The 57671-nt window shown below is 65.8% G+C and carries 49 protein-coding genes (1 of these 49 running past the window's edge); 19 read left to right on the forward strand and 30 right to left on the reverse strand.

Annotated elements, in window-relative coordinates; all coding sequences use genetic code 11:
* A partial coding sequence (locus WG923_RS25865) for an enoyl-CoA hydratase-related protein (RefSeq protein ID WP_340353902.1) occupies positions 1–921 on the reverse strand: 921 nt, incomplete at its 3' end.
* Positions 922–1016: 95 nt separating this feature from the next.
* On the reverse strand, positions 1017–2000 hold the full coding sequence (locus WG923_RS25870; RefSeq protein WP_340353903.1) for a helix-turn-helix transcriptional regulator: 984 nt from the start codon (positions 1998–2000) through the stop codon (positions 1017–1019).
* A gap of 128 nt (positions 2001–2128) precedes the next feature.
* Here WG923_RS25870 and WG923_RS25875 point away from each other — a divergent pair, with 128 nt between their 5' ends.
* The 8 genes from WG923_RS25875 to WG923_RS25910 all read left to right on the forward strand — a co-directional run bounded on the left by WG923_RS25875 (position 2129) and on the right by WG923_RS25910 (position 10387).
* On the forward strand, positions 2129–2593 hold the full coding sequence (locus tag WG923_RS25875; RefSeq protein WP_340353904.1) for a 4-hydroxylaminobenzoate lyase: 465 nt from the start codon (positions 2129–2131) through the stop codon (positions 2591–2593).
* Positions 2594–2606: 13 nt separating this feature from the next.
* On the forward strand, positions 2607–4154 hold the full coding sequence (locus WG923_RS25880) for a 3,4-dehydroadipyl-CoA semialdehyde dehydrogenase (protein WP_340353905.1): 1548 nt from the start codon (positions 2607–2609) through the stop codon (positions 4152–4154).
* Positions 4155–4163: 9 nt separating this feature from the next.
* The gene (locus WG923_RS25885) at positions 4164–5753 is read left to right on the forward strand and encodes a benzoate-CoA ligase family protein (RefSeq protein ID WP_340353906.1); all 1590 of its coding nucleotides are present in this window, start codon (positions 4164–4166) and stop codon (positions 5751–5753) included.
* A 31-nt stretch (positions 5754–5784) separates the two neighbouring features.
* Entirely contained in the window at positions 5785–6948 is a 1164-nt protein-coding gene (locus WG923_RS25890; protein ID WP_340353907.1) for an ABC transporter substrate-binding protein, read from the forward strand.
* Positions 6949–7009: 61 nt separating this feature from the next.
* The gene (locus WG923_RS25895) at positions 7010–7891 is read left to right on the forward strand and encodes a branched-chain amino acid ABC transporter permease (RefSeq protein ID WP_340353908.1); all 882 of its coding nucleotides are present in this window, start codon (positions 7010–7012) and stop codon (positions 7889–7891) included.
* An 11-nt stretch (positions 7892–7902) separates the two neighbouring features.
* Positions 7903–8919 (forward strand): branched-chain amino acid ABC transporter permease, encoded by a 1017-nt coding sequence (locus tag WG923_RS25900; RefSeq protein ID WP_340353909.1) that lies wholly within the window; start codon positions 7903–7905, stop codon positions 8917–8919.
* On the forward strand, positions 8916–9671 hold the full coding sequence (locus WG923_RS25905; protein WP_340353910.1) for an ABC transporter ATP-binding protein: 756 nt from the start codon (positions 8916–8918) through the stop codon (positions 9669–9671). Before WG923_RS25900 ends, WG923_RS25905 begins: the two co-directional genes overlap by 4 nt.
* Entirely contained in the window at positions 9668–10387 is a 720-nt protein-coding gene (locus WG923_RS25910) for an ABC transporter ATP-binding protein (RefSeq protein ID WP_340353911.1), read from the forward strand. Before WG923_RS25905 ends, WG923_RS25910 begins: the two co-directional genes overlap by 4 nt.
* Positions 10388–11172: 785 nt before the next feature.
* Here the strand turns inward: WG923_RS25910 and WG923_RS25915 are convergent.
* The 9 genes from WG923_RS25915 to WG923_RS25955 all read right to left on the reverse strand — a co-directional run bounded on the left by WG923_RS25915 (position 11173) and on the right by WG923_RS25955 (position 20934).
* A complete protein-coding gene (locus tag WG923_RS25915; protein ID WP_340353912.1) occupies positions 11173–12153 on the reverse strand; it encodes a Bug family tripartite tricarboxylate transporter substrate binding protein in 981 nt (326 codons plus the stop codon).
* Between the two features lie 790 nt (positions 12154–12943).
* Positions 12944–14017: a porin gene (locus WG923_RS25920; protein ID WP_340353913.1), complete on the reverse strand. Its 1074-nt coding sequence runs from the start codon at positions 14015–14017 to the stop codon at positions 12944–12946.
* A 281-nt stretch (positions 14018–14298) separates the two neighbouring features.
* Positions 14299–15012, reverse strand: a complete 714-nt coding sequence (locus tag WG923_RS25925) for an ABC transporter ATP-binding protein (RefSeq protein ID WP_340353914.1) — start codon at positions 15010–15012, stop codon at positions 14299–14301.
* Positions 14996–15763 (reverse strand): ABC transporter ATP-binding protein, encoded by a 768-nt coding sequence (locus WG923_RS25930; RefSeq protein WP_340353915.1) that lies wholly within the window; start codon positions 15761–15763, stop codon positions 14996–14998. Before WG923_RS25930 ends, WG923_RS25925 begins: the two co-directional genes overlap by 17 nt.
* A complete protein-coding gene (locus tag WG923_RS25935) occupies positions 15760–16734 on the reverse strand; it encodes a branched-chain amino acid ABC transporter permease (RefSeq protein WP_340353916.1) in 975 nt (324 codons plus the stop codon). The genes WG923_RS25930 and WG923_RS25935 overlap by 4 nt, the downstream gene beginning before the upstream one ends.
* A 7-nt stretch (positions 16735–16741) precedes the next feature.
* The gene (locus WG923_RS25940) at positions 16742–17635 is read right to left on the reverse strand and encodes a branched-chain amino acid ABC transporter permease (protein ID WP_340353917.1); all 894 of its coding nucleotides are present in this window, start codon (positions 17633–17635) and stop codon (positions 16742–16744) included.
* Positions 17632–18684 carry an aromatic ring-hydroxylating dioxygenase subunit alpha gene (locus WG923_RS25945; RefSeq protein WP_340353918.1) on the reverse strand — a complete coding sequence of 351 codons (1053 nt, stop codon included), beginning with the start codon at positions 18682–18684 and terminating at the stop codon, positions 17632–17634. Before WG923_RS25945 ends, WG923_RS25940 begins: the two co-directional genes overlap by 4 nt.
* On the reverse strand, positions 18681–19871 hold the full coding sequence (locus WG923_RS25950) for an ABC transporter substrate-binding protein (RefSeq protein ID WP_340353919.1): 1191 nt from the start codon (positions 19869–19871) through the stop codon (positions 18681–18683). Before WG923_RS25950 ends, WG923_RS25945 begins: the two co-directional genes overlap by 4 nt.
* Before the next feature lie 34 nt (positions 19872–19905).
* Positions 19906–20934 carry an aromatic ring-hydroxylating dioxygenase subunit alpha gene (locus WG923_RS25955; RefSeq protein WP_340353920.1) on the reverse strand — a complete coding sequence of 343 codons (1029 nt, stop codon included), beginning with the start codon at positions 20932–20934 and terminating at the stop codon, positions 19906–19908.
* Between the two features lie 476 nt (positions 20935–21410).
* Here WG923_RS25955 and WG923_RS25960 point away from each other — a divergent pair, with 476 nt between their 5' ends.
* From WG923_RS25960 to WG923_RS25970, 3 genes are all read left to right on the forward strand, one after another.
* Complete coding sequence (locus WG923_RS25960) at positions 21411–22322, forward strand: LysR family transcriptional regulator (RefSeq protein ID WP_340353921.1); 912 nt, start codon at positions 21411–21413, stop codon at positions 22320–22322.
* 189 nt (positions 22323–22511) lie between these two features.
* Positions 22512–23504, forward strand: a complete 993-nt coding sequence (locus WG923_RS25965; protein WP_340353922.1) for a Bug family tripartite tricarboxylate transporter substrate binding protein — start codon at positions 22512–22514, stop codon at positions 23502–23504.
* 567 nt (positions 23505–24071) lie between these two features.
* Positions 24072–26372, forward strand: coding sequence for a molybdopterin-dependent oxidoreductase (locus WG923_RS25970; RefSeq protein WP_340353923.1), 2301 nt, complete (start codon positions 24072–24074; stop codon positions 26370–26372).
* 15 nt (positions 26373–26387) lie between these two features.
* On the opposite strand, the gene WG923_RS25975 is transcribed toward WG923_RS25970, so the two are convergent.
* Genes WG923_RS25975 through WG923_RS25995 form a run of 5 tightly spaced genes read right to left on the reverse strand, consistent with a single transcriptional unit; the run spans position 26388 to position 31173 of the window.
* On the reverse strand, positions 26388–27356 hold the full coding sequence (locus tag WG923_RS25975) for a TauD/TfdA dioxygenase family protein (protein ID WP_340353924.1): 969 nt from the start codon (positions 27354–27356) through the stop codon (positions 26388–26390).
* Complete coding sequence (locus tag WG923_RS25980) at positions 27353–29335, reverse strand: acetoacetate--CoA ligase (protein ID WP_340353925.1); 1983 nt, start codon at positions 29333–29335, stop codon at positions 27353–27355. Before WG923_RS25980 ends, WG923_RS25975 begins: the two co-directional genes overlap by 4 nt.
* A complete protein-coding gene (locus WG923_RS25985; protein WP_340353926.1) occupies positions 29332–30087 on the reverse strand; it encodes a CoA-transferase in 756 nt (251 codons plus the stop codon). The genes WG923_RS25980 and WG923_RS25985 overlap by 4 nt, the downstream gene beginning before the upstream one ends.
* The gene (locus WG923_RS25990) at positions 30084–30914 is read right to left on the reverse strand and encodes a CoA transferase subunit A (protein ID WP_340353927.1); all 831 of its coding nucleotides are present in this window, start codon (positions 30912–30914) and stop codon (positions 30084–30086) included. The genes WG923_RS25985 and WG923_RS25990 overlap by 4 nt, the downstream gene beginning before the upstream one ends.
* Positions 30907–31173, reverse strand: coding sequence for a hypothetical protein (locus WG923_RS25995; RefSeq protein WP_340353928.1), 267 nt, complete (start codon positions 31171–31173; stop codon positions 30907–30909). Before WG923_RS25995 ends, WG923_RS25990 begins: the two co-directional genes overlap by 8 nt.
* A gap of 293 nt (positions 31174–31466) precedes the next feature.
* On the opposite strand from WG923_RS25995, the gene WG923_RS26000 reads away from it, so the two are divergent.
* Positions 31467–32549 (forward strand): ABC transporter substrate-binding protein, encoded by a 1083-nt coding sequence (locus WG923_RS26000; protein WP_340353929.1) that lies wholly within the window; start codon positions 31467–31469, stop codon positions 32547–32549.
* A gap of 937 nt (positions 32550–33486) precedes the next feature.
* Entirely contained in the window at positions 33487–34407 is a 921-nt protein-coding gene (locus WG923_RS26005; RefSeq protein WP_340353930.1) for a LysR family transcriptional regulator, read from the forward strand.
* Here WG923_RS26005 and WG923_RS26010 read toward each other — a convergent pair whose 3' ends face one another.
* From WG923_RS26010 to WG923_RS26020, 3 genes are read right to left on the reverse strand one after another with little or no spacing between them, the layout of a single operon-like run.
* Positions 34408–36360 carry an acetoacetate--CoA ligase gene (locus tag WG923_RS26010; RefSeq protein WP_340353931.1) on the reverse strand — a complete coding sequence of 651 codons (1953 nt, stop codon included), beginning with the start codon at positions 36358–36360 and terminating at the stop codon, positions 34408–34410. It lies immediately after the preceding gene.
* The gene (locus WG923_RS26015; RefSeq protein WP_340353932.1) at positions 36357–37088 is read right to left on the reverse strand and encodes a CoA-transferase; all 732 of its coding nucleotides are present in this window, start codon (positions 37086–37088) and stop codon (positions 36357–36359) included. The genes WG923_RS26010 and WG923_RS26015 overlap by 4 nt, the downstream gene beginning before the upstream one ends.
* The gene (locus tag WG923_RS26020) at positions 37085–37915 is read right to left on the reverse strand and encodes a CoA transferase subunit A (protein WP_340353933.1); all 831 of its coding nucleotides are present in this window, start codon (positions 37913–37915) and stop codon (positions 37085–37087) included. The genes WG923_RS26015 and WG923_RS26020 overlap by 4 nt, the downstream gene beginning before the upstream one ends.
* A 193-nt stretch (positions 37916–38108) precedes the next feature.
* Here WG923_RS26020 and WG923_RS26025 point away from each other — a divergent pair, with 193 nt between their 5' ends.
* The gene (locus tag WG923_RS26025) at positions 38109–39086 is read left to right on the forward strand and encodes a Bug family tripartite tricarboxylate transporter substrate binding protein (RefSeq protein ID WP_340353934.1); all 978 of its coding nucleotides are present in this window, start codon (positions 38109–38111) and stop codon (positions 39084–39086) included.
* Positions 39087–40783: 1697 nt separating this feature from the next.
* Here WG923_RS26025 and dmpG read toward each other — a convergent pair.
* Genes dmpG through WG923_RS26075 form a run of 10 tightly spaced genes read right to left on the reverse strand, consistent with a single transcriptional unit; the run spans position 40784 to position 50100 of the window.
* Positions 40784–41857 carry a 4-hydroxy-2-oxovalerate aldolase gene (dmpG, locus tag WG923_RS26030; RefSeq protein ID WP_340353935.1) on the reverse strand — a complete coding sequence of 358 codons (1074 nt, stop codon included), beginning with the start codon at positions 41855–41857 and terminating at the stop codon, positions 40784–40786.
* Positions 41854–42810, reverse strand: a complete 957-nt coding sequence (locus tag WG923_RS26035) for an acetaldehyde dehydrogenase (acetylating) (protein WP_340353967.1) — start codon at positions 42808–42810, stop codon at positions 41854–41856. Before WG923_RS26035 ends, dmpG begins: the two co-directional genes overlap by 4 nt.
* A 2-nt stretch (positions 42811–42812) precedes the next feature.
* Positions 42813–43580, reverse strand: a complete 768-nt coding sequence (locus tag WG923_RS26040) for a 2-keto-4-pentenoate hydratase (RefSeq protein ID WP_340353936.1) — start codon at positions 43578–43580, stop codon at positions 42813–42815.
* Positions 43577–44383: a 2-keto-4-pentenoate hydratase gene (gene mhpD, locus WG923_RS26045; RefSeq protein ID WP_340353937.1), complete on the reverse strand. Its 807-nt coding sequence runs from the start codon at positions 44381–44383 to the stop codon at positions 43577–43579. The genes WG923_RS26040 and mhpD overlap by 4 nt, the downstream gene beginning before the upstream one ends.
* Before the next feature lie 37 nt (positions 44384–44420).
* Positions 44421–45377: a PDR/VanB family oxidoreductase gene (locus tag WG923_RS26050; protein ID WP_340353938.1), complete on the reverse strand. Its 957-nt coding sequence runs from the start codon at positions 45375–45377 to the stop codon at positions 44421–44423.
* Between the two features lie 11 nt (positions 45378–45388).
* Positions 45389–46261, reverse strand: coding sequence for an alpha/beta fold hydrolase (locus WG923_RS26055; RefSeq protein ID WP_340353939.1), 873 nt, complete (start codon positions 46259–46261; stop codon positions 45389–45391).
* A gap of 10 nt (positions 46262–46271) precedes the next feature.
* Positions 46272–47225 carry a DODA-type extradiol aromatic ring-opening family dioxygenase gene (gene mhpB, locus WG923_RS26060; RefSeq protein WP_340353940.1) on the reverse strand — a complete coding sequence of 318 codons (954 nt, stop codon included), beginning with the start codon at positions 47223–47225 and terminating at the stop codon, positions 46272–46274.
* Between the two features lie 8 nt (positions 47226–47233).
* Positions 47234–48238 carry a Bug family tripartite tricarboxylate transporter substrate binding protein gene (locus WG923_RS26065; protein ID WP_340353941.1) on the reverse strand — a complete coding sequence of 335 codons (1005 nt, stop codon included), beginning with the start codon at positions 48236–48238 and terminating at the stop codon, positions 47234–47236.
* A 9-nt stretch (positions 48239–48247) separates the two neighbouring features.
* Positions 48248–48754, reverse strand: coding sequence for an aromatic-ring-hydroxylating dioxygenase subunit beta (locus WG923_RS26070; RefSeq protein ID WP_340353942.1), 507 nt, complete (start codon positions 48752–48754; stop codon positions 48248–48250).
* Entirely contained in the window at positions 48751–50100 is a 1350-nt protein-coding gene (locus tag WG923_RS26075) for an aromatic ring-hydroxylating oxygenase subunit alpha (RefSeq protein ID WP_340353943.1), read from the reverse strand. The genes WG923_RS26070 and WG923_RS26075 overlap by 4 nt, the downstream gene beginning before the upstream one ends.
* 117 nt (positions 50101–50217) lie before the next feature.
* Here WG923_RS26075 and WG923_RS26080 point away from each other — a divergent pair, with 117 nt between their 5' ends.
* From WG923_RS26080 to WG923_RS26095, 4 genes are all read left to right on the forward strand, one after another.
* Positions 50218–51141 (forward strand): LysR substrate-binding domain-containing protein, encoded by a 924-nt coding sequence (locus tag WG923_RS26080; protein ID WP_340353944.1) that lies wholly within the window; start codon positions 50218–50220, stop codon positions 51139–51141.
* 685 nt (positions 51142–51826) lie between these two features.
* Positions 51827–52327: a LysR substrate-binding domain-containing protein gene (locus WG923_RS26085; protein ID WP_340353945.1), complete on the forward strand. Its 501-nt coding sequence runs from the start codon at positions 51827–51829 to the stop codon at positions 52325–52327.
* 506 nt (positions 52328–52833) lie between these two features.
* The gene (locus tag WG923_RS26090; RefSeq protein ID WP_340353946.1) at positions 52834–53043 is read left to right on the forward strand and encodes a hypothetical protein; all 210 of its coding nucleotides are present in this window, start codon (positions 52834–52836) and stop codon (positions 53041–53043) included.
* A gap of 198 nt (positions 53044–53241) precedes the next feature.
* On the forward strand, positions 53242–53718 hold the full coding sequence (locus WG923_RS26095; RefSeq protein WP_340353947.1) for a response regulator: 477 nt from the start codon (positions 53242–53244) through the stop codon (positions 53716–53718).
* 394 nt (positions 53719–54112) lie between these two features.
* On the opposite strand, the gene WG923_RS26100 is transcribed toward WG923_RS26095, so the two are convergent.
* The gene (locus WG923_RS26100; RefSeq protein ID WP_340353948.1) at positions 54113–55015 is read right to left on the reverse strand and encodes a LysR family transcriptional regulator; all 903 of its coding nucleotides are present in this window, start codon (positions 55013–55015) and stop codon (positions 54113–54115) included.
* Positions 55016–55069: 54 nt separating this feature from the next.
* Between WG923_RS26100 and WG923_RS26105 the strand changes: the two genes are divergently transcribed.
* Positions 55070–57671 carry the 5' portion of a molybdopterin oxidoreductase family protein gene (locus WG923_RS26105; RefSeq protein ID WP_340353949.1) on the forward strand. Its footprint extends 233 nt past the window's final position, so 2602 of the gene's 2835 nt are visible here — the first part of the coding sequence; it begins with the start codon at positions 55070–55072; its stop codon lies beyond the right edge, outside the window.

The raw sequence follows: 57671 nt of genomic DNA on the forward strand, positions 1-57671 counted from the left end.
TTGCAGCGGGTACCAGCCGGCGCCCTTCGCCTCGATCGCGGCGATGTCGCCTTCGACCGGCGTGGCGGGCGCCTTGACGGTGAAGGTCGCGACGCGGCGGGCGCGGTCGATCTCCACCGTCACGTGCGAATAGCGCAGCGCGTCGGCTTCGATGGTGCGCTGCAGGGGCGTGAGCGTCACGCCCTTCGCACCGGCCGGGCGGTCGCTCGCGGCGGCGAGTTCCAGCGCGCGCTCCTGCACACGGGCGGCGAACTGCTGCGGCTTGACGGCTTCGTCCACCAGCCGCCAGTCCACGGCCTTCTGGCCGCGCACGCCTTCGGCGGTGGTGCAGAAGATGTCGGCCAGGTCGTGGCGCACGTGGCGCTTGTCGGTCACGCGCGTGAGGCCGCCGGTGCCGGGCAGCACGCCCAGCAGCGGCACTTCCGGCAGGCTCACCGCGCTGTTGCGGTCGTCGACCAGGATGATTTCGTCGCAGGCCAGCGCCAGCTCGTAGCCGCCGCCGGCGCAGGCGCCGTTGACGGCGGCCAGGAATTTCAGGCCGCTGTACTTCGAGGAGTCTTCCAGGCCGTTGCGCGTCTCGTTGGTGAACTTGCAGAAGTTCACCTTCCAGGCATGGCTGGACACGCCCAGCATGAAGATGTTGGCGCCGGAGCAGAACACCTTGTCCTTCGCGCTGGTCACGATGACGGTGCGGACTTCCGGGTGCTCGAAGCGGATGCGGTTGATCGCGTCGTTCAGCTCGATGTCGACGCCCAGATCGTAGCTATTGAGCTTGAGCTTGTAGCCGGGGCGCAGGCCGCCGTTCTCGTCGAAGTCCGCGACCAGCCGGGCGATAGGTCCGTCGAAGCTGAGTTTCCAGTGGCGGTACTGCGACGGGTGCGTCTGGTAATCGACGGGCGCTTGGGGGGCGGACTGGGTCAAGGAGCTCTCCGGTTGATGCACTAAGATGCTTCTGATGTGTGTCAATAAAGAGCATCATAGTGCAGATCATCGCAAGGGCACAAGCAGTTTGATGCCTAGGGTTTTCCCTCGAACTGAAGCGCCTTGCGCACCATGGCACGCAGCGCCACGAAGGTCTCGTCCAGCGGCCGGGCGCTGGTGTCCAGGTGCATTGCGGCCTTGGCGTAAAACGGCGCGCGTTGCGCCAGGATGCCCTTCAGGTCGCCCATCGCCTCCTTGTTGCCCGCCATCGGCCGCAGGTCTCCTTGCGCGGCCACCCGGTTCATGTGGTCCTGGGGATGCGCCTGCAGCCACACGGTGGTGCAGTGGGACAGCAGCAGGTTGAAGGTGGCCGGCTCCGCCACCAGGCCGCCCGGCACGGCGATCACCGCCTCGGGATAGATCTGGATCGTTTCCTCCAGGGCGCGGCGCTCGTAGCGGCGATAGGCGTTCTGGCCGTACAGCGACTGGATCTCGCTGATCGAGCAGCCGGCGAACTTCTCGATTTCGCGGCTCAACTCCAGGAAGGGGAAGCCCAGGTCCTCGGCGAGCATCCCGCCCAGGGTGCTCTTGCCGGCGCCACGCAGGCCGATCAGGGCGACGCGCGGCGGGCGCGCCTGCGCGTCGACAGCGCCCGAGCCCACCAGGGGCGCGATCACCTCGCGCACCTGGCGCAGCTTGGCCTCGTCCTGGTTCTCCAGCAGCTCGCGGATCAGGAGCCATTCCGGCGAGCGGATCTCGTCTGCCAGCAGTTCGGCCAGGGTGCATTTGAGGGCCTGCGCGACCTGCAGCAGGATCAGCACGGAGGCGTTGCCGACGCCCAGTTCGAGGTTGGCCAGGTGGCGCTCGGACACGTGCGCGGCCGCCGCCAGCTCCCTGCGCGTCATGCCCCGACCATTGCGAAGGGACCGGACCCTCTCGCCCAGCCGCACGAGAAAGGGGTGCTTGGCGACCCCGTCGTTGGCGAGCGGCGCCAGCGCGGCCGCCGGCCCGGCTGCTTCACCCTCCTGGTCCACCGGGCTCAGGGTTAACCCCGACGCATGCAATATTGTGCTTGACATGAAATTCGTCGCCCTCTTAGAGTTCGCACGCACGATAGTGCATCCGACGCCGCGATGCAAGCTTGCCGCAGGTCAAGGACGCGCCTCCACCACCAGGAATTTTTCCCATGCAACCCCCGCAGATTCCAATGACCCCAGAGAGCTTCCATAGCGAGCTTGCGCTGCTCACGGCCGAACTCGCCGGCCGCCCGCTCGACGCCAGCCTGCAGCAATGGCTGAACACGCGGCACGGCACCGCGTCGCGCGCCTACCAGGCGCTGGCTCACGCCTGCCGCACCGGCGTCGCCGCCGGCTGGCTGTGCCAGCGGGAGGCGGGCGGCATCCGCTACGGCCGGATCTTCAAGCCCTCGGCGGACCTGCACGGGTTCTCCGTGGACGTCGTCGACATGGAAGACATCGCCGGCCCGCACCACGTGCACCCCGAAGGCGAGATCGACCTCGTCGTGCCGGTCGACGGCGACGCGCGCTTCGACGGCCATCCCGCCGGCTGGGTGGTGTGTCCACCCGGCAGCGGCCATCGCCCGACCGTCACCGGCGGCCGCGCGCTGGTGCTGTACCTCCTGCCGCAAGGCGCCATCCGCTTCACCTCCTGACCCCGCCCCTCCCATGAGCGAACTCCTCCTGAACCATCTGGCCGGCCGCGCGCAGGCCGGCACCGGCAGTGGCACCGCCCTGCTGGATCCCGTGCTCGGCACCGAACTGGCCCGCGTCGACGCGACCGGCCTCGACCTGGCCGCGGGCTTTGCCTTCGCGCGCGAGAAGGCCGGCCCAGCCCTGCGCGCCTTGACGTACGCACAGCGCGGCGCGCTGCTCGCGGCCATCGTCCAGGTGCTGCAGGCCAACCGCGATCGCTACTACGAGATCTCCACTGCCAACAGCGGAACGGTGAAGAACGACACGGCGGTCGACGTCGACGGCGGCATCTACACCCTGGCGACCTACGCGAAGCTGGGAGAAAGCCTGGGCGAGCGGCGCCACCTCCTCGATGGCGAAGCGGTGCGCCTGGGCAAGGACGGTGCCTTCCAGTCGCAGCACCTGCTGGTGCCCACGCGCGGCGTCGCGCTGTTCATCAACGCGTTCAACTTCCCGAGCTGGGGCCTGTGGGAAAAGGCGGGTCCCGCCCTGCTCTCCGGCGTTCCGGTGATCGTGAAGCCGGCGACGGCGACGGCGTGGCTCACGCAACGCATGGTGCAGGACGTGGTCGAAGCCGGCATCCTGCCCGCGGGCGCGCTCTCCGTCGTCTGCGGCTCCTCCGCGGGCCTGCTGGACCAGCTGCAGCCCTTCGACGTGGTCTCCTTCACCGGCTCGGCCGACACCGCCGCCATCATCCGCTCGCATCCGGCGATCGCGCGCGGCTCGGTGCGCGTGAACATCGAGGCCGACAGCATCAACAGCGCGCTGCTCCTGCCCGGCGAGACGCCCGGCAGCGAAGCCTTCGAGCTGCTCGCCAAGGAGGCTGCGCGCGAGATGACGCAGAAGGCGGGCCAGAAGTGCACCGCGATCCGTCGCATCTTCGTGCCCGAGGCGCTGTACGGCGCGGCAGCCGAAGCGATTGCCGCGCGCCTGGCCAAGACCACCGTGGGCAATCCGCGCAACGAGGGCGTGCGCATGGGCTCGCTGGTGAGTCGGGCGCAGCTCTTCGCCGTGCGCGAAGGCCTGGCCACTCTGAAGCAGCACGCCCAGGTTCTGCACGAAGGCGCTGCGCACGCGCTGGTGGACGCGGATGCGGCCGTGGCCTGCTGCCTCGGCCCGACGCTGCTCGGTGCGCGCGACCCCGACCACACCCCCGCGGTGCACGACACCGAGGTCTTCGGCCCGGTCGCGACGCTGATGCCGTACCGCGACGCGGCGCATGCCCTCGCCCTGGTGCGGCGCGGGCAAGGCTCGCTCGTGTGCTCGATCTACGGAAGCGACGCCGCCGCGCTCGGCGCCGCGGCCCTGGAGCTCGCCGACAGCCACGGCCGCGTGCACGTCGTCTCGCCCGAGGTCGCCGCAACCCACACCGGCCACGGCAACGTGATGCCGCAGTCGCTGCACGGCGGCCCGGGGCGCGCCGGCGGCGGCGAGGAACTGGGCGGCGCGCGGGCCCTGAACTTCTACCACCGGCGCGCGGCCGTGCAGGCCGCCACCGCCGTCCTGTCCACCCTTGCCTGAGAGCCTGCCATGCCCCCGACCACCGTCCCGCCCCCGCCGGAAGTCTTCAACTTCGCGCAGCACCTGCTGGCGGCCAACGCCGCGCGCCCCGAAAAGCCCGCCTTCATCGACGATCTGGGCACGCTGACCTACGGCGCGCTCGACGAGCGCGTGCGGCGGCTCGCCGCGGGCCTGCGCGGCCTGGGCATCCGCCGCGAGGAGCGCGTGCTGCTGCTGATGCAGGACTGCATCGACTGGCCGGTCGCATTCCTGGGCGCGATCTACGCCGGCATCGTGCCGGTGGCGGTGAACACGCTGCTGACCGCCGACGACTACGCCTACATGCTGGAGCACTCGCGCGCGCAGGCGGTGCTGGTGTCGGGCGCGCTGCTGCCGGCGCTGAACGCCGCGATGGTGCGCAGCGACCACGAGGTGGCGAAGGTGATCGTGTCGCGGCCCGTCGCGCCGCTGCATCCGGCGGAGGTGGACTTCGAAGCCTTCCTGGCCCAGGCCACCGCCCTGGCGCGCCCCGCGCGCACCGGTCGTGACGACCCGGCGTTCTGGCTCTATTCGTCCGGTTCCACCGGCCGCCCGAAAGGCACCGTGCATTCGCACTCCAATCCTTACTGGACTTGCGAGCTGTATGGCAAGGGCATCCTGAAGTTGCGCAGCGACGATGTCTGCTTCTCCGCCGCCAAGCTGTTCTTTGCCTACGGCCTCGGAAACGCGCTGAGCTTTCCGCTCTCGGTGGGTGCGACGACGCTGCTGATGGCCGAGCGCGCCACCCCTGACGCCACCTTCCACCGCCTCGCCGGCGGCGTGGGCGGCGTGAAGCCCACGGTCTACTACGGGGCGCCCACCGGCTTCGCCGGCATGCTGGCATCGCCGAAGCTGCCGGCGCGTGAGCAGTTCGCCCTGCGCCTCGTGTCCTCGGCCGGCGAAGCGCTGCCGGCGGAACTCGGCGAGCGCTTCAAGGCGCACTTCGGGGTCGACATCGTCGACGGCATCGGTTCCACCGAGATGCTGCACGTCTACATCTCCAACCGGCCGGACCGCGTGCGCTACGGCACCACGGGCTGGCCCGTCGCCGGCTACGAGATCGAACTGCGCGGCGACGACGGCAAGCCGGTGCCGGACGGCGAACCCGGCGACCTGTACATCCAGGGGCCCAGCGCCGCGATGATGTACTGGGGCAACCGCGAGAAGACCCGCGAAACCTTCCACGGCGGCTGGACCAAGAGCGGCGACAAGTACGTGCGCAACGAGGACGGCAGCTACACCTACGGCGGCCGCAGCGACGACATGCTCAAGGTCAGCGGCATCTACGTCAGTCCCTTCGAGGTCGAAGCCACCCTGGTGCAGCACCCCGCGGTGCTGGAGGCCGCCGTCATCGGCAAGGAGGACGACGAGGGCCTCATCAAGACCAAGGCCTTCGTGGTGCTGAAGCCGGGTGCCAGCACCAGCGAGTCCGAGCTCAAGGCCTTCGTGAAGGAACGCCTCGCCCCCTACAAGTACCCGCGCTTCATCGAGTTCGTGCCCGACCTGCCCAAGACGGCCACGGGCAAGATCCAGCGCTTCCGGCTGCGCGAGCGCGAGCGCGCCGCGGCGGCCTCGGCCTGAGGCCGCTTCATCACCACCAGAGGAGACTTTCTTGAATTCCACCCGCATCACCCTCGCCTGCGCACTGGCGCTCGGGGCTTCGTTCGCGCACGCGCAGGCCACCGGCAAGCTGAAGATCGGCCTGATGCTGCCGGCCACCGGCACCTACGCCTCGCTCGGCACCGCGATCGAGAACGGCTTCCGGCTCTACGTGGCCGAACAGGGCGGCAAGCTCGCAGGCCGTGACGTCGAGTTCTTCAAGGTCGACGACGAGAGTGACCCGTCGAAGGCGGTCGACAACGCGAACAAGCTGGTCAAGCGCGACAACGTCGACGTGCTGGTGGGCACCGTGCACAGCGGCGTGGCCATGGCGATGGCCAAGGTGGCGAAGGAGAACAAGACCCTGCTGATCGTCCCCAATGCGGGCGCCGATGCGGTGACCGGCCCCATGTGCGGTCCGACCATCTTCCGCTCCAGCTTCAGCAACTGGCAGCCCGGGTACGCCATGGGCGAAGTCATGGCGAAGAAGGGTCTCAAGAAGGTCGTGACCATCACGTGGAAGTACGCGGCCGGCGACGAGAGCGTGGGCGGCTTCAAGGAAGCTTTCGAGAAGGGCGGCGGCAAGGTCGTCAAGGAGCTGGCCCTGCCCTTCCCGAACGTCGAATTCCAGGCGCTGCTCACGGAAATCGCGGCGGCCAGGCCCGACGCGGTGTACACCTTCTTCGCCGGCGGCGGCGCCGTCAAGTTCGTCAGGGACTACGCGGCCGCGGGCCTGAAGGACAAGATCCCCCTGTACGGCGCGGGCTTCGTCACCGACGGCACTCTGGAAGCGCAGGGCGACGCCGCCAGCGGCATGTTCACGACGCTGCACTACGCCGACAGCCTCGGCACCCCGCGCGACAACGCCTTCCGCCTCTCCTACGCCAAAGCCTACAAGCTGCAGCCGGATGTCTACGCCGTCCAGGGCTACGACGCGGCGCAGATCCTGGCGGTGGGCCTGAACGCGGTGAAGGGCGACGTGTCGAAGAAGGCGGAGTTCGCCGCAGCCGTGCGCAAGGCGCGCATCGACAGTCCGCGCGGCCCCTTCACCCTCTCCGCCAGCCACAACCCGGTGCAGGACATCTACCTGCGCCAGGTCGGCGGCAAGGACAACAAGTACGTGAGCGTGGCCTCCAAGGCGCTCGCGGATCCCGGCCGCGGCTGCCGGATGCAGTAACACCCTTCATCGTTGGCCCTTCGTCCCGCATGGCCTGCCGTGCGGGCGCCCTCCTTCGCCCATGGACCTCTCCACTTTCCTCATCCAGTGCCTGAACTCGGTGCAGTACGGGCTGCTGCTGTTCCTGGTCGCCAGCGGATTGACCCTGATCTTCGGGATCATGGGGGTCATCAACCTGGCCCACGGCAGCTTCTACATGGTGGGCGCCTACATGGCGTTCGCGCTGTCGCCGATCGTGGCGGCCACCTTCGGCGGCGGCTTCTTCGCCACCCTGGCAGTGGGCGTCGTGCTGGCGATCGTGCTGGGCTACGTCCTCGAATGGGCGTTCTACAGCTACCTGTACGAGCGCGAGCACCTGCAGCAGGTGCTCATGACGTACGGGCTGATCCTCGTGTTCGAGGAGGTCCGCAGCCTGCTGGTGGGCGATGACGTGCATGGCGTCAAGCCGCCGGAGGTGCTCGCCGGCCTGCTGCCCCTCGGGGAACTCATGACCTATCCGGTCTATCGCCTGTTCGTCTCCGGCGTGTGCATCGCGCTGGCGCTCGGCATGTACCTCGTGTTCACGCGCACGCGCCTGGGCATGATGATCCGTGCCGGCAGCAGCAACCGCGAGATGGTGCAAAGCCTCGGCATCGACATCCAGTTCCTGTACCGCATCGTGTTCGCGGCCGGCGTGGCGATCGCGGCGCTGGCCGGCATGGTGGCCGCCCCCGTGAGCAGCGTGTATCCCGGCATGGGCGGGCAGGTCCTGATCATCTGCTTCGTGGTCGTGGTGATCGGCGGCATCGGTTCCATCCGCGGTGCCCTGTTCGCCGCGCTCCTGATCGGATTCGTCGATACCTTCGGCAAGGTCCTCCTGCCTGCGGCCGCCGGCGTGCTGGTGTACGTGCTGATGGCGCTGATCCTGATCTGGAAGCCGCAGGGCCTGTTCAAGGCCGGCTAGGAACAACCGAAATGAACTTCTCCCTTTCCTCCAAGGCCGTGTTCGTGCTTGCCGCCTTCGCGTGCCTCGCCGCCTACCCGCTGGTGGCAGGCACCTTCGGCATCGAGCTCGTGAGCAAGATCATGATCTACGCGATCTTCGCCCTCAGCCTGGAACTGCTGGTCGGCGGCACCGGGCTGGTGTGCTTCGGGCAGGCCGCGTTCTTCGGGGTCGGCGCCTATGCAGCCGTGTTGCTGTCGCCCGCGAACGGGCCGGGCCAGTTGCTCTGGATCCTCCCGGCTGCGGCGCTCCTCGCCGCCCTCTATGCGCTCGCCGTCGGGGCCCTGAGCCTGCGCACGCAGGGCGCGTACTTCATCATGGTCACGCTGGCGTTCGCGCAGATGGCGTACTACGTGGTGCACGACACGCCCCTGGGCGGGGGCACCGACGGCATCTACCTGAATTTCAAGCCGGCGATCGGCACCCTGCTCGAAATCGACCAGCCCGTCGCCTTCTACCAGTTCACGCTCGCATTGCTGGTGGCGGTGTTCGGCTTCCTGGCCCTGCTCTCGCGCTCCCGCTTCGGCCGTGCGCTGGCCGGCATCCGCGTGAACGAGCAGCGCATGCGCGCCACGGGGTATTCGACCTATCCGTACAAGCTCGCGGCCTTCACGATCTCGGGAGCGATCGCCGGGATCGCCGGATTCCTGTTCGCCGTGAAGGACGGTCTGGTGAATCCGGAGCTCATGAGCTGGCACATGTCGGGCGCGGTGCTTGTGATGATCATCCTGGGCGGCATCGGCCACCTGCGCGGCGCGCTGCTCGGGGCGTTCGCGTACACGCTGCTGCAGGAGCTGTTCCGCAGCGAGGCGATCTTCGGTGCCTTCGCCAAGCACTGGCTGCTCGGAATGGGCCTCGCGATCATCGCCTGCGTTGCCCTGCTGCCTCGCGGGCTGGTGGGCCTGCCCGCGCAGTGGCGGGCCCGGCTGGCGGGGCGCCCGTCGCGCATGCAGCTGCGCGCTCCGCTGGTGCAGGAGGTCCGCGCATGAACTCGCCTGTCCTCCTGCGTGGCCGCGACATCACCCGTCGCTGGGGCGGACTGGTCGCCGTGAACAAGGTCTCCCTGGAGCTGGAATGCGGCCAGGTGCATGCCGTCATCGGCACCAACGGCGCCGGCAAATCGACCCTGATCAACATCCTCTCCGGCGAAGTTCCTGCCTCGGATGGCGCAGTGGAACTCCTCGGCGAGGACGTGACGCGCTGGACGCAACCGCGGCGCGCGCGCGCCGGGCTGGGGCGCAGCTACCAGCGCAACACCATCTATCCGAGCTTCACCGTCCTGGAGAACTGCCGCCTGGCAGCGCAGGCGCGCGCGCCCCGCCCGTGGCGGGTGTGGGAGAGCGCCGGCAGCTGCCGGCTCAGTGTTCCGGCGGCCAGCGAAGTCGCTGCCCGCGTCGGCCTGGCGGACGCCATGGATCGCCCGGCCGGTCTGTTGAGCCACGGCCAGAAGCGCCAGCTCGAAATCGCGATGTGCCTGGCAAGCGCGCCGAAGGTGCTGCTGCTCGACGAGCCGCTGGCGGGAATGGGCGCGGAGGAGACTGAACGGATGCTGGGGCTGCTGGCCGACCTTCGCCAGGACCACGCCATCCTGCTGGTGGAACACGACATGGATGCCGTATTCCGCATCGCCGATCGCATCACGGTGATGGTCAATGGCTCGGTGATTGCCTCCGACACGCCGGATGCGATCCGCTCCAACCCGCACGTGCAGGCCGCTTACCTCGGGGGACATGGAGCATGAAGGACCGGGACCTGATCCTGCAGGCACGCGACCTGCACGCCTGGTACGGCAGCAGCCACGTGCTGCATGGCGTCAGCCTGGAAATCGCGCGCGGGGAGACCGTGGGCCTGCTGGGGCGCAACGGCATGGGCAAGAGCACCTTGATCCGTGCCCTGCTCGGACATGTCGCCCAGCGGGACGGACTCATCCTGATCGGCGGCCACGACGTGAGCCGCGGAAAACCGCACGAGTTGGCACGACGCGGCGTCGCCTACGTCCCCGAAGGTCGGGGCGTCTTCCCCAATCTGTCGGTCAAGGAAAACCTGCTGATGGCCGCGAGGCCGGCTGCTGCGGGCGATCGGCGCGCATGGACCTTCGCTCGCGTGATGGAAACCTTCCCGCGCCTGGGCGAGCGCCTCGGCAACCTCGGGTCGCAGCTTTCCGGCGGCGAGCAGCAGATGCTTTCGATCGGCCGCGCGCTGATGACGCAACCCGAGCTGGTCATCCTGGACGAAGCCACGGAAGGATTGGCACCCATGATCGTGGCCGAGATCTGGCGCGTGATCGCCGCGATGCGCGCCGACGACATCGCCACGCTCATCGTCGATCGCGACTACCGCAAGGTACTGGAGCACAGCGACCGCGGGATCGTTCTGCAGAAAGGCCAGGTCGTGCTCGCCGGGGAGGCGTCGAGCCTGGCGAGCGACCCGCAACTCGGACGGTTCCTGGGCCTATGATCGCGACGTGACTCAGGTTTGCGAATGCGGCTTGTGCCCGGTACTTGGAGCCAAGTAGCAGTTTGAGGTGGCGGATCTTCTTGGTGCGCTTGTACATCACCGATACCCTATCAACCGGCGCACCTTCACCGCCCGAATATTGTGACGCCTGAGAGGCCGGGGAGAAGAGCTCGCGGCCATACCCGATGTCCATAGCCGCGGAGCCTTCCCGGCGCCGCTTTGCTCCTGGAACCTTGCCCAGCCGTCGTGAACTGCGCCTCTTAGCTTGCGCAGCACCCTAACGCCAAGGTCGACACCATCGCGAGCGCAGTTCAAGCGAATCCTCCCGGCTACCCCGTTTGGCAGACGTCGTGCCCTCCCGCAGAACGCAGGGCGCTACTTCATCCCCGCTATTAGGAATGCGAAAGCGGCGCGCCTGAAACGGTGACTGCCAGTTCTTCGCCCAAATCCATCGCGAGGAAGACGCTCGAAAGCTCCTACAGTGAAGCAATCAGCCGTCTGAGAGGCTTGAGCAAAGCACCACAACTCACGTGGCCCAGATCTTACAAAGGCAAGAGCGCCTCGCAGGGCTGCTCTTGGCCGAATGCTCTTCGATTTCAGGAATCTCGCGTCGAACACGATGGAGGCATCGGATCGTCGAGCGCTTGCAGGAAAATGCCAGTGGAAAGCTGCTCGGCAGCAGACCGAGGACCATGGTGCAGTCGCACGCACGCGACGAGGGCCAGCGCGATGGCTCGCCGCGTTCATGCGCTCGGCCGCCGCGCGCCCACCCGCGAGCGTGCCGCTCAGTTCAACTTGACGTTGATGCCACTGTCAATGACGGTGGCTTTCGAACGGGCAACATCCTCCCTGACGATCCTCGCGAGGTCGGCCGGCGTGCTCGGTGCAGGAACCTGGAAGTCTTTGACATACACCGGGCTGTACTCCTTGTCGTGCACCATCTTCCGCAGGATTTCGTTCACCGTCGCATTTAGCTTCGCGATGACCGGCGCGGGGGTTCCGCGAGGCGCAAAGAGGCCGGTCCAGGCGCCTGACTCGAACTCTGAAATCCCTTCTTCGGCAAGTGTGGGCACGTCAGGCAAGACCGAGGCGCGTTCCTTCGCGGTAATAGCCAGCGGCCGCATCTTTCCGGCTTGGATGTAGGGTAGCGCGAGTTGCCCCACCAATAGCACCACCTGCACTTGCCCGCTTAACAGAAAAGATACCGCCTGACCGGCACCACCGAACGGGATATGCGTCAGCTTGATGCTCGCGGCCTTGAAGATTTGCTCCGTCGCGAGGTGGCTGGAGCCGCCCGGAGAAGTGCTTCCGTAGTTCAGCTGACCGGGGCGTGCTTTGGCGTACGCCACGAAGTCCTTGAAGGTCTTGATTGGCAAGGCCGGGTCGACAACAAGAACCCAGTGCGTGTTCATGATCTGGCCGATGGGGCTGAAATCAGCCACCGGGTCGTAGGGCAGCGAAGCTTGGGTCGCTGCCAGGACGGCAAAGCTGTCGATCGTCATCAACAATGTGTACCCGTCGGGCTTTGCCTTAGCGACGAAATCCGTCCCAATCGCGGTCCCGGCGCCCGGGCGATTCTCCACGATGACCGGCTGTCCGAGCTTTTCAGCCATGCGCTGACCGAGTTGGCGCGCAAGTGCGTCGGTACCGCCCCCCGCCACGAACGGCACTACGATCTTGATCGGATGATCGGGATATTGGGCACGCGCGGACGTGCCAGCTGTGAAAACACCTAGCACTAGGCAAAGCAGCAGTGTCTTGAGCATCGCGAGTCGTGATGGATGGAAGCTGAAGGAAGCGACCGGTACGGCCACCCGCGCCGGTCCTTGATAGATTAAAAATCATACACAACTGTTCACCAGATTGGGACCAGTGGTTTTCTCTACATATAGCGCCACGCTCCTCCGCATCCGCGGCGCGCGCATGCGGATTTCCCACGGCCGGCGCCACTCGTGGGACATGCGCGGGAACGCCTGTTCGGCTGGTCCGGCCTGAAGGGCGGTGGTGCTGCGGTCAATGCCGCCGGCGACGGCCGTCCCGACGTCCTGCGCTGGTGCGCGCACCTGGATGGCGCAGCAGCGGCCTTGCCGCGCGGACGCGGCCCCCGCGGCGCGGCACTAGGCAGCGGAGCATCGCACACGCGCCCGCCCGCCGCGAATTGCGCGGCGGAGTGCCCCAACACAGGAGGCCGCGCAGGGGCACGGACCCCCAATGCGCAGGCGGCAGGCCTCGACCTGGCGTCGCTCGGCCTCGCTGCGATCAGCGACACGTACACTCCCCCGGTCACGTCGCTGGCTAACACTGCGCCTCCGCGGTGAATAGCGCGGCGGCCCGGTGGCCTGCGAATCCACAGTGACCGACGCGCGCCCTGTGAGCGGCGTGCTCGTGACCAGCGGTGAGCCTGCGCGCTTGCGCATCAAGCCGCCCCGGGGGCAGCTCACGGTGCTGACGAACCCAGGCTGCGTAAAGCGGATCACCCGGTGCACGGCGAAGCATGTGGCTTGCACGGAAAAGGCCGCAGCGCGGCCCGTGAGGTTCCCTGCACAGTCTTTGTCCTTAGAAGGAACGGCGGATGCCGAGGTCGAAGCCCGTGGAACTCTCGCCCAAGCCGCCGGCCACGGCACCGTTGATGGTCATCTTGGAGCTGCCACGGTTCTTCAGGTGCGCCACTGTGGTGTACAGCGCGGTCTGCTTGGACAGGTTGTACACGTAGCCGAGGGAAAACTTACGCGCCGCTGGTGAACCTGCGGCGCTCGTCGCATAACGTGAGAAGGCGGCCCTAAGCTCGCCCGCGCCGATGGCGTAAATCGCGCCTGCGACGAAGCCGTTGCCGCTCACCGTCGCATTCCGATCCCTCACCAGCACGCCGAGCAGGCGAGCCGGCCCGATCTGCCACTTCAATGCGAGATTGTTCTGTCGCACGTCCCCGGCCGCGTACCTCGTCCTGCTGGCTGCGAGCGCGACGTCGAGCGGCCCGGCGGCGTACCCGACGCGGACGCCGGCTCCGTCCCCGTCGCGCTCGGTGTTGGCCCCGTCCCGCGGATTTTCCCCGAGGTACGCCTGCGCCTGCCCGTAGATGCCGCCCAGGTTCGCCGGAAGAAAGTATCCGACGGAATTGGACGCCCGCACCTGTGTGACGCCGTTGATGGCGGCGACGTAGGGCTGCGCGGCACCGGCACCCAGCGCGCCGAACGGATCGAACAGAAGCAGGTTCCAGATCTGCGGCGTGTAGTCTCGACCAAGCCTCAACTCGCCCCAGTTCCCGCTCAAGCTCACCGTGGAGCGGCGATTGAAGGTCAAACCGGCCGCGCCGGCCAGGGGCGCCGGCGCCGCCCCGCTGGCCTGGTTATTGGTGTTCGTCGCCAGCCCAGCGCCGTTGTCGTTCGCCATGCCGGCCTCGAGCCAAAAGCCCGCACTCAGCCCGCCGCCGAGATCCTCCTGTCCACGCAGGCCGAGACGAGACGCGTTGTAGCCGGAGCTGGCCAGCTGCCACCGATGCGAACTGCCGGCGCCACTGGCGGTGCCGTAGGTGAGCGTCGCGTCGACGATGCCAAACAAAGTGACGCTGGATTGCGCCCGCGCTGCCCAGCAGGCGCACACCGCGGCGGCAAAGATCAAGACTTTTTTCAACGATTGTTCCCCATGGTGGGCGGTTTGATGTTGTTGGAACCGCCCTGGTTAACCTCCCTTGCAGTGCGGCGTAATACATTAAATATCATGCCGTACTGTTAACCTCATTTTGTTTTCCGTCAGTGGCGGCCGTCAAGCGAATGCGGGAAAGTCCCCGCTTGCGGCTCGGTGTTCGCACAGAAATGAAAGTAGAGAAGAGGAGGGAAAGTCAAGGGGACGAGCGCACGCGCGGGTCGCCTCATGTGCGACCCGCGTGCGGAGTTGTCCCTTCGGGCTTGCGACTAGACGCCGAGCAGGCGCCGCTGCAAATCGACGTCGGCCGCCAGTTCGGCGGAAGTGCCTTGCCAGGCGTCGCGACCCTTTTCGATCACGTAGTGGCGATCGGCCACTCCTGCAGCGGAGGCAAGGTGCTTGTCCACCAGTAGCAGGGACTGGCCGAGCGATTTCAAGCGACCCAGAACACGCCAGATCTCGCCACGTACGAGTGGAGCGAGTCCCTCGGTTGCCTCATCGAGGATGAGAAGCGCCGGATTCGTCATCAACGCCCGTCCGATCGCGAGCATTTGCTGCTCGCCTCCGGAGAGAGCCTGGCCGTCGTGGCGCAGCCGCTGGCGCAAGACCGGAAACAGTTCAAGGACCGCGTCCAGGTCCCAGACTGGCGCCGCATTCGTCTTGCGGCGGATGGCGGCGACTTGCAGATTCTCCCGTACGGTGAGCCCGCGGAAGATCTGCCGCCCCTCCGGGACATAGCCGATCCCCGTTTGCACGACTTCGTTGGGCGCCATCCGGTCGATGGCGCGGCCGCCGAAGCGGATGGCACCCGCGCTGGGCCTCAGGATGCCGAGCACCGAGCGCAAGGTCGTGGTCTTGCCCATTCCGTTGCGGCCGGCGAGCGCGACCGCCTCGCCAGGATAGACAGCCAACGAAATGCCGAACAGCACCCTGGCGGCGCCGTAGGAGGCGTGGATCGCGTCTACTTCAAGCATCGGCTGCATCTTCGACCCCCAGGTAAGCGTGCCGCACATCCTGATTCAGACGCACTGTCTCGGGATCGCCCGACGCGATCAGGCGTCCGTGGACCAGGACAGAGAGTCGATCCGAAACCCGGAACACCACGTCCATGTCATGTTCCACGAGCAACACCGAAACCGTGCCTCTCAGGCTGAGGATCAGCCGCGTGAGCCGCTGCGTGTCTTCGTGGCCCATGCCAGCCATTGGCTCGTCCAGCAGGAGCACCTTCGGCCGCGTGGCCAGGGCCATCGCGATCTCGAGGGCGCGCTGCTCGCCGCCGGAGAGAGTCTCGGCCGGCAACGAGCCGCGTGCTGCAAGCCCCACCCGCTCCAGGCAGGCCCAGGATGCCGCGACGGCCTGCCTGTCGCTTCGGGCCGGTGTCCAGAAGCTGAACGCATGCCCGAACCGCGCAGCCTGGCACGCCATGAGAACGTTTTCGTGGGCAGTAAATTGCCTGAAGACGCTGGTGATCTGGAAGGTCCGTGCCAAGCCTTCCCGCGCACGGCGTGCAGCGGACCAGCGGGTGACGTTTTCGCCGTGCAACTCGATGCTTCCAGCGTCGGAGGCCAGGAGTCCGCAGAGCTGGGCGAGCAGGGTCGACTTGCCGGCACCGTTGGGACCGATCACCGAATGGATTTCGCCATCGGCCAGCTCCAGCGACACGTTGTCGGTCACTTTCAGGCCGCCGAAGTGCTTCGACAGCGCCGACACACGCAGGACGGGAGCTGCGTTCACTTGCGCTCTCCGCGCAGGAGGCCAACGAGGCCGCGGCGACCGTACAGCGCAATGACAACCAGCAGCGGACCGAGATAGAACATCCAGTGTGGGGTGAAGGCCGACAGCACTTCCTGCAGCAGCAGGAAGACGCCGGCACCGACCACGCCGCCTGCGAGGGTGCCGACGCCCCCGATAACAACCATCATGATCACGTCGCCCGAGAGCTTCCAGGCGAAGAAGTTCGGGCTGACGTACGCGTTGAGATTCACCATCAGGAAGCCCGCCAGGCCGGCAAAGGCTCCGGCGATGCCGAACGCCAGCACCCGGTAGGGGTAACTCGGAATGCCGAGGGTGGACAGGCGTACCCCGTTCTGCTTGGAGGCGCGCAAGGCCATTCCGAAGCGGGAACGAACGAGCAAGACGCACACCACGAGAACCACGGCAAGGCAAGCCCAGGCGAGGTAGTAGAAGTGCGTCCGGTCTGCCAGATCCAGCGGCATCAGGTTGCTACGAGAGGGCAGCGTCGCACCGTCGTCTCCGCCGAAACGCTGCAGGCCGGAAGCGATGAAGTACGCCATCTGCGCGAACGCAAACGTCAACATGATGAAGTGCAGACCGTCGCTGCGGGCACAAAGCAGACCGATGACCAGCGCCATCGTTCCCGAGACCGCCATCGCGCTGATCAGATGCACCAGGCCGTTGCCGGAGCCGGCGAAGATCAGCGCTGCAACGGTGTAGGCGCCGGCGCCGAAATAGGCCGCGTGGCCGAAGCTGATCAGGCCACCGAACCCGAGGATCAGGTCAAGACTGACCGCAAGGATGGAGAAGATCAGGACCCTCGAGCCCAAGGACACGATGTAATCACTGTTCGTGAGCGGCAACGCCAGCAACAGCAGGAAGAGAGCACAGGGCAGCGACACGCGCCAGCTCTTCGCCTTTGCCGAGTGAGTGAGTTCCGCCAAATGCACCAGGGAGAGTTCGCGCAACATGGGTGTCCTATATGCGAACGGGGAAGAGCCCTCTTGGGCGCCAGATCAGGACCGCAGCCATGAAGGCGTAGACGCCGACCGACGCAACGGCCGGCCCGAGGGGAAATCCAAGCACCGACGGCAGAAACGCGCGCCCGAAGGTGTCCACGAATCCAACCGCAAGCGCTGCTACAAAGGCGCCCCGCACCGAGCCGAGACCGCCGATGGCAACGATCACGAAGCAAAGCGTCAAGATCGCGTCTCCCATACTCGCGTCGACAGCCACGAGCGGGCTCACCAGCAAACCCGCTGCGCCGGCCAGCGCGGCTCCGGCGCAAAAGACGAGGAAGAACAGTTTGCGCACGTTGACGCCACAGCAGGCCAGCATCGTCCGATTGGTCGCCCCGGCGCGGATCTGTATCCCGATGCGGGTGTGGTGGATCGCCCAATACATCATCGCGGCAATCAGCAGACCGGCCCCTGTGACGAACAGGCGGTAGGCCGGATAGCGCAGGGTCCCGACGGCGACGCTGCCGGCCAGGGCGGCCGGTGCGGGCATCTCCAGGGAAGCACGGCCCCAGAGCATCGGAGCCGCCTCGGTCAGCAGCAGCAACAAGCCGAAGCTCGCGAGCACCTGGTCGAGGTGGTCCCGTTCGTACAGCTGCCGCATGACGAGGACCTCAAGGGCGGCAGCCACCGCGGCAACGCCCGCCACCGCGCCGGCCGCCGCCGCGACGAACGAGTGCGTCATCCCATAGGTCGCAACGGCAAGGTAGGCCGCGAGCATGAACAGCGCGCCATGCGCCAGGTTCAGTGTGTTCATGATCCCGAGTACCAGCGTGAGACCCGAGGCGATCAGGAACAGCATCACGCCGTACTGCAGCGCGTTCAGCAACTGCTCGGACACCAGCATGACGCTCATGCTTGCCCACCTGCGGCGACCTGCTCCTGCTCCTGCTCAGCCAGCATCCGATCGATCGTCCGTCGCAGAAAGAGCATGGCGCCGTCGCTGGCGATCGGGAAGGTCGGCGCGTCGGGTGCCAGGTCGATGTTGCGCTGCTGCTTTTCGATTGCCCAGACGTCCTCGTCGATGACGCTGTTCAGGAACCGCCAGGAATCGCTCGATTCCGTCCACTCGTGCGCGACCACCTGGAAGTAGTGCGTCGACCGTTCCGACTCGGGCGTGACGAAGTGGTGCGGCACAATCGACCAGCGGCCTGCGCCGACCGGCAAGGGGCTGTTCGCCATCCCGGTGCCAGCCTCGGCGACTCCGGTGTCGATGCGGTGAAATCCAGGCGCGCGGAATTCGGCGATATGCCAGCGGTCCACGTTACCCTTCGGGTTGGCCAGGCGCCCATACGACGGTGGAGAGGGGATGTCGTGAGTGACGCGGGTGAGCTCGTAGCCCGATGGCATCGGCTTGAACTCCAGTTGCGCCGGGCCCATCTGCTCGTTGCCTCCGCCGGAGGGAATATGCAGGTAGGCGACATGCAGCAGGTCGGCCAGGTTGTCGTGAAGCAGGAGGTAGTTCGCCTTCGGTTGGCGATACAGCCTGGTGGAGTGCCAGCCTGGCCGTTCGAGCCAGCCGGTATCGGGAATGGCGTTCACGTCCGCCCGATCCGCCGACCCCATCCAGGCCCAGATCAGGCCTGAACGCTCCACCGTCGGAAAGCGCCGGATCTTCAGCCCTGCCGTGTTCGACTGGCCCGGGACCAGCACGCAGCGTCCGCTGCAGTCGAAGGTCAGGCCGTGGTAGCCGCAGACCAGCTTGTCGTCCGGCGTGATGCGCCCGGCCGACAAGGGCATTCTGCGGTGAGGACAGCGATCCTCCAGCGCCGTGACGCTGCCGTCCTGCAGCCGGTACATCACGAGCGGTTCACCCACCACGGTGCGCCCCAGCGGAACGCGGTGCCCAACCTCGTCGGCGAACGCGACCACGTACCAGGCGTTCTTGATCAGAGTCGTCTTCATTTGGCAATTCCCTTGCTGGCAAGCTTGCACGCGGCGGCGTACGCATCGCGGTGAGGAGTGAAGATGTCGCCCCGGTATTCCAGCCTCATGTCGCCGCGCTCCTTGACTGCCTCGGCCAGGTAGAAGTTCTGGATGGGGAAATGGTTGGTGTTGAACTGCATGGGCCCACGAACCAGGTTGAAGCGCGCCTTTTCGAGCGCCATCCGGATCTCGTCCTTCTTCGACAGATCGCCATGCACGGATGCAACCGCCAGGTCCAGGACCTTGACCGCGTCGAAGCCGAGAGCGGCGTAGATGGACGGCCGCCGGTGAAACTTCGCCATGTACAGGTTGGCGAACGCCTGGTTCTGCGGGTTCTTGAGGTCGTCGTTGTAAACCGCCGCCGTGAAGCGGCCGGCGGCCGCGTCGCCCATCGCATGAACGTTGGATTCCTCAATGCTGAACCCGGAGTACATCGGAAGGTTAAGGCCGGCGGCCGCGGCTTGACGCACGAAGGTGACCCCCATGGAGCCGGGATAGAAGAAGTACAGGGCGTCAGGAGCTGCAGCGCGCACCTGCGCGATTTCCGCGGAGTAGTCGGGCTGGCCCACCCGCGTGTAAACCTCACCCACAACGCTGCCCTTGTAGTAGCGCTTGAAACCCGAGACTGCATCCCTGCCGCCCTGGTAGTTCGGCGCCAGAATGAACACGCGCTTGACATGTGCGACGTCGTTCACGTACTTGCCCACCGCTTCGTAGGTACTGTCGTTCTGGACGCCGGCGCTGAAGAAGTACGGATCGCACTTGTCGCCGGAAAGCGGTGACGGGCCGGAGAATGAACTGATGAAGAAGGTCTTGCTGTCGACGACGGGCTTGTAGGCGGCCAGCAGAACGTTCGAGAAGACCACGCCGGTGACGAAATCCACATGGTCGCGGTCCAGGAACTTGCGCACGCTTTCCACGCCGGATTCCGGGTCGAGCTTGTCGTCCGCGACCACGAGTTCCACCGGAACTCCGCCCAGCTTGTTGCCGGCGGCCTCGAGGGCAAGTTTGAAGCCGTCCAGGTGCATTTGTCCCAGGTTCGCCTGCGGCCCCGACAACGTGGTCAGGAAGCCCACCTTCACCTTTGAAGCCGGCGCAGCGATGGCGGCAAGTGGAAGCGCGGCAATCAGGACCAATGCCCGGGCCGCCCAACTGAATTTGAGCATGTGAGTCTCCGTGATGAATGGGGAAGCCGAGGCTTCAGGATCGCCCGGCCTTTTCGGCGGCGATCAGCCGGTCCACGATGCGATGCATCTGCACGACCGGCACGTCGGTGGGGATGGCGTGCATCACCGCTTCGGGGGAGCCATCGATCATCTGCTGCTGCGCCTCGCAGGCCCAGATGTCCTCCTTGTTGACGTTGACGATGAAGCGGTCAAGCTGCGGCACCAGCCGCTCGGGCCAGGAGCAGTGGACGATCTTGAAGAAGTGCGTGGTCTTTTCGGTCTCGGGCGTGATCAGTTGGTTGATCACGAGCGAGAGCTTTCCGTCGCCCTGGGGCAAGGGGCTGTCGATGCCGCCGGTGCCGGCGCGCGCGAAGCCGACCCGGTTGATGTAGAAGCTCGGCGCCCTGAAGTGCGATCGGTTCCAGCCATCGCTGATGCCGGCGATTGATCCGACTTCGCCGAACAGCGCGGGCGCCTCAATCCCCTTCCATTCCCACGCCACGTCCATTTCCTGTTCCCGCTGGTGCACCTTGGGCCTGAACTCTCCGAGCGGCGTCGCATTGCCTCCAAAGGAGGGGTTGTGCAGGTAGGCTTGATGCAGCAGATCGCTGAGGTTGTCATTCACCAGGAGGTAGTTGGCCTTGACGGGGAAGTAGTAGTGATGGCCGCCGCCCCGTACGTCGACGCCGGCGCAGGCGAAAATGGTCTCGGGATCAGCGCGGGTCGGATCGCCCATCCAGATCCACACTGCACCGTAGCGTTCATGCACCGGATAGCTGGGGACCTTCAGGCTGGGCGGAACGCTGGCGGCTCCGGGAATGCGGACACAGGCGCCGCTCGGAGCGTAGGTCAGCCCGTGGTAGCAACAGACCACGTGGTCGTCGACCACCGCTCCTTTGGAAAGCGGCATGCAGCGGTGGGCGCAGCGATCCTGCAGAGCGTGAACCGCTCCATCGCTGGTTCGGTACATCACGACGGGCTCGCCGAGAATGGTGCGAGCGAGCAGCCCGGAGCGGACCTCTTCGCTCCATGCCGCGACGTACCAGCAATTGCGCACGAACATTGGAACTCCTATTGCACTCGTTGAAAAGAACCGGTGAGAACCTTGCGCACTTACTTGCCAATGCTCTCGGCGAAGCGAGCGCGGGCCGGACCAGGTTGAGCGACGTGACTGCGCTCCTGGGGGTTGCGGCGGTGTCGGGCGGCAGGACGGCGCGCAGCGTGTCCGTCGGGACGGGTCATCGCGAATCCGGCACGCGCCGCGGAGGATCGCGCCCCGTGGTGTCGGGGGTAAGCGACAGCGCCCTGCCGTCGCAATCGGGGTAACCGCGCATTCGGGTGTTGTGATTGATGCAGCCTGTTGGCGGCGCTACCATTCGCACCTGCAGCGTGTTGACAAAGACCCCTTGCGGCGAACCGCGGTACCCCACAACGAGCGCGCGCACCGCTGGCACGCATGAAGAGCCAGCGGTGCATCCCTCTCTGCGGGCTTTCGCACGTGATTGCGCGCACCACCATTCGATCGCCCCTCCAATTCACATGATCTCCATTTCCAAATTGCGCTCCTTCGCTGCGGTGGCGGAGCACGGCAGCTACACGACCGCCGCGCGCGCGGAAGGCGTCTCGGCGGCCGCATTGAGCACCCGCGTCGCGGAGCTCGAGAAGCTGCTCGGAGTCACCCTGCTGCAGCGGACCACCCGGCGCGTGGAACTGACCAACGAAGGGCGCCGGCTGTTCGAGCGCGCAAAGCGGGTTCTGGTCGAACTTGAAGGCATCGCCGACGACCTGAGTAGCGAAGGCAAACTCCAGGCCGGTCGTGTCGTGGTGTCTTGCGTTCCCACGCTGGCAGCCAGTCTGTTTGCCGACGTGATGCGGCGCTTTGCGGAGATGTATCCCCAGGTGGCCATTCACTTGATCGACGAGCCGACCGACGCCTTGCGCGAGCGGGTACTCAAGAGCGAGGCAGACTTCGCGATCGGGCCGGACCCCGGCGGGGATCTGCAGTTCGAACGTTTGACGAGCGACCAGTTCGTCCTCACTTGTCCAGCCAACGACCCGATCGCCAAGAAGGAGTTCGTGACGGGCAAGGACATGGCAAAACTGCCGATCATTACCCTCGCGCGCGGCTCGAATGTGCGGAAGGTGCTGGACGCCTATTTCGAGCAGCAGGGCCTGGTGTTCCGTCCCCGCTTTGAAGTACTGCACCACTACACGCTCGGAGCTCTGGTAAATGCCGGCCTCGGATACGGCCCACTGCCCAGCCTGGCGTTGCGGCTTACCGGCGAGCCCCTCCTGGCCGCGGTGCCGATCCGCCGCCCTGTTTGCGAGCGCGCCATTGGAGTGATCACGCGGGCCGGCAATCGGCTGTCGCCGGCAGCAGAAGCGCTGCTGGGTGTCATTCGTCCCGTCTTTCATGGCCAGGCGGCGATCGCGCATCGCAAGTCCGCCTGAATACGAACCCTCGGCGCCGAGCTCGATCGGCGCCATTCGACTCCCGGATGGTGCGCTGCCGCGCATCGCCGGCCTGCTTGCGCGGCAGGACTGATGCACCCAGAGAGAGGAGGACTTCATCTTTGACAGGTTAACAGAGGCGTCGTACTATTAATCCCATATTAATTAACCTCGAACTGGTTCGTCAAGATGTGTTTCCTGAAGAAGATGGCCGCGGGTGCCGGCACGCTGCTGGCCGCACTTCTGAGCTACGTCGCCGGCGGTGCTGCCCTCGCCGCAGATGCGTACCCATCACGCCCAGTGCGGCTGGTGGTTCCCTACCCGCCCGGGGGAAGCCCAGACCTGGTGGCCAGAGGGCTGGCCGCGGCCGCCGCGGGCGAGCTGGGCGTGCCGATCGTGGTGGAGAACCGCGCAGGTGCCAACGGCATGGTGGCCACCGATTTCGTCGCGCACAGCGCAGGCGACGGCTACACGCTGCTGCTGGGCTCGGACGGTCCGATCGTTATCACGCCGCTACTAAAAGGGGAGTCCCCGCTGGAGCCGACGCTTCATCTCGCCCCCGTCACACTCGTGGGCGATTCCAGCTTCGTCGTGTTGGCGCCGCCAGGGGCGCAGGCACGCACCCTGGGTGAACTGATCGCCTTCGGTCGTGAACATCCCGGCAAGTTGACGTACGGCTCGTCAGGCGTGGGTAGCCAGCATCACCTGGCGGGCCTCATGCTGTCCAACGTCGGCAGGATGCAGATGGTGCACGTGCCCTACAAGGGCTTCGGCGAGGCTGTCACCGACCTGGCGGCGGCTCGCCTGGACGTTCTGTTCGGCAGCGTCCCTGCCGGCGCGCCGCTCGTCACCACCGGGCGGTTGAAGGCCCTCGCGGTGACCGGCAAGTCACGCTCGGCGTTGCTGCCGGACGTGGCGACCACCGCCGAGCAGGGCTACCCGCAGCTTGCGGTCAGCGCCTGGTATGGGGTCATGGCTCCCACGACCACGCCCGCCACGATCGTGAACCGGCTGGACACGGCTTTTCGTTCCGCGCTGGCGTCCGGTACGCTGAAGGCCTCACTGACCGGCATGGGTCTGGAGGTACTTGCTGCGGACAGCCAAGGCTTCGCCGCTCGCATTCGGAAGGATCGCCTGCGCTGGGCCGTTGTCATCAAAGCATCCGGCGTGAAGCTTGAGTAACGCTGCGTCCGGTGGGGGCCAATGGCTCAACCTTGAACAATAGCCACACATGCGACGATTCGCCGGTCCCCCTTGCCCGCTGGCTTTTCCGGGCGGTGCATCGTGAGACATGTGGGTACGAAACGATCGAGTGCCGCGCGGACGGGCGCGCCGGGCGGACCTGTCGGCACGCAGTTCGGCCCGAACGACCGTTGGCGCCGACCGGGAGAGTAATCGGCGAGCGCGCTCCGACGCGCTGTTGCTGCAACTCGCTCGCGCGTCCTGCCTGGCCGTCGAATCGGCTGCCGGTGCGGAAATCCATGACCTCGGGGTCGATGCCTGGGCAGGTGCTGTTTGCTCCCGCGGGCACTGCGCGCCCTCATCACGCGGCTGAATGCCGCAGTGGCATGCGGGTCGAGGGCGCGGAAGGAGGGGAACTCTTTCCTGCCCCGAGGCGTGGGTCCCGCGCCGTCCGCATCCGAAGGGTCCGTGATGTGACCATGGGCGCAAATCGACACCCCGCATTGCGCGTGGGGCTGCGCAACTCCGCAGCCCACGCGCAATGCGGCCTGCAAGGAGCAATTAAAAGTGTTCACCGCATCACATTGGGGCATCTTTGAGGTTCAAAGCTGCGGGTCGGGAACGTGCCCCGAGCTGCTCCCTCTCACGGACGATCCGGCCCCGTCGCCGATAGGAGCGGCCGCGGCCCGCGCGTACCAGTCGGCGCTGCGTGCGATGCGACCCTCGGTCAGGAAAAGCTGGATCGACCACGGCTGGGGAGCGCACCCGGAGCTGCGTGGCCGAGAAGGCTTTGTGGAAGTTTCCTGGGACGAGGCGATCGCCCTGGCGGCCGACGCCCTGGCTTGCACCATCTCAGCTCACGGCAATGAAGCCATTTTTGGCGGCTCGTACGGTTGGGCCAGCGCCGGGCGCTTCCACCATGCCCAGAGTCAGGTGCATCGCTTTCTGAACGCGCTCGGCGGATATGTCCGTTCCGTGGACAGCTACAGCCTCGGTGCGGGGAGCGTGATCATGCCGCATGTGGTGGCGAGCATGGACCATCTGCTCGCCTCCCATACCGATTGGCAGACCCTCGCGCAGCACACCCGGCTGTTCCTCACCTTCGGTGGCATCGCGCGGAAGAATTCGCAGATCTGCCAGGGACTCGCAGGCCAGCACAGGCTTGATCTCCACCTGCAAGAGATGGTGCGGCGGGGCGTCCGGTTCGTGAACGTCAGTCCGGTGCGCGATGACCTTCACGTGGACCATGAATGGCTGCCCATTCGCCCGAACACGGACACGGCACTGCTGCTCGCCTTGTGCCACACGCTGCTGGTGCAGCAGCGCGCCGACACCGGTTTCCTGGCTCGCTACTGTGTCGGCTTCGACATCTTTGCGGCCTACCTTCAGGGGCAGGCCGACGGAGTACGGAAGGACGCAGAGTGGGCGGCCGAGATCACGGGCCTCAAGGCGGAGAAGATTCGGCGACTTGCGCAGGATCTGGCCAGCGTCCGCTCGATGATCAATGTGGCGTGGGCCCTGCAGCGCGCCCATCACGGCGAGCAGCCCTATTGGGGCGTGGTCGCGCTGGCGGCGATGCTGGGCCAGATCGGGCTGCCCGGCGGAGGCTTCGGGGTCGGCTACGGCACCCTCAATGGCGTGGGCGGTAACGCGCTGAAGTTCGGCGGCCCGACCTTGCCGCAAGGGCACAACCCTGTGGAGACCTTCTGCCCCGTGGCGCGGATTGCGGACATGCTTGAATCGCCCGGCAAGGCATTCAGCTACAACGGCTCGGAGTACCGGTTCCCTGAGGTTCGCCTGATCTACTGGGTAGGCGGAAACCCGTTCCATCATCACCAGGACCTGAACCGCCTGCTCGGCGCCTGGCGGCGCCCGCAAGCCGTGATCGTGCACGAACAGTTTTGGACCGCTACCGCCAAATGCGCGGACATCGTGTTTCCGGCCACCACGACGCTGGAGCGGGATGACATCGGCTATGGGGCGCTGGACCGGTATCTGGTTCCGATGCGCAAGATCGTCCCCGGCTGGGGTGAGGCAAGGGACGACTTTGACATCTTCACCCTGCTGTCACGGCGGCTCGGGCGCGAATCGCAGTTCACCGAAGGCCGCAACACGACCGAGTGGCTGCGGTGGATGTACGAAGGAGCATTCGAGCGAGCGGCGCAGCGCGGCATGCACTGGCCCTGCTTCAGTGAATTCTGGGACGGCCCGCCGCTTCTCCTTCCGGCCAGTCCTGAACCCGTCACCATGCTTTCGCGCTTCAGGCAGGACCCTGAGGGCCACCGGCTATCCACCCCGTCCGGGAAGATCGAGCTTTTCAGCGCGCGGGTGGCTTCGTTCGGTTACGCCGACTGCAAAGGCCACGCCAGCTGGCTGGAGCCGGCCGAGTGGCTGGGAAGTCCGCTGGCGCAACGATATCCCCTGCACCTCCTGTCGGACCAACCTCATACCAAGCTGCACAGCCAACTGGATCATTCCGACTACAGCGTGGCCAACAAGGTACGGGAGCGGGAGCCCCTGACCATCAACGTGGAAGACGCGCTCGCTCGCGGGATTCGCGACGGTGACGTCGTGCGCGTTTTCAACGGCCGAGGCGCATGCCTGGCGGGCGCCAGACTCTCAAGCAACATCCGGCGGGGCGTGGTCAAACTGGCCACCGGTGCCTGGTTCGACCCCGACGACTGGGCCTCCCCGCAGCTGGAGCGGCATGGAAATCCCAATGCCTTGACGGCTGACCTGCCCTCCTCCTCCTTGTCCCAGGGCTGTTCCGCGCAAACCTGCCTGGTGCAGGTCGAATCCTTTCACGGGACAGTGCCTCCGGTCGAGGCCTTCCGGCCGCCGCCATTCAGGTCCCGGGCCGGCCGCTGACGGCGGCAAAACCGATCAAGCCGATTGCACCGGCGCATTGGAAAGTGCAGCTACCGGCTTGGTGCCTTGCGTCATGATGCGGCGCAGGATGCGCCGCGCGCCCGGATCGAACGCTTCACGCTGATGCAGCACGCTGCGGTTGTCCCAGACGACCAAATCGCCGGGCCGCCAGTCCTGCCGCCAGATGAATTGCTCCTGGGTGACGTGTCCCCATAGCTGGTCGAGGAGCGCATCCGAGTCGGCCACGCTGAGCCCGAGCACATAGGAGTTCGAACGGCGCCCCAGATACAGGCACTCCCGTCCGCTCTCCGGATGGATGCACACCAAGGGGTGCGCCTGTCCAGGCGAGGTGCGTACGTCAGTCACTGCCATGTGGTCGGGACGGCGATAGCCGGCGGCGTCCACCGAACCGTCATGCTTGAGCTGAAGGTTTCTCACGAGCTGTCGCAGAGCGAGCGGCAAGCGCTCCCAGGCGACCTGGGCGTTGGCGAAACCGGTGCGGCCCTGGCCGGACGGAGCCTCTACGGCGTAAAGCAGGGTGGCGGACGGCGGAGCCTCGTTGTTGGACTGGTCCGAGTGCCACATCAGCTCGCCATCGCCGAGGCCGCCCAGCGCAACGCCAGCGTCGATCACGTTGGAGACCACCGCAATGTGCGGATATCGCTCGCTGCGCGCAGCTTGTCGCACGCTCGACGCGCCCGGGCCTCGCAGGTCCGTACGCGTCGCCACGTGGGCGCTCATTTGCGTCGGCTGCGGCGGCCCGAATCGGCGGGCGAACCGGTCGAAGCGCTCATCGTCGAACGCGACGCCGCGAAAGCGCAGGACGTGGAACTGTAGCCATGCCGCATGGATTTCCTGGAACTGCTCAGGGCTCACCTGGTCCAGGTCGCCGGCGTCGACCTCCGCGCCGAGCGCTTGGCCAAGCCGCGTCACGCGAATCCTGCTGAATCCATCAGCCTTGCGAGCGGGAACCGCCGTTCTCATGATGCCTCTTGTTCGGTGCGCACGCCTGTGCGCGACGCAATGGATGATGTGGACTGCTGCGCGAGGTGAGCGCACCGCACCAGGTGCGACAGCGCCTGCGGATTGAGCAGTCCGGACGTGGCCACGGGCTTGCCGGCCAGCGCGTCCCGGATTGCCAACTCCGATACCTTTCCGTTCGATGAGCAGGGAAGTTCAGGCACCGCCACTATGAGGCCCGGGACGTGCCGCGCAGAGGCTCGCTGTCGGATCGTCTTGCCAATGCGATCAATCAAGGCGTCGTCCAAAGTAGCACCGGCGGTGAGTCGCACGAACAGGGCGATTTGTGCTCCGTGCTCGACGGCCGCCGCCTCGGCAATCTCCGCCAGCGGTTGCACGGCCTGATAGAGTTCGCTCGTTCCGAGCCGCACCCCGTTCACGTTCAGCGTGGCGTCGGATCGTCCTTCGATGACGACCCCGCCGCCCGGGGTGATACGAGCCCAGTCACCATGACGCCACACATTCGGGTACATGGCGAAGTAGGTGCCGCGCATGCGCTCGCCCGATGGATCGTTCCAGAAGCCCAGCGGAACCGAAGGAAAGGACTGGGTGCATACCAGCTCTCCCGCTTCGTCGACGACCGATTGCCGGTTTGCGTCGTAAACCTCCACCTTCATGCCGAGCGAGCGCACCTGGATCTCGCCGGCGACCACCGGCAGCACCGGGCAGCCTGTCGCAAGCGAGCCCATGACATCGGTCCCACCCGCGGGGGAAAGGACGTGTACGTCCGACTTGATGGATTGGTGAACGAACTCGTAGTGTCGAGGCAGCACCGGTGCACTGCTGGCAATGATGCACTTGAGCTTCTCAAGCCGGTGTGTCCTGGCCGGACACACGCCGCTGCTGCGCAATTCGTCCAACAGCTTCGGGACCAGACGGATCGCGCTGACATCTTCCTCTTCGGCCAAATCGAACAAGCGGGTTCCGCGCGGATGCGTCGGGCAGCCGTCGTACAGCACCAGCGACGTTCCGAGGCCCAGCGCTGAGACCATCATGTTCCACACCATCCAGCCGGTCGTCGTGAGCGACAGGAGTCGATCGCGGCTGCCCAGATCGGTGTGCAGTGCCATCTCCTTCAAGGTTTGCAGCAGCGTTCCGCCGGCCCCGTGCACGATAGCCTTGGGAGCGCCGGTCGTACCGGAGGAAAACAGGATCAGCGCCGGATGGTCAAAGGGAAGCGCGACGAAGGCGCTCGGCGCACCCGCGAAGCGCGCCACGAAGGCGGCGTATGCCTGCTCGTCAGCGCTGGAGTCAGCACCAAGGTACGGGACCCGGATTACCGCGGCCAGCGAGGGCAGCTCTCGCACGAGCTGCGCGACCTTGCCGTCCAGGCGATGTTCTTTTCCCGCGTACCAGTATCTGTCGCCTGCGAACAGGACCTTCGGATTGACTTGGCCGAGCCTGCGCAGGCAAGCGTCAACGCCGTAGTCGGGCGCGCACGCACACCAGATCGCGCCGATGGCGGTGGTGGCCAGCATGGCGACCACCGCCTCCGGCACGTTGGGCAAATAGCCCGCGACCCGATCGCCAATGCCCACTCCGACGGCACGCAGGGCCGCGGCACAGGAGGCGACCTGGCCATTGAGTTGGGCCCAGGTCATCGAGCGGCGGCTTCCCTCCTCGCCCCGAAAGATCAGCGCTTCGGCGTCGTCGCTGCGACGCAGCAGATTCTCGGCAAGGTTCAACCGTGCGCCAGGAAACCAGGCCGCGCCGGGCAGCGAGCCGATGGAGCGCACAGTGCAGGAAGGCGGCGCCTCCGCGCGGATCTCGAGATAGTCCCAAAGATCCCTCCAGAAGTCGCCGGACGGTTCCACTGAATACGCGTGGAGTTCCGCATAGCCCTGGAGTTTGCGCCGGTGCCGATGCTCGATCGACGCCATGAACCCGGTGAGCCGGGCATGGGCGATGCGTTCGGCAGTAGGAATCCAGATAGGAGCATTCATGCCGTTTTCGCGGGATCAGCCGCAAGTTGATGGGCCGCAGCCTTCTTCAGCGACGCCGCGAAGGCCGGATAGGTGCCGGCCATGGCTTCGCAGACATGGTCGTGCAGGATTTGCGCGGCCTCCCCCCGCGGCAGCGGAGTCAGCGGGGCTTCAGCAGGCGCGTCGAACCGGAACCCGGTGGCGCTCACAACCTGGTCCGCGGTGTAGCCGGGATGCACCGAGCGCAGGACGAAGCGCCCGCGGATCCGATCGAAGTCGAACAGCGCCATGTCGGTGAGCAGGTGCGATGCACCGCCCGGCCGGTATACCTCGGGCGGACTCAGTCCGGGCGCGCTGATGAACTCGACCCGCTCTACCATGGTCCTGGGGGCATGGCCAAGCCGAAACAGCACGACGTTGGGGATCATCAGGTACAGCAGCGGCATGCCATGCGAGCCAGAAGAGCGGATGCGCATGCGCGGATGCTCTCCGATTCCGACCAGGTTGATGTTTGCCCGGCCGTCAATCTGCAGGCCTCCGAGCACGAGCGCGTCGAATCGCCCTTGGGCGGCGCAATGGAAGATCTCGTCGAGGTCGTCGGTGAGGAACGACCGGGTCCCCGCGCCTATCACGGTGACCTGCATCCGCCGGCTGGAAGTCCGCTGCGCAAGCAAGGCCGCGGCCATGTGGTGAGGCGCGTTGGTGCCAATCAGGACGTGACTACGCGGCGCCAGCAGCTGCGCGAGCGCTGAGATGAGTAGCAGGTCGTTCATTGCGCTTGGAGCACGTGCTGGCGCAGATAGGACGCGAAGCCTTCGGGAGTGGCCGCCAGTTCGGCATACGAATGCATGTGCGCACGATCCTCCGGAGCGGCAGCACCTGCGTGCAGTGGCCAGCTGCCCCCGGGCCGATGACAGACGGCGGTAATGTATTCGCCGGAAACGGAGCCTGGCGCGTACAGAGAGTGGTCCAGCAAGTCGCCCTCGTACAGTTCGTCGCAAGTAACGACGCAACGCCTGGACGCGTGGGCCATGAGCCTCAGGCTGCCGCGTCGGCCAATCCAGACGTTCCCGTACCGATCGGCCAGAGGCGAATGAAAGACGGCGACGTCCGGACGCAGCGCCGGGACGACGGCGCTCTGTTCGAGTGCATTGAAGGGATTGCGGATCTGCTTCCAGTTCGGCTCGCGTACACGGTAGACGTCCGAACCTAGAATGCCAGGCACCGGCATGAACGGCAGGCCGGCCTCACCGGCGCGCAACCCTGCCGCAATGGCAGGACAGGTCGCCTCCAGGATCTCGATGCTGCCTTCCCGTTGTGCCTGTCCGAAGCGGGGCGCAGCGCCGTACTCGTAAAGCAGCACTGCGCCCATTTCGATGGAGGACACGCAGCCGGCGCCGATCAGCATGTCCGCCTGCAGGCCGCTGGTGGGCACACACAGCAGGCGAAGGCCTTTTGCCCGGCGTCGTATCAGCGCCCGCGTGACATCCATGGCGACGGCACTGAACTCCGCGTTGAAACCGGTCGGAATGGCAACCTGGTCTCCGTCGCGAATCACGTCGCAGACAGCTTCGAGCTCCCAGAGTTTGTCTTCAGTCATAGATTGATTCCACAGAAAGCGAGATCCGCCTGCGGCCTTTCACTCGGGACCACCAGGCCGTGTCCCCCGCGAGGGCGTTTCGCCGATGCTGGCGGGCGCAGCGCCGTCCCGGCCAGCCTGCGGACGCGGCCAGCCCTTGCTCGCGCGTCAGCGATTCGGCTGCGCAGGCCACCTTGACGCGCGTGCAGCGCGCTTCCTGCAATGCCCCGGCCGGCGATGCCGCAATCCAATGCGGTATGGACTCGAAAGACGTGTTCATTCGCGAAGCTCGTGGCGGTCGGTCGTGCGCCCGTACCTGAGCGCTCCCGCCGCGCCCCGTGCGATGTGGCTTGCGCCTCCACCGGGATTACTTTCATATAGTTAATAATCGTCATCAATCATATAGGCGACACTCGGGAGTCACCAACCCGGGGTTAACCCCCGGACCGCAACTGCGTGCAAGCGTCCCCGCAAGGTGCGCTTCGCATCCACGCGGTTGCAGAGTGGTTTTTTTAGGTTAATAATGTCACACCACCCTTAACCTCTATGGCGAAACCCGCGCTAACGAGAACCGTGACCCAAGCTGAACACTCTGCCCGTCCCATCGACCAGATCTGGTACACCCGCTGCCCCGTACCGACTGCTTCAGGCATTGCAATCCACCATGGATGGCTGACCGAGGAATTCGCGCGCGACGGTATCGAGGTTGCCAGCCTGCGCGCATCTACCGATCGCAAGGTCCGGGAGTCCCACTTCGATCACCGAGTCGAGAACTCCTTCAGACACGGCGGGAATGCCCCTCCGATCTGGTCTCGCTCGCAAGGCCAGGACATCGTCGTGATCGGCCTGACGTGGCTGCCGCAGTACCAGCGCATTCTGGCGATGCCTGGTTCAGGCATCCGTCGGGTGGAGGACCTACGCGGAAAGCGTCTGGCACTGCCGCGCCGCACGCGAGAACAGATCGATTTCTGGAGAGCGTCCGCCCTCGAAGGCTATCTGCAGTCGCTGGCAGCGGCGGGAATCTCGCCTGAGGAAGTGACGTTCGTGGACCTGCCCATCGACACGCCCTACATCGGCGACGTGAGTCCGTCCAGCACCGGCGGCCTGTTCGACGCGCGACAGGTTGCGGGAAGTTCCCGGGCGGAGGCGCAAGCCATGATCCGCGGCGAAGTCGATGCGCTGTACCACTACGGCGCATTCGGGCCCACGCTGCAGGAGTTCCTCGATGCCCAAGTGGTGGTCGACATTGGTCACCACTCAGACTGGCGCGTTGCGATCAACAATGGGACCCCCAATGTATTCACCGTCAGCGGGAAGCTCGCCCGGGAGCATCCCCGCATCGTCGCGAGGTACATCGCCCAGGTTCTCCGGGCCGCAGATTGGGCCAGGAGCAATCGTGCGGCCGCCTCCACCATCATTGCGAACGAAGTTGGAACGATGGACGAATGGATGCCGGATGCATTCGACCAGTCCATGTTCGACGACTTGGCACCGACGCTTCGGCCGGATCTGATCAAGGCGCTCGAGGTCCGAAAGAACTTCCTGTTGGAGCATGGCTTCATTCAAAGAGATTTCTCGGTGCAGGACTGGATCGATCCGGCCCCGCTTGCCCTTGCCCACGAGCTGCTGGCGAACGGAGAACTTCACAGCAAGTGAACCGGCAGGGCGGCTGCCGGATCAGGAGCCTCGGAATCGCGCACGATGCGCAGTCGCACAGGATCTTCCGGTCTCGAGTTCCCCACACTGCTCATGCGGTCCACTGGCTTCCATTGCTTGCGCGTTCCAAGGAGGGACTCGACGGCAATGCTTCGGCGGCTCCTCTTGCAGGGCTGGCTCGATTCACGCGCACGCAGGCGCTGCAGCGCACCGCACCGCGCCGGCCGAAGTCGAGGCGGCCATTCGCATCTGGAAGCACGACCTGGGCCTGGTGCAGCAGTTCGGGGCAGGTCCGCGGCCCGCCATTCCACACACGCGAACTCCTTCACGGCGCCAAGCCGCTCATGGTGCGGCGCACGCGCCGGCTGCTCCAGTTGCTGCCCCTCCGCGGCCCCTTGATGACGGGGTGGAACTTACGGCAGCGGGCGGCTGAGCCGGGGCGCGGTTTCAGGCCACCGCCCGGTTCGCAGTTTTTCTGGCGAAGCGCGACTCTCTGGGACGGGTCCCTGCACCCGCAGATCCTCATGTTTCGTCCCGCAAGACGAGCGGCAAGATCTCCCCGCCCGTCCGCCGTCACTGACACGCCGGGACCTTTTCCGTCAGGCCTCTCGCAATGCGGATTGGCGGTCCTCCTGACGCGAGCCGTTCTGGCATTGCACTGGGGCCCGCCGTGGCGATGGCCGGGTGGCGCGAACGACTCTGGCCAGTGCGTGTTACCTGAGCGGAGGACCTCGCTCGCACATCGCGCGGATCAAAGGACGCCAGGGGAAACGGTTGACCGCAGCTGTCGGCGCCTTCCTGGCGCCACCGTGCGGGCATGGCAGCCGGCAGTCCATGCCCGCGATCGGCACACCGTGGTCCCGCACCTGATTCGATGCCGGAAAGAGATATGACCATCTTGCGGGTCGTTGGACTTGTTGATTGGCTGGGGTGACGGATGGCGAAGCTTGACCTCGACTGGCTGGTCCTCTTTAACGCGCTGTACGAAACTGGCAGCGTGTCGCAGGCTGCCGAGCGCCTGGGCATTGGGCAGGGCAGTGCCAGCACCATCCTCAACAAGCTGCGCGCTCAGTTCAAGGATGCGTTGTTCACCCGCACCTCCACCTCCATGGAGCCGACGCCCTTCGCGCGCGAGCTCGCGCCGGAATTCCGGCAGATGCTGGAATTCCTCGCCCAGGCCCGGGGCGGTCCCATGCCCTTCTCCCCGGGAACTTCCGACCGTTGCTTTCGCATCTGCATCTCCGATTACAGCGAGATCGTTCTGCTGCCGCGCCTGCTCAATGCTCTCTGTCGTGCCGCGCCGCACGTGCAGATCGAGACGCAGAAGATTGCGCCGGACAGTCCCCGCCAGCTTCAATCCGGTGAGCTCGACCTCGCCATCGGCTTCATGCCCGATCTGGACGCGGGGTTCTACCAACAGACCCTCTTCGGTCAGTCGTTCGTCTGCCTCGCGGCCCGAGACCACCCACGCATCAAGGCGCCGCGATTGACGAAAGCCGCCTATTTCGCCGAGCGTCACGTCGTGGTGCCGACGACCGGCACGGGACACGTGATGGTTCGCCGCGCGCTCGCGCAGGAAGGAGTGGCACGGACCGTGGCGCTGCGGCTTCCCAGCTTTCTGGGTCTAGCGAGAATCGTTGCCCAGACCGAGCTGCTGGGTATTGTTCCACGCTCGCTGGCGGAAACCTTCGTGCAGCAGGAACCCGTGCGCATGCTCAACCTGCCATTCAACGTTCCGGACTATTCGGTCAAGCAGCACTGGCACGCGCGCTTCCACACCGATCCGTCCAACATCTGGCTGCGCCGGCTCATTGCCCAGTTGTTCCTGGAGGCTGACGACGAACAACCAAGCGCCTGATCAGGGCTGCGCCAGCGCGGGATGCAACGCAGCGGTGAACAGTGCCAAAGATTGGGGGTTGGCAAGGGCGCCAACATTTTGCGGTGGAAGGCCATGGATCGCCTGTCGCACTGCAGCTTCCGAGACCTTGCCGGTGATGGTCACCGGGATGTCCGCCACCGGCAGAATCTTGCGTGGCACGTGCCGCGGCGAAAGCTTGTCTCGAAGTTCTGTCCGCAGCCTCTTCTCCAAGCGCTCATCGAAGGTGAAACCCGGCCGTAGTTGCACGAACATCACAACCCGTGTGTCACCATCCCAGTCCTGCGCGACCACCACGCTTTCGGCCAGCTCCGGCACGTCCGCCAACTGCCGGTAAATCTCCGACGTGCCGATGCGAATCCCCTTGGCATTGAGAGTTGAGTCGCTGCGCCCATGGATGACGACGCCGCCATTCGCCGTGAACTCGGCCCAGTCACCGTGCCGCCAGACGCCGGGGAAGTGGCTGAAGTAGGTTCCCCGGTAGCGACTGCCATCCGGGTCGTTGAGATAGCGCAGCGGCATCGATGGGAAAGGTTTCTTCACCACCAACTCGCCTGGCTGGCCACGCAACGACCGGCCGTCGCCGTCGAACACGTCGACTGCGAAGCCCAATGCGGCGCACTGGATCTCGCCGGCCCGCACCGGGGCCAAGGGGTTGGAAGACACAAGGGAGCCGAACGAATCGGTCCCACCCGACGGCGAAACCAGGTGCACGTCGCGCTTGACCTTTGCGTATACGTAGTGGTAGCCGTCTGCGCTGAACACCGACCCATTGCACATCAGCGTCTTCAAGCACGAGAGATCATGATCTCGCTGGGGCTCCAGGCCCTCCTTTGCCAGCCGGTCGACGTAACGTGCCGCCCAGCGCGCCAGAGTGACACGCTCCTCCGCTGTGTGCCGCACGAGTGTGTCGATCGCAGGATGGAACGCCGAGCCGTCGTACAACACGATGCTCGCGCCGCAGCCGAGCGCCATCGTCATCACGTTCCACACCATCCAGCCGGTGGTGCATGGGAAGTAGACACGGTCAGCCGGTTTGACGTCGAAATGAAGCGTATGCGCCTTCAGATTCTCCAGCAGGGAGGCGCCAGCCGCGTGCACGATGCACTTGGGCGCGCCAGTGGTGCCAGAGGAGAACAAAATGAACGCCGGCTGGTCGAACGGGAGGCTCTCGTACGTGATCTCGCCGCCGGGGTGCGGTTCCAGGAACTGCGCCAGTGGCACCGCCCCCGGCAAGGTGGGCGCCGCCGCGAGGACTGGAACCAGCACCGTGGCCGCGAGCCGCGGCAGTTGGCTGGCCACCTCACGAGCCTTCACCAGCAAGTCATGTGACTCGCCGCCGTAAAGATATCCGTCTCCCACCAGCAGCAGCTTGGGATCGATCTGGCCGATGCGGTCGATCGTGCCTGCTACACCGTACTCGGGAGAGCATGCCGCCCACACGCCACCGACCGCCAGCGTGGCCAGCATCGCGGCGACGGTTTCGATCGTGCTCGGACACAGGCTGGCGACGCGATCACCGACGCCGACTCCCGCCGCACGCATGGCTTGTGCCATGCGCGCCACGAGCTGTCGCAGCTCACCGAAACTCACTTCCCGGCGATGTCCCCCCTCGCGCAAGGAAACGACGGCGCTGGCATCGGAGGAAGCGGCCAGCAGAGTCCGCGCGATGTTCAGGCGTGCGCCCGGGAACCACGCCACGTTCTCCATTCCGGCGGACAGTCGCCACCCCGCCCTGGCGGCGCGGTCGAACTGCACGCCGCAGAACTCCGCTACCAAGCCCCAGAACTCGTGAGGCTGGTCCACCGAGAAGCTGTGCAGATCGGTGTAGTCGCGGATTGGCCACTGCAGGCGCTGGCTTACCAACGAGATGAAGGCCGTGAGATTCGCGCCGGCGATGCGTTCGGCATCAGGTTGCCAGATCGGTTCGTTCATTGCGGTCCTTGCAGCCGCGTTGCGGCGAATTCCGGGTAAGTTTCGGAGACCTGCGCGCGCACTTCACTGCGCAGCAGATGCAACATCTCGCCTGTGGGAGCTTCCGTCTCCCTCACGATGTCAGGGTGGTCGTATTCGAAACCGGTCGCTTGATGAACTTCGGTGGCGGTATGAGGCGGATGCACCGATGCAAGCGCGAACCGGCCGGCGGCGCGGTCGAAAATGAAGTGAGCCTTCGACGTGATCAGGTCGGTCGGGCCGCCGCGGCGGTACATGTGCGGCGGCGTCACGCCAGCGGCGCTGACGAAATCTACCTTCGGCACAAGGACGCGAGGCGAATGCTCTTCCCGGTACAGGATCACCCGCGGGACCATCCCTATGATGAAGGGCGTGCCGAATGAGCCCGGAAAGCGCGATTGGGTACGCGGATAAAGCCCAACGCCAACGTTGTTCAGATTGGCGTTTCCGTCGATCTGGCCGCCACCGATGAAGAAGACGTCGACACGCCCTTGGCTGATGCGGTCGTACAGCTCGCTGCCACTCTCGTGAAAAGGATCGTTGACGTTATTTCGGAAGATCAGCGCGCGGGTGCGGCCGGGGCACAGGTATTGGGCCAGCAGCGCTCCGGCTGCGGGCATGGGGGATGAAGATCCGACGCCCACCACGCCGGCGTCGGTGAGCAAGCGCGCCATCAGGCAGATTACGATTTCGTCCGCACTTGCCTTCATGCCGCCAACTCCCCGCCGAAGACGAATTCGTCGAGATACTGTGCGAAACCTTCGTCCGTGCGCGCCCGCGCTAGGTAGGCCCGGAGGTGAACCGCATCTTCGGCATGCACGTACTGCAGTGTCATGGGCCAACTGCCCCGAGGCACATGGGCGAATCCAGACACATAGGCCTCACTCAGAGTCCCCGGTGCCATCATCGGGTCAGCCAGCAGATTGCCTTCCCAGATCTCTTCCGCGGTGACGAAGCATCGGCGCGAGGCGTGCGCGGTGTAGGCGAGATCTCGCCGGCCGCCGGTCCAGACGTTGCCGTAGCGGTCAACCCAGCGCGCGTGGAACATGAAGACGTCGGGATTGAGCGCCGGCACCAGCAGCACCGGATCGTCCCCTTCGGCGAACGGGTTGTTGACGACACGCCAATCCGTGCGGATCTTCAGAAGATCCGAGCCCATGAAGCCACGCACGGCGGCGAACGGACTGCCTTTGGCTCCAGCCTGCAACGCAGCGTGCAGCGCGGGGCAGCTCGAGTCCTTCAGGCGCAGCGTGCCGGCGCGTACCGCGGCCTGGAAGCGCTGGCCGATGCCGAGTTCACCTACGACGATGCCCCCGAACTCGATCTCGGCGACGCAACCTGCGCCGATCAGGAGATCTGCATGGAACCCGCAGGCGGGAACACAAAGCAGCCGCAGGCCTTGTCGGCGCTGGCGGACGATTTCCCGGACGGCCTCGCAGGGTGCCCCACTCTCGTCTTTGGGAAGCGCTAGCGAGGCGCCATCGGGGATGGCGGCGACAAGGGAGGCGACCGACTGGAAAGGACGTTCGATGGGCATGGTCCAGAAATTCTGCTAGTGCGTCCGCGCGCTGCACACCGCGAAAACCGAATTCGGGCTATTGATTTGTGCAATAGCCCTGTGCTGACAGGCACTTAGTTTGGAATTCGACTGGGTGGGCGGGTCGCGCTCACCACTGCTGCCATTGCGGCGGATACCGCCCCATGGCATCGTCGATTGCAGGAGACACATCATGAGAATTCCGCATCTCTTGCTTTCACTCGTGACTTTCGCGAGCCTGGCCCTGGTTGGCCCAGCGCGAGCCCAGGACGATTACCCGAATCGGCCGATCACCTGGGTGGTGCCGTTCGGGGCGGGTGGCGGCCCCGACACCGTCGCCCGAATGCTGGCGCCCAAGGTCTCAGCTCGCCTTGGTCAGCCGGTGGTGATCGAAAACCGTCCAGGCGCCGCTGGCACGGTCGGTGTGGGGCTGGTAGCCAATGCCAAGCCAGACGGTTACACCATCGTGCAGGGCACGAACGGCACCCACGGCGTGGCGCCGGTGCTTTATCGAAGACTGAGCTATGACCCCGTTCGTGACTTCACCGGAGTCACGCGGCTGACGAGCGTCGGTTTTCTACTGATGGTGCCTGCCACGTCCCCCATCATGAACCTGCAGCAGTTCATCGCCGATCTCAGGACTCACGCAGATACGCGCACATTCGGCACCTCCGGCAATGGCAGCATCCCCCACATTGCTGCGGAATCGTTTGCGGCAGCCACCAATACCACCGTCCGCCATATTCCGTACAAGGCCGTGTCGGGTGCTCTGAATGACGTGCTTGGCGGCCGGCTCGACTTCATGATCGACAGCACGACCAACTCCTACGGCTTGGTGAAGGGGGGAAAGTTGCGGGCGCTGGCAGTTCTCACGGCAGCGACGCGCGCCTTCCCTCCCGAGGTACCGACGCTTCAATCCGTGGGCATCCACAATTTCGACGTTTCGGGCTGGGATGCAATCTTCGTCCCGGCCGCCACCCCGCGGCCGGTGGTCGCGAAGCTGAACCACGCCATCACCGAGGCGCTTGGTGATCCGGAAATCGTCAAGGCGATGGCCGAGAAAGGCCTTAGCCCCGTTCCCACGAGCGTGGAGCAAACCGCTGAATTCTTGCGCAACGACCTGCCACGCTGGGCTGAGGCTACGCGTCGGACCGGCGCCCGCGCGGACTGACGTCGTTCATACCTCGCCTTTGCCATTCGCTACTGCGGGAGGCGAGGTGATAGCGCCTGCACCTTGGCGTGCGGCTGCTCGCGCTGGCTCCCGGCACACCCTGGTGAGAGCACGGTCTCGCAGGAGTGGCCAACACGACGGATGCCGCGCTCGGATCTGCAGCCGTATGCCGAGCGTGACCGCGGCCATTCTGACCGGTGTGTAGGTCACTCTTCAAACTTGCCGGTGCGCGCACTCGTGGTACGTGAACCCGGCGGTCCTCTGCCTTGCGCGCTCGTGTGCGTCAGTTCGCTCGCCGGTACGCCTGCACGGCGCGGCCGCTGAGCAGATCCGACGCAAGCTTCTGTCCGGGTGTCTGCCGTCTCTCGGCGCCCCCGCGACGGGATCGGGCACGAACAGCTCTTCGCGCTCCCGTTCTTCGAACCACTGGTTCTGGCGCATGGGTGAAACGGCGCAGGAATGCCTGGTCAAGCAGGTCGGCGCGCAGCAGCTCGTCCCAAAAGACCATGAGAGGGCGACATCCATCGCCGGCGCGCGACCGGCGCATCGGACCGCTGCGCACGGCCGAAAGCGGCGGCGCGACAACCCAGCGAGGCGCCGTGCAGCCGGCGGGTGCCATCGAGGCGTCCGGCCCCGGGTCCGCGCAGGGTGTCACGAGCGGTTCACCTCGCCCGACGGCAACCTGCATCCGATGCTGGAGGACGCCCGGTCGACCATAGGCGCAACGGGGAGCACGCCGCGACCTCCTATCAGCGGCGACGGTCCGCACCGCTTAGCCGCTCCCGAACGTAGACGTGTGTCTGGTTTCAGGGGCCGTGCCTGGCACCAACACCGCCCGGATGCTGCTCCCGACCCGCAGCAGAGCATACGAACTTCACAGCGTGATCTCACCTTGCAAGACCCGAACGGCCAGGCGAGACCGGAGCGGCATTCGCCTTCTGACGTAAGAGCCAGGTGATGGGCCGTCACAGGGAATGAACTGGTCGACCCGGCCTCAGCAGGCGTCGCCCCGCTCTCAACCCCGATAGCGCACCAGCCTCGTCCGGTTGATGCCGAACACGTCCAACAGCCGGTCGATGGTCAGCTCCTGACGATCGCGGGGTCGTGCTGCAGTGCTCCGCGCGCGTCTCTTCCTCTCTGGTCAGGCGCTGCGCGGGGTGGCATCCAGCCGTCGCCCGGAGCGCGACTGCCAGCGCTACGTGAGCTGATGTTGCTCACCGGCGCGCGCGCTCCCGATTCACGACGATCGCCGACTTCGGCCGGGGAAAACGGGACGGCGATCCGCAACGTGTGCCGCCAGTTCGTCGTCCTCTGCGGCGACCCGAAACGATCGTCTCGTGCCGCGCGGGCTGTCGCCCTCGTGGGTACGGAGTAGCGTGCCTGCGGAGCCGCCGTGGTCAGCAAGCCTGACTGAGCACGGAAGTATTGGCAGTGAGGAACTGCCGTTGCAGCCCCTTGCGTGACCGGCCAGCGCGGGCGGCACGGCGCGCGGGTGTGGATCCGCCCGGCCCAGGCGACGGAGCCGGCGCGTGAAGCAGATGTCGATGGTGCCCGAGTGGCGGCCCGGTCAACATCCGCGACGACATCCCTTACGTCCGTTCTCAATGGAAAAGGCAAGACGGACTCGTCGCTCATGAAGCATGCCGATGCATCGCTCAAGCCCTCGGCGTCCACGCGCCCGGCTTCGGCCTTGGTTATCAGGAATTGCGCTGCGCGGTCCGATCCTGCAATTCAGGACCCTCCGCAAACGTGCGATCCGACCCGACCTGCAGGAGGTCCAGTGCAACGTCCACGATCATGTCTTCCTGGCCACCCACCATCTTGCGGCGACCCAGTTCGACCAGGATGTCAACAGTCTTCAGGTCGTAGCGCTTGGCCGCGATCTCCGCGTGACGCAGGAAGCTGGAGTACACGCCAGCGTAGCCGAGCGCCAGCGTCTCGCGGTCCACACGCACGGGGCGATCCTGCAGCGGCCGCACGATGTCCTCGGCGGCGTCCATCAGGCGGTAGACATCGCAGCCATGCTTCCAGCCCATGCGGTCGATGGCGGCGATGAACACCTCTAGCGGCGCATTGCCCGCGCCCGCGCCCATGCCGGCCAGGCTGGCGTCAACGCGGTAGCAGCCTTCCTCCACCGCGACGATACTGTTGGCGACGCCCAGGCCCAGGTTGTGGTGCGCGTGCACGCCCAGTTGCGTCTCGGGCTGGAGCACCTCCTTGAAAGCGCGGAAGCGGTCGCGCACGTCGCGCATGTTCAGCGCGCCGCCGGAGTCCACCACGTAAATGCAGGTGGCGCCGTAGCTTTCCATCAGCTTGGCCTGTTGCGCCAGCGCGTGCGGCGGCGTCATGTGGCTCATCATCAGGAAGCCCACGGTGTCCATGCCTAGCTCACGCGCGTACTCGATGTGCTGCTTGGAGACGTCAGCTTCCGTGCAGTGTGTCGCCACGCGCACGATGCGCGCGCCGGCATCGTAGGCATCGCGCAGGTCGTGGCGCGTGCCGATACCGGGCAGCAGCAGCGTCGCAACCTTGGCGTTCTTCACGGTGGAGGCCACCGCTTCGATCCACTCCAGGTCGGTGTGGGCGCCGAAGCCGTAGTTGAAGCTGGAGCCTTGCAGGCCGTCCCCGTGGGCAACCTCGATGCTGTCCACGCCGGCGGCATCGAGTGCGGCCGCGATGGCCTTAACCTGCGGGATCTTGTACTGGTGGCGGATGGCGTGGCTGCCGTCGCGCAGCGTCACGTCGGAGATGTAGAGCTTACGGTCCTTCATGCTGCGTTCCTCGCGGTGTTGGCCTCGATGCGCCGGCGGGCGATTCGCTCGCCGCAAGCAAGCGCCGCGGAAGTCATGATGTCGAGGTTGCCGGCATAGGCGGGCAGGTAATGGGCCGCGCCCTCCACCTCCAGAAACACCGAGGTCTTGAGGCCGTGGCACGGCCCGATACCGGGCACGTTCAGCGCCGCGTTCGCCGGGACCGCCTCGAACTGCACCTTCTGTTTGAGCCGGTAGCCGGGCACGTAGCCCTGTACCAGCTTCACCATGGCCTCGATGCTGGCTTCCACCTTGGCCTGGTCGGCCGGCGCTGACAGCACGAACACGGTGTCGCGCATGATCAGCGGCGGCTCGGCCGGGTTCAGCACGATGATGGCCTTGCCGCGCTCGGCGCCGCCGAGCTTCTCGATGGCCAAACGGGTGGTTTCGGTGAACTCGTCGATGTTCGCGCGTGTGCCGGGGCCGGCGGACTTGCTGGAGATCGAGGCCACGATTTCCGCGTAGTACACCTTGGCCACGCGCGAGACCGCCGCGACGATGGGGATGGTCGCCTGGCCGCCGCAGGTGACCATGTTGATGTTGCACGCGTCCACCGCCTCCAGGTTGATCGGCGGGATGACGTACGGGCCGATTGCCGCTGGCGTGAGGTCGATCACCTGCACCCCGTGGCGGCGCAGGATCTCGTCGTGCTTCTTGTGCGCAGCCGCCGAGGTAGCGTCGAAGGCGACGTCGATCTCGCTGAACACTGGCAGCTTCAGCAAGCCCTCGATGCCTTCGGACGTGGTCGGGATGCCCAGGTGCTGCGCGCGCGCCAAGCCGTCGGAGGCGGAGTCCACGCCCACCATCGCGCCCATCTCCAGGTACTGCGCGTTGCGCACCACCTTGATCATCAGGTCGGTGCCGATGTTGCCCGAGCCGATGATGGCGACCTTCAGTTTCCTGCCTTTCGCCATCATCAATCCCCCACGAGAAAGCCAGCACTGCCCAGGCTTTCCATCTCGATGGAGACGTACTGGCCTGGCTCGATCCATTCGGCGGCGGTGGCGCCGCCGGCCATCACCACCCAGCCCGCCTGCAGCGGCTCGCCGGCGGCGGCCGAGAGACGCGCGGCCGCTACCAGCGAGCGCAGCGGCTGGCCGAGGATGGCGGCTGTGGAGCCAACCTGAACCACGCGGCCGTCGATGGACAGCGTCAGGCCCAAGTTGGCGAAATCCCGCTGCGGGCTGCACCAGGGGCCGATCACGTAGCCACTGGAGGAAGCGTTGTCGGCTACGACGTCCTGTAGACTGAACTTGAAGTCGCGGTAGCGAGAATCGATGATTTCGATCGCGGGCGCCACGGCTTCCACCGCAGCCAGAGCCTGGACCGCCGTGACAACACCGGCCAAGGGCTGCTTCAGGATGAAGGCAATCTCGGGCTCGGCGCGCGGGTGCACGTAACGCGCGAACGAGGTCTTGCCACCTTCCTCCACTTGCATGCCGCTGGTCAGGCGCCCCCAGATCACGTCGTCGATGCCCATCTGGACCATCTTGCTGCGGCTGGTGAAACCCATCTTCACGCCGGTACGTTTCTCGCCGCGGGTCACGCGCCGCTGTACGGAAGCGGTCTGCACGGCGTAGGCGTCGGCCAGCGACAGCATGCCCTTGGGGTCGATCTGGTCCACCGCCTGCGCGCTGAGAGCGGCCTCGTCGAGAACGGTCGCGAATTCGTTGATGGTGCTCATTGCTTGCCTTCCGCAGGTGCGGCGTCGAAGACAGCCTTGACGTTGCCTAGGCCGTTGATGCGTGTCTCGAAGATGTCACCGGGCTTCACGGCCGCCATGGGGCCGAGAGCGCCGGACAGCACCAGGTCGCCGGCGCGCATGGGCGAGCCGACGCGCGCCATCTTGCGCGCGAGCCACAGTACCGCGTTGAGCGGGTTGCCCAGGCAGGCCGCACCGGCGCCGGTGGACACCGGCTCGCCGCGCAGCGTCATTGCCATGCCGCACATGCGCAGGTCGAACTCCGACAGCTTTCGCGGCGAGCTGCCCAGCACGTAGGCAGCGGAGGACGCGTTGTCCGCCACGGTGTCGACGAACCTGATGTTCCAGTTGGCGATGCGGCTCCCGACGATCTCTAACGCGGGCAGGGCATACTCGACGGACTTCATCACGTCCACCATCGTAGGTTCGGGCGACTCGATGTCGCGGCCGATGACGAAGGCGATTTCGGCTTCGATCTTGGGCTGCTCCAGCACGCTCACCGGCACCGGCTCGGCGTCGCCGTAACCCATGTCGTCGAACAGGGTGCCGAAGTCGGGCTGGTCCACGCCCAGCTGCGCCTGCACCGTGCGCGCGGTGAGGCCAATCTTGCGGCCGACAATGCGGCGGCCCTCGGCCAGTCGCCGGTTGGTGTTGATCTTCTGGATGGCATAGGCGCTAACCGCGTCAATGCCCGGGTAGATCTCCCGCAAGGGCGCAATCCATTCTCCGCTTTGAGCCGCCTTGCGCAGTAGGGCTGCCGCTTCTGCATGCTGGTCTGGAGTCATTTTCGACAGAGTGTTGAGAGTGATCGGAGGGTGCGAATCAGAGATCCAGCACGAGCAGCGGGGTGCTCGCCCGCGAACAACACGGAGTAAAGGCAGCGTTGCGCTCCTTCTCCTCGGCGCTGAGACAGATATCGCGGTGATCGCACTCGCCGGCTAGTACCCGCGTGACACACGTACCGCAGAACCCCTGCTCACAGGACGTCATGATCTCAATTCCGGCGGCGGCGAGTGCCTGGACGGCGGTGCGTTCGGCGCCAACGACGATCTGCTGTCCAGTGCTCGCGATCTGGATGATGAACGGGCGGTCGCCATATGCACCCTGCGGCTCGGCGCCGAAGTACTCTGCGTGCACCTGGTCGGGAGCGAACCCTCCTCGCTCGGCCCCCCGACGGACGTGCTCGATGAAGCCGCTGGGACCGCAGACGAAGATGCCAACGCCCGGGGTGGGCGCACCTATGGCGGCCTCGACACTGAACTTCTGCTCCGGCGGACCGTCGTCGAAATGGTAGTGCACGCGATGCGCAAAACGCGACGCAGCCAGCTCTTCCCGGAATGCGGTGCGCGCTGGTGAGCGGGCGCAGTAATGGAGGGAAAAGTCGCAATCCAACTCACAAAGGTGTTTGGCCATGCTGAGCAGTGGCGTAATGCCGATTCCACCGGCGAGCAGCACGCTGCGCTGTTCATGCTGCAGCGGGAACGTGTTCCTCGGCGTGCCGATCGTGACGATGTCGCCGACATGGAGCTGCTCGTGCACGGCGATCGAGCCACCGCGGGACCCAGGCGCGCGCAGGACCGCAATGCGGTAGTCGCCCTTCTCGTTGGGGCCGTTGCACAATGAATACTGCCGCACGTGGCCGCCCGGTAGGTACACGTCGATATGAGCGCCGGGCGAGAACGGCGGCAGCGTCCCGCCATCCGCGCGCACGAGCCGCAAGCTCGCGATGTCAGGCGCCTCTTCCCAGCGGTCCAAGACTTTGGCGGTGAGCAAGGTCATCGGCTTCCGCCCTAATTCAGGGTCATGAGGAATCGCTGCACTTGGGCGACGACGCCGGCGGGGTTGTCTTCCATCAGCGCGTGACCGCCCGCGATCTCGACGACCTCGACCCGGTCGTTGATCGTGCGGAGCTTGTCCACAGTCTCCGCAGCAAACATGTCTGACTGCGCGCCTCGCACGAACAGGGCGGGCATGCGTAGGTCGCGCACCATGGCCCAGAGGTCCACCGGTGAGGGCGCAGCCGAGCCAGTCGCCAGCATTCGGCGGAATGAGTTGCGGAAATGCAGGTCGCGCTTGAGGACCCAGCCGCCCGGTGACCGATGCAGGAACTCTTCCCATCGGGCGCGCAACGGCGAGCCGACAGGAACGTTCTCGTGGCCGTGGTAAGCCATTGCGTGATCAACCGACGTGAACAGATCGGGTTGCTCGCCAATCCGCTCGGCAACCTTGCGCCGGCCTGCAGCCGCCACATCGGGCGCGAAGTCGAGGCAGACCAGGCCGCGCACGCGTTGCGGCTCCCAAGCCGCGGTCACCAGGCAGATCCGGCCGCCCATCGAGTGTCCTACCAGCACGGCGTCCATCCAGCCAAGATGGTTCAGGACCGCCACGATGTCGCAAGAGAAGTCCTGCAGTTCGTAGGCGCCGGCGTCACTGCAAGTCGAGTCACCGAAGCCGCGCAGATCGATGGCAACGACTTCGCGATCACGGCAAAGGTCGCCGGCGATCTGGATCCAGTCGTACGAGAAGTACGACAGTCCGTGCGCGATGAGCACCGGCGGCCTCGCTGTGCGCACGCCAAAGCGGCGATAGAAGACCTCCACCTCACCGGACCGAACGGTGCCGGTTGTGTGGGGGGCGAGGGAGAATGCTGATTGGTCGTTCATGGAAGCTGTTTCAGGCATGCCCCGTCACGACGCCCATGCCAGTCAACCACTCGGGGATCACCTTGTAAAAGCGCTGCTGTGCTTTCAGTTCGTGCGGCGCGGCCAGCGCCCGGGCAGCCGCGGAGCCGGCAAACCAGGTGCGCACCTCGTGGCCGCCGTAGCCCGCTCGTGTGTCCAGTTCCTCGTCGGTAATCGCATCCAGCGCCTGCACATCCCACGCGGTGATCCTGCCGAGGAACCAGGCATCCCAGGCGGGATCCGGCGGTAGGCAGGGACCGGTCCCGTCGACTAGTTCGGTGGCCGCCTTCATCACGCGCGCTTCTCGCATGCCCAGTTCCTGCGCGCTGGGAACGGCACGCCGGATCAGCCGCTTCGCGAGCTCCTCCGAAGCGGTACCCAGCCGCGGTGTGGGCGGGTCGTGCGAAAGGCCGCCCGAGCCGACCACTGCGACACGCCGCAGTCCACGATCCAGGAGGAAACGGCCGACTTCCGTGCCAAAGGCTCGGGAGCGTCGCAGGGTCGGTCGCGGATCGGCGGCACAGTTGACGAAGATCGGCAGCACCGGGTAGCGGTCCAGGGCGCCAGCAATTTGGAGAAGGGAAACCGTCGATCCGTGATCGACTTTCATCTCGTGCGAGATCGCGGTGTCGAACTCGTGCCGATGCAGGTGCCTGACACACGCGAGGGCCAAGTCGGACGGCACCCGCAGGGGGCCACCGGGGATGCCCCAGTCGTGGGTGCCCTCCGCCTTGACACCAATGCAGAAGGAAGGCATGAGGTCGTAGAAGAAGCCGTTGAAGTGGTCCGGGCCGAAGCACACCACCACCTCGGGTTCGAAGCGGGCGAGCTCCTGCGACACCCGCTGCATCGTTTCCATAAACGCCGCCTGCGCGCCCGCATGCGTTTCCCGCATGTTCTTGCGCATCAGGGGGCTGTGAGAGCACAGGATCAGTTGCACGTTCATCGCTTGTCCTATTCGCCCCTGATGTTGGCTGCGCGCGCGACCGCCTGCCAGCGCGAAACGTCCCTGCTTATGTAGCCGCGCAGCGCGGTCGGCGGCATGTAGTCCGCGACCATGCCGAGCTTCGCCATGGTTTCCGCGATATCGGGCAACGCCAGCACTGCCTTGAGCTCTCCCGTGAGCTTCTGCACCACTGATGGCGGCGTTCCGTTGGGGGCCAGCAGCGCGTACCACAGTGGGACGTCGAAGCCGGGCGCGCCCTGTTCCGCCACCGTGCGCACCTCCGGCATTGCCGGGTCGCGTGTCTCCGTGGTCACCGCGAACGCACGGATGCGACCTACCTTCACAGGCTGTAGGGCAATGTTGATCGGCATGAACATCAGGTTGGTCTGGCCGCCCAGCAGGCTCGTGTTGGCTTCGCCAGCGCTTCGGTGAGGCACGTGCACGACCTCGACACCAAAAGCGCGTTTGAACAATTCCATTGCGAGATGCTGCGGAGATCCGACGCCTGTAGAGGCATAGAAGAACTTGCCCGGATTCCGCTTCAGAAGCGCGACCAGTTCCGGCAGCGAGCTGGCCTTGATAGTGGAATTCACGACCAGCGCCATGCCGCTTCTGGCCATCATCGCGACCGGAGCCAAGGACTGAGGGTCGTAACCTGCACTCGACACCGCCGGGTTGATGGTGAAGGTGTTCACCACCGACAGCAGCGTGTAGCCGTCGGGCGACGCGGCAGCGACCCTGCGCACGCCAATGTTGCCGCTGGCGCCGACCTGGTTGTCAATGATGATGGGCTGCCCGAGACGGTCGGACAGATGTCTGCCCACCGCGCGGGCGAGCACGTCCACGCCGGTGCCCGCGGTGTATGGGACCACCAGCTTGATCGGCGCATGCGGATAGCTCTCCTGGGCTGGCGCCAGCCCCACGGCGGCTACGATGGCCACCGCGAAAGCGCCTCTTGCAAGTCGGTTGGCCGAGCGCACCAGCACTCCGCCCCAAGACGGCAGAACCATCATCAGCTACTCCTAAAGGACAAATGTCAGGTTCTCGATCGCCACATCGCGGTTCAGGAGCACCATCTTCTTAAGCGCGATCTTCCAGTCACCGCCAGGCTGCAGCCGGTAGCGATGCTCGCAGCGGGCAGCAAAGCTTCGCTGCTGCCCGAGCCCGAGCTGGCGGTAGTCGGCGGTGCCCGCTCGAATCTCATAGATGATCTGGTTGGACAGCACCACAGCCTCTTCTTCTGCAGACTGCTGCACCTGCACGTTGCTCACCAGGTGAATTGTTCGAGACGCCGGCTCCTGCGCGTGTGCGCGGGTCTCCAGCAGGCGGTAGACGCGTTCGCGGCGGCGCAGGCTGTTGTCGCAGATCAGGGCGACGGTGCGACCCGGCTGCGCGTTCTCGTCAATCGGCAGCCAGTAGAGAGCGTCTTCCATGAAGAGCGCCATCCATTCGGTCAGGCGATAGTCGTCGATGAGGGCTGCTTCATGGTGCAGCCAGGATTCCGCCTGGGCACGATCGACGGCGTTCATGCGCATGCCTCCTTGGTGCTGGTTTCGCAGGCGTGGGACGCGTTCGCCGCTGCCATCAGCTCGAACCACTTGCGATGGAAGGCCCGCTGGGGGGTTTCGTCGCTGGGATGGCCCTGGCGTGTGCCGTCCGGGAGAATTTGCTCCCGCTGCAATCCCCGGTCCAGCCTCAGCCACTGCATCTCGCCGGCTTGGAGACCGACCTGGTTCATCGCGAACATCTCCACGTCGTCCGGCGAGCCAAAACTGGCCGGACCAAAGAAGCGTTCGTAGCCGTCGAAGCGCTCCTGGTTGTACGCTTCGGGCACGCCGTCGAGGTCGTAGAACTGCAGCGTGACTTCTGTGCGGTCCACCGCCAGCGGCTGAACCACGCGAATCTGGTCCAGGAGCACGCCAAGGTTAGGAAAAATCCAGAGGTTGTACTGCGGCATGATCTTCAGCAGCCGTTCCGGCGTGTAGGCACCGTCCATCAGTTGCATGTAATGAGCGTGCGGCCCCCGCCGCATGGCGTCTAGGCCGCCACCCGGTAATGGGTACTCCAGGATGCCGTGACCGTTGGCGAAGCCGAGCGTGCGACCTTCCTCCCGCCGCTGCATGATCTTGGCCATGTCCGTCTCGGCATAGTTGCCATGCTGACCGCCCTCATTGCCAAAGCGGCCCATGATCTTCCAGAACGATTGGTGGACGAAGTTGCCGTGGTAGCCATCGGTGGAGTTTTCGGCCTGGAACTTCCAGTTGCCCTGGTACAAAGCACGATGCGTTCCGCGCTGCACCGAGATTCGGCCGACGGGAGAGTGATCGATCTGGTGATCCAAGTAGGGCAACACGGGAGCCAGATGCTCGGTTAGGCTCGGACCAACGAGGGCCATCGAGGCGAAGATGAAGCCGCGGTAGCTCTCCACGCGCGCCACCTGCTGCAAGCCCAGTGAGCTGGCATCCACGCCCGAGGGATATCCCCCCGCCCGCATAGAAATGGCATTGAGACTGCCGTCGACGCGGTAAGTCCAGCCGTGATACTTGCAGGTAAAGAGCTTGGTGTTGCCCTGGCTCTCGCGGCATACTGCGCCGGCACGATGCCGGCAACGGTTCAACATGACGTGGATGCGACCATCCGAGGCACGCGAGACGATCACCGGGCGCAGTCCGATCTGGGTGGTCTTGTAGTCGCCCGCTTGGGGAACTTCACTCTCATGGGCGACGTACACCCAGGTCGTGCCGAAGATGCGGTCCATCTCCGCTGCGAAGAGGGCCTGGTCGGTGTAGATGGCGCCGTCGACCCGGAAATCCGTGGGCGAGTGAACCAGCATCTCAGCGACTGGACGCGTTTCGTGCTTGTCTCGTGTGCTCATGTCTTACATGCTTGAAAATGGGTCCGGCGCACCGGATGGCGAGCACGATACTGACCACGGCCGGCAAGCGGTAGACGCCTTGCGGTTGTTGACCGATAACCAGAAGTTGTGACCCTGATGAAATCGCACCTCGACCGGCTTCGCTTTCGCCACCTCCTGATGCTGGAAAGCCTCGGCGAAACCCGCAGCTTGCGAAAGACGGCAGAACAGCTGGGCCTCACACAGCCCGGATGCTCCAAGCTGTTGCGTGAACTGGAGCTGGAACTTGGAACCGTCCTCTTCGAGCGCACGCCGGCCGGAGTTTCGCCCACGCCATACGGGGAAGTGATGCTGCGGACAGCTCACTTGATCATCGCGCAAGCGAACTCGGCGCTCCAGGAGATGGAGACTCTCGCGGGTGGCTCGTACGTGCGAGTTCGCGTCGGCATGTTCGGAGTCGCACTGTCAGGCTTCGTCGCGGAAGTGGTCCAGAAGATCCGGGCCGCAAGCTCCAGCACTCTGGTTGCGTTGGAAGAGGGAAGCGCGGAGCTGCTCCTTGCTGCATTGCGCAAGGGGGACTTGGAGTGCGTCATCGGACGCGGCGGCCAGGGCGGCGCGGTTGGCGGGCTCCGGCAAGTGCCCTTGTTCTTCGAGAACGTTAGGGTGGTTGCCAAGCCTGACCACTGCTTGGCCCGGAGAAAAGGGATTTCACTCGCGCAGCTGGCGCAGCTCAATTGGGTGTTGCCTGCCCCCGGCACGGTTCTGAGGCAGCGCCTCGAGACCCTTTTTGCGCAGCAGCGCCTGCCGATGCCCCGCTGTTACGTGGAGTCCTCGGTCTACACGACCAACCAGGCGCTGCTTCCCCTCGGCGACGGAGTCATGCTGTTTCCCGAGCGCCTGGCCAGCACGCTGGAGACATCCGGGACGCTGTCCATCCTGGACGTTCCCCTGCCTTTGGAGCTGCCAGCGGTCAGCCTGTGGCTGCGCGATGCCGCAGCCTTTGCTCCGGCCGTGGACAGCTTTATCCGCGAGGCTAAGTCAGTGGCAGTGAATTGGTCCTGAGTGCCCGCCGACCGGCGGCGGCTCCTCCGTTCCGGCGATGCAATGTCGAATCGCATTTCCCGGTTGGCCGGGCACGGTCACGGTGAAGACACCGAGCGCGGGGTGACCCCGCTGGCCGAAGGCGTCGCAACGACCCGTCGCCTGAGACAGGTTGGTGCGCAGGCGTTTGCGGCGGCACAGCGGGGCAGTGCCCCTGCACGGGCTCGCTTGTTTCCTCGACCACCGCGGTGCGGAAGGGGCCGTTCCGCTTCTTGCTCCCGAATCTCGCCGGACGTCATCGCGACTGGCCAGCATCGGACAGTTCGTGGCGCGCAGCGGCACGCGGTTGCCCGGCTGCAGCCAAAACTGGTTCACCAGCACGCCGGAGATCTGATTGGCCTGCTGGAACTGCGCACAAGTCCACTGCACGGGCTCGCTAACGCTGCAGCACCTCTCGCTCCGGCCCTCGTTCCGGCGGATGCGAATGGCGGCAACATCGCCAACCATGCGGCCGCATTGGCGACCTTGCGGACGACTGCGGCGACGGTCACGTTGGAATGCCTGCGCCAGGCCTGGTCCGGCCTAGTCTCCGCAGGAGGTACCCGTCGGCGCCGTGCCGCGGGGACCCTTCCGCCCTGGGGCACGAGAACATCACTCGCTTGAAGATTGACCGGTTCAAGCGCTTGCAGCTTCATTCGCGCGGGCCATGCAGGTGTGCGTCATCGGTACTTGCGCTCGCGAGCCTGCACTGCACGCAGACGCGTATGCACTCAGCGGCAAGATCGCCCAGTTCGGCCAGGACGAAGCCGAGGTTCTCGATCGACTGCGCCGAAACGGAGCCGTCCTGCAGGTCCATGGCGCTGCGGGCCACCAACTGGCCCAAGGCGCCAACGCCCAGGTGGACGCGAAGGACGGACAGGCGTTCTCCAAGCGCGTGTCGGGGAACCTGAACGTGAACCACGCCGACTCGTTGGTGGAGGCCGCAATCGCTGGCATGGGCATCGTCATGATCAGCAACTTCATCGCGGTGAATGCGATCACAGGCGGGCAACTCAAGCCGATCCTCATCGACTACGTGGCGCCTGGACCGAAGGTCTATGTGGTGTACCCGCCAACGCGCGTAGCGTCGCTGAAGTTGCGGGCTTTCATCGAAGCGTTGGACCAGGCTGTTTCCGGGGTGGATCAAGCCTTCGATCGAAGGGCCTAGCGCGACGCCCTCGCAGGCTGGAACGCACGCCGCGCCTTCCTTCACGGCGTGTTCTGTCCACCGTGCCATTCGGTATGGCTGCAGGCTCATGCTCGAAACTCATTCCCTCTGGCCACGGCAGCTGAAGCAACTGTCGAAGCACGGGCAGTTGCAACTCCCATCGCAAGTTCCTATTTGAGGTCAAGGTGCCGGATGCCCGCATTTCAGGCCGTGGTGGCGGCGGCGCCGGTCCGCCGAGAACAGCGGGCCCGGTGCGATGCTGGTTTTCCGCGACAGCACGAGCCGGTGCAGCTGCAGCGCGTCCACGTCCTCCGGCAGTCCGCCCAAAGGAAGTAGCCTCCTTCCGGCTGGCTGTTCCGCGTTCAGTCCGGGAAGTCCCTCGCCGCGAGTCGCAGGTCGTTGCTGCTGCGCTCAGCGCCTGTTCGCGCCCATGGTGTCCTCCTCACCATCGCGAGTGCCAGGCCCATGCCGCGCTCACCCCGACGGAGGTGTAGAGCTTGCCGTCCTTGACGGAGGTCGCATTCGTGCCGGCCTCGTTGGCCAAGGCGCTGGTGCGCATCGGCGAGCTGCCGATCCGCCAGCCGCCCTACCGCTCGGGCACCTCCACCACGCGCGCGGTCTGGCACCAGCGCAACGAGCACGACGTCGCACATGCCTGGCTGCGCGAACAGGTGGCGCAGGCGGCACGCGGCGCCGCGGGGGGGGCGGAGGAGTGAGCGTGAATGCGCGGGAACGCCTGGCCTGCAGGAGGTCGCGGCCCACGCGGGTGCGGCATGAAACGCTTGCAGCGTGCGCTTGCACAGAACTGCCGGGCTCCCCAGAAACGGCCTATTCCGATACGGAATTGACGACTCCGATCTTTTCATGATGCCGTGAGTACCTGCCACGTTCGTCGCAGTCCACCATCGGCAGCGATGGAAAAAAAGACGACGACCCCTCGACCTCAGGCGGCGGAGCGTTCGCCAGATGTGCCCGCCAGCGTGCACGCGCACACGCTCTCCGGTCTTCACATCCTGGTGGTGGACGACATTGAAGTGAATCAGCTGCTCGCACGCGGCATGCTGCTGCGGCTCGGATGCACCAGGGTCACCATCGCCGCCAATGGGCTCGAAGCCCTTGCCGCATGTGGCGCGCAGCGATTCGATCTCATACTGATGGACTGCCAGATGCCCGAGATGGATGGCCTGGAAGCGACACGCGTGCTGCGCGCCCGCGGAGTGGACACACCCATCATTGCGCTCACCGCAAGCGGCATTGCAGGTGTCCGGCAGGGCTGCGCCTCGGCCGGAATGAACGATTTCCTCGCCAAGCCGGTGGAGCTGCAATCCTTCGCCGAAACGCTGCACCGCTGGCTGGCGCCGCCGCCACCGTCGCGCGGGGACGAGCCCTAGCTCCGCCTCTCGATCCTGCGTGCCAGCGCGCTGCCACACTCACTTGCCGCAGTGCTCGCGGCCCATCCGGAGGTGACATCGCCGCGGCGTGCTCTCCCTGTCTGGCGAGACGCAGCGGCCAAGGAAGCGGTCGGTGAAACCCTCGCCCGCTGGTGCGGCTTCGCCACGATCGACTTGGGAAGCGTCGCGGCCGCAGCGCTTGCAGCAATTCCGATGCGGCGTGCTGCCGGCGCTGAATGTGGTCAAGTCCGGGGCGAGCCTTGCATCGGGCCCAAGCAAGGTGGGCCAGCTCGCCCGCGCCTGCCGATCGCCTCAACCATCCCGGACAGGGTGGTGCAGGCTCTCGGAGGAGCGAAGCTCCGATGGCCGTCCCTCCGCGCCACCGAGCACTGACTCATCTGACAGACTGCAGGCAGTGCTGCACAAAGGCGCGCGAGGCGCTTCCGAGCTGCTTGGCACGGTGTACGACGACCGCCAGAGTCCGGCGCATCGGTGGCAAGGGTGTCTTCAGCTCCACCAGCCAGCCGTTCGCCACGGCGTCCAAGACTGCGTGATGTGACAGGCACCCCAGCCCCAGCCCGGACGCCACCGCCCGCTTCACGGCTTCGTTACTCCCGAGTTCGAGCCCGACGTCCAGCTGCGGCAAGTTTTCGATCAGCCAGCGATCCGCGGCATCTCGTGTGCCTGAACCTGGCTCGCGCAGGATCCAGCTCGCCTGTGCGAGCCGGGCCAGCGTCACACGCTCGGCGGCCAGAGGATGCGCGGGCGAAGCGACCACGACGAGCTCGTCGGTGCGCCAGCGCCGCACCAGCAAGTCCGGATGCGTGCGCTGGCCTTCGATGAATCCCACGTCGACGGCGAACGAGGCCACAGCGTCGAACACGTCTTTGGTGTTGGAGATGTCAAGCCGCACCTGGCCCCTTGGATTCAGGCGCTTCCACTGCACGATCAGGTCGGGCAGCAGGTATTCGCCCACCGTGTAGCTGGCCGCGAGCCGCAGCGGTGCGGCATGCGCTTCCTTGAACAGCGACTCGGCTTCCAGCGCCTGTTCGACCAGGCCGGCGGCGCGCGGGAGAAGGGCCCGCCCGTTCTCATTGAGCATCAGCTTGCGCCCGACACGATCGAACAGCTGCACGCCCAGCGCCGTTTCGAGTTCGGCCAGCGCACTGCTGGCGGCGGACTGGGAGCGGGCCACCTCGCCCGCCGCCGACCGCACGGAGCCGCCGCGCGCGATGGCGGCAAAGACTTCCAGTTGCGCCAGCGTGAGGCGCACCCTCTGATCGGTTTTTCCGTTCACGTAGCGCAGGATTATCCGCTATCGCTGGTTATATCCAAATTCTAGGATGCGCGGATGTTCAAGTTCCTCGCGCGCGCCCCCCTGCATGACCCTGCCCAGAGCGATACAGCACGTACCGAGGTGAAGACCACGACCTGCTACATGTGCGCGTGCCGCTGCGGCATCCGCGTGCACCTGCGCGATGGCGAAATTCGCTACATCGACGGCAACCCCGAGCACCCCCTGAACAAGGGCGTTATCTGCGCCAAGGGCAGTTCCGGGATCATGAAGCAGAAGTCCCCCGCACGGATCACGCAGCCGCTGCTGCGCAAGTCTGGCTCTGACCGCGGTGCCGGCGAGTTCGAACCGATCTCCTGGGAGCGCGCCTTCACGCTCCTGACGGAGCGCCTGGCGCGGTTGCGCGCCACGGATCCGAAGAAGTTCGCCCTGTTCACCGGCCGCGACCAGATGCAGGCGCTGACCGGCCTGTTCGCGCGCCAGTTCGGCACGCCCAATTACGCGGCGCATGGCGGGTTCTGCTCGGTGAACATGGCCGCCGGCATGATCTATACGGTGGGGGGCAGCTTCTGGGAGTTCGGCGGCCCGGATCTCGACCGCGCGAAGTTGTTCGTGATGATCGGCACCGCCGAAGACCACCACAGCAACCCGATGAAGATCGCCATCAGCAAGTTCAAGCGGGGTGGTGGTCGCTTCATCTCCATCAACCCGGTGCGCACCGGCTATTCCGCCATCGCGGACGAGTGGATCCCGATCCGCCCCGGCACGGATGGCGCGCTCTTCATGGCACTGCTGCACGAACTGATCGGCGCCGGTCTTGTCGACCGTTCGTTCCTGCAACGGTACACGAACGCACCGCAACTTGTGGTGCTGGACGAGGGCGAACGCGAGGGGTTGTTCGCGTTCGATCCTGCCGCCGGGCCGCCCGGCGACGGTCGCAACCCCCACAACAAGCTCGCCTGGGACCTCACGATCGGCGGCGCCGTCGCGGCCTATCCGCAGGGTGTGGAAGACGGGCGCGTGCTGGCGATCGAGGGCCACTTCACTCTGCCGGACGGAACGCGCGTGGCGCCCGCCTTCCAGCTGCTGCGCGAGCGCGTGGCGGCGACGACCCCGGAATGGGCCGAGGCCATCACCGGCATCCCGGCCGAGCGCATTCGCAAGCTGGCAGGGGAGATCGGCGAAACGGCCCTGACGGGGGGCTACGAGCTGCCCATCGCGTGGACGGATGCGTGGGGCAAGCGGCACGAGACCACCCAGGCGCGGCCGGTTGCGTTCCACGCCATGCGCGGCCTGGCCGCGCACTCGAACGGCTTCCAGACGGTGCGTGCGCTCGCGGTCCTCATGAGCGTGCTGGGCACCATCGATGCACCGGGCGGCTTTCGCCACAAGGCGCCCTATCCGCGCCATATCGTGCCGAACTACCGCGCGTTCAACGATCCGGCGATGGTCAAGCCCAACACGCCGCTGAATGCGGCGCCGCTGGGCTTTCCGGCTTCGCCGGAGGAACTCGCGGTGCACGAGGACGGCACGCCGCTGCGCATCGACCACGCGTTCTCCTGGGAGCACCCGCTCTCGGCCCACGGCTTGATGCAGAACGTGATCACCAACGCGACGCGCGGGGACCCGTACCGCATCGACACCCTGCTGATCTTCATGGCCAACATGGCATGGAATTCGACCATGAACACGACGGCCGTGCGGGAAATGCTGAATGCGAGGGACAACAAGGGCGAGTTCAAGATCCCGTTCCTGGTCGTCTGCGACGCCTTCCAGAGCGAGACGGTCGCCTTCGCCGACCTGGTGCTGCCCGACACCACCTATCTCGAACGGCATGACGTGATGAGCATGCTGGACCGGCCGATCTCCGAGTTCGAGGGGCCGGTGGATTCCGTGCGCGTGCCCGTCGTGCCCCCGAGCGGCAACTGCAAGCCGTTCCAGGAGGTCCTGATCGAACTGGCTTCGCGCCTGAAATTCCCGGCGTTCACCAACGCGGACGGCACGCGCAAGTTCAGGGACTACCCGGATTTCGTCGTCAACTTCCAGTCGCAGCCCGGGGTCGGATTTCTGATGGGGTGGCGCGGCAAGGACGGCACCGAGCACCTGCGCGGTGAGCCAAACCCGAAGCAGTGGGAGATGTACGCGCGGAACAACTGCGTATTTCAGTACCACATGCCGGAGGACCAGCAGTTCATGCGCAACTGGAACCGCCCCTACCTGGACTTCGCGATGCAGAAGGGCTGGCGCCAGAAGAACGACCCGGTGCAGCTGGCGATCTACTCGGACACGCTGCAAAGCTTCCGGCTCGCGGCGCAGGGTAAGACGCGCGGCCGCCAGCCGCCCGATGCGCTGCGCGGGCGCATTGGCGAGTATTTCGATCCGCTGCCCTTCTGGTATCCCCCGCTGGAAGACGCCTGCACCGACCCGAAGGAGTATCCGCTGGCCGCCATCACCCAGCGTCCCATGGCGATGTACCACTCCTGGGATTCGCAGAACGCGTGGCTGCGCCAGATCCACAGCCATAACTACTTGCACGTGAATCCTGCGACGGCGCTGGCCGCGGGCATCGCCGACGGCGGCTGGTGCTGGGTCGAAAGCAAGTGGGGCCGGGTGCGCTGCATGGTGCGGCACAGCGAAGCCGTCGAACCCGGCACCGTGT

This window comes from Ramlibacter sp. AN1133 (genome assembly GCF_037890035.1).
GTDB lineage: Bacteria > Pseudomonadota > Gammaproteobacteria > Burkholderiales > Burkholderiaceae_C > Ramlibacter.

Excerpts from the sequence above, each read along its gene's own strand:
- WG923_RS26050 (WP_340353938.1), bottom strand. The coding sequence starts at position 45,377 with ATGACCTTGCTCACCGCCAAAGTCTTGGACCGCTGGGAAGAGGCGCCT.
- WG923_RS26005 (WP_340353930.1), top strand. The coding sequence starts at position 33,487 with ATGGCGAAGCTTGACCTCGACTGGCTGGTCCTCTTTAACGCGCTGTAC.
- WG923_RS25955 (WP_340353920.1), bottom strand. The coding sequence starts at position 20,934 with ATGTTCGTGCGCAATTGCTGGTACGTCGCGGCATGGAGCGAAGAGGTC.
- WG923_RS25885 (WP_340353906.1), top strand. The coding sequence starts at position 4,164 with ATGCCCCCGACCACCGTCCCGCCCCCGCCGGAAGTCTTCAACTTCGCG.
- WG923_RS26015 (WP_340353932.1), bottom strand. The coding sequence starts at position 37,088 with ATGAAGGCAAGTGCGGACGAAATCGTAATCTGCCTGATGGCGCGCTTG.
- WG923_RS25940 (WP_340353917.1), bottom strand. The coding sequence starts at position 17,635 with ATGAGCGTCATGCTGGTGTCCGAGCAGTTGCTGAACGCGCTGCAGTAC.
- WG923_RS26065 (WP_340353941.1), bottom strand. The coding sequence starts at position 48,238 with ATGATGGTTCTGCCGTCTTGGGGCGGAGTGCTGGTGCGCTCGGCCAAC.
- WG923_RS25960 (WP_340353921.1), top strand. The coding sequence starts at position 21,411 with ATGATCTCCATTTCCAAATTGCGCTCCTTCGCTGCGGTGGCGGAGCAC.
- WG923_RS26080 (WP_340353944.1), top strand. The coding sequence starts at position 50,218 with ATGAAATCGCACCTCGACCGGCTTCGCTTTCGCCACCTCCTGATGCTG.
- WG923_RS25980 (WP_340353925.1), bottom strand. The coding sequence starts at position 29,335 with ATGAATGCTCCTATCTGGATTCCTACTGCCGAACGCATCGCCCATGCC.
- WG923_RS25945 (WP_340353918.1), bottom strand. The coding sequence starts at position 18,684 with ATGAAGACGACTCTGATCAAGAACGCCTGGTACGTGGTCGCGTTCGCC.
- WG923_RS25985 (WP_340353926.1), bottom strand. The coding sequence starts at position 30,087 with ATGAACGACCTGCTACTCATCTCAGCGCTCGCGCAGCTGCTGGCGCCG.
- WG923_RS25965 (WP_340353922.1), top strand. The coding sequence starts at position 22,512 with ATGTGTTTCCTGAAGAAGATGGCCGCGGGTGCCGGCACGCTGCTGGCC.
- WG923_RS26035 (WP_340353967.1), bottom strand. The coding sequence starts at position 42,810 with ATGGCGAAAGGCAGGAAACTGAAGGTCGCCATCATCGGCTCGGGCAAC.
- WG923_RS26075 (WP_340353943.1), bottom strand. The coding sequence starts at position 50,100 with ATGAGCACACGAGACAAGCACGAAACGCGTCCAGTCGCTGAGATGCTG.
- dmpG (WP_340353935.1), bottom strand. The coding sequence starts at position 41,857 with ATGAAGGACCGTAAGCTCTACATCTCCGACGTGACGCTGCGCGACGGC.
- WG923_RS25880 (WP_340353905.1), top strand. The coding sequence starts at position 2,607 with ATGAGCGAACTCCTCCTGAACCATCTGGCCGGCCGCGCGCAGGCCGGC.
- WG923_RS25870 (WP_340353903.1), bottom strand. The coding sequence starts at position 2,000 with ATGTCAAGCACAATATTGCATGCGTCGGGGTTAACCCTGAGCCCGGTG.
- WG923_RS26040 (WP_340353936.1), bottom strand. The coding sequence starts at position 43,580 with ATGAGCACCATCAACGAATTCGCGACCGTTCTCGACGAGGCCGCTCTC.
- WG923_RS25995 (WP_340353928.1), bottom strand. The coding sequence starts at position 31,173 with ATGAACACGTCTTTCGAGTCCATACCGCATTGGATTGCGGCATCGCCG.
- WG923_RS26020 (WP_340353933.1), bottom strand. The coding sequence starts at position 37,915 with ATGCCCATCGAACGTCCTTTCCAGTCGGTCGCCTCCCTTGTCGCCGCC.
- WG923_RS26055 (WP_340353939.1), bottom strand. The coding sequence starts at position 46,261 with ATGAACGACCAATCAGCATTCTCCCTCGCCCCCCACACAACCGGCACC.
- WG923_RS26025 (WP_340353934.1), top strand. The coding sequence starts at position 38,109 with ATGAGAATTCCGCATCTCTTGCTTTCACTCGTGACTTTCGCGAGCCTG.
- WG923_RS25900 (WP_340353909.1), top strand. The coding sequence starts at position 7,903 with ATGAACTTCTCCCTTTCCTCCAAGGCCGTGTTCGTGCTTGCCGCCTTC.
- mhpD (WP_340353937.1), bottom strand. The coding sequence starts at position 44,383 with ATGACTCCAGACCAGCATGCAGAAGCGGCAGCCCTACTGCGCAAGGCG.
- WG923_RS26010 (WP_340353931.1), bottom strand. The coding sequence starts at position 36,360 with ATGAACGAACCGATCTGGCAACCTGATGCCGAACGCATCGCCGGCGCG.
- WG923_RS26095 (WP_340353947.1), top strand. The coding sequence starts at position 53,242 with ATGGAAAAAAAGACGACGACCCCTCGACCTCAGGCGGCGGAGCGTTCG.
- WG923_RS25975 (WP_340353924.1), bottom strand. The coding sequence starts at position 27,356 with ATGAGAACGGCGGTTCCCGCTCGCAAGGCTGATGGATTCAGCAGGATT.
- WG923_RS26085 (WP_340353945.1), top strand. The coding sequence starts at position 51,827 with ATGCAGGTGTGCGTCATCGGTACTTGCGCTCGCGAGCCTGCACTGCAC.
- mhpB (WP_340353940.1), bottom strand. The coding sequence starts at position 47,225 with ATGAACGTGCAACTGATCCTGTGCTCTCACAGCCCCCTGATGCGCAAG.
- WG923_RS25990 (WP_340353927.1), bottom strand. The coding sequence starts at position 30,914 with ATGACTGAAGACAAACTCTGGGAGCTCGAAGCTGTCTGCGACGTGATT.
- WG923_RS26070 (WP_340353942.1), bottom strand. The coding sequence starts at position 48,754 with ATGAACGCCGTCGATCGTGCCCAGGCGGAATCCTGGCTGCACCATGAA.
- WG923_RS25905 (WP_340353910.1), top strand. The coding sequence starts at position 8,916 with ATGAACTCGCCTGTCCTCCTGCGTGGCCGCGACATCACCCGTCGCTGG.
- WG923_RS25950 (WP_340353919.1), bottom strand. The coding sequence starts at position 19,871 with ATGCTCAAATTCAGTTGGGCGGCCCGGGCATTGGTCCTGATTGCCGCG.
- WG923_RS25895 (WP_340353908.1), top strand. The coding sequence starts at position 7,010 with ATGGACCTCTCCACTTTCCTCATCCAGTGCCTGAACTCGGTGCAGTAC.
- WG923_RS25875 (WP_340353904.1), top strand. The coding sequence starts at position 2,129 with ATGACCCCAGAGAGCTTCCATAGCGAGCTTGCGCTGCTCACGGCCGAA.
- WG923_RS25915 (WP_340353912.1), bottom strand. The coding sequence starts at position 12,153 with ATGCTCAAGACACTGCTGCTTTGCCTAGTGCTAGGTGTTTTCACAGCT.
- WG923_RS25910 (WP_340353911.1), top strand. The coding sequence starts at position 9,668 with ATGAAGGACCGGGACCTGATCCTGCAGGCACGCGACCTGCACGCCTGG.
- WG923_RS25925 (WP_340353914.1), bottom strand. The coding sequence starts at position 15,012 with ATGCAGCCGATGCTTGAAGTAGACGCGATCCACGCCTCCTACGGCGCC.
- WG923_RS25935 (WP_340353916.1), bottom strand. The coding sequence starts at position 16,734 with ATGTTGCGCGAACTCTCCCTGGTGCATTTGGCGGAACTCACTCACTCG.